Raw genomic sequence first — 57671 nt, 5'->3', positions numbered from 1 at the left:
CAAATTGGTGGTACAAGAGCTTCATTGCATTCTCTAACCAAATTGCTTGCTTCTCTAATGATGCACGGTTATCTTCAAAGATGACTTGAACGAGAGGAGGTGAAGTGGGATTTGTGGAAAGAGATCCTTTATACACTACACTGCCATTCTCAGATACATAAATCTCCAACGTTTTTTGACCCCAGCCATGCTGGTTTTCAAATCGTTCTAACATCGTTCTGAAAGAATTGTATGTACCTTTGTACCCGTGTACAAAGACGGTAGGATATTTTTCTTCAGCTGTTAAAGGCTTTTCACTGGATTGTACATTTGTAGTGCGAAATATGATATATAAAGTGAAGAAAGTGAAGATTATGCCACTCCACAAAAACGAATGTTTATGATTGATTGACAAGGAAACCGCTCCTTTAAAAAGGTATACTTCTATTGTAAAGTATTCGTGAAGTATTGAATATGTTAAAAAAGAAATTTATTTGTCATATTATATGTAACTTTTACCAATAATGCGGCAGTATTTAAATGTGTACGTCCTAATGTCGTATGTGGAAGTCGAAATTGTATGATGACATTAAAAAAAGGCTTAAATGAAGCATTTAAGCCTTAACCTTATTCTCCCTTGGAAATCAAAATTTTAAACCCAATCACCAGCTTTGAAAATAGGTTCGATCGTCCCGTCTTCCTTTTGGCCGTCGATATCTAACTGATCCGATCCTATCATGAAATCTACATGTATCATGCTTTCGTTAAAACCTACTTCCCGTAACTGTTCAGCCGTCATACTATTACCATCTTCTACACAGACGGATAAGGCTCTCCCCAGCGCTATATGACAAGAAGCATTTTCATCAAAAAGTGTGTTATTGAAGACAATGTTTGTATTAGAAATAGGGGAGTTGTGGGGAACTAATGCCACTTCTCCTAAATAGGAAGACCCTTCATCTGTTTGTAGTAGATTTTTTAAGGTTTCATACCCTTCCTCGGCTGTGAAATCTACGACTTTTCCCTCTTTAAACGTTAGTGAAAAGTTCTTAATTAACGTACCGCTATAGTTAAGTGGCTTCGTGCTTGAAACTACCCCGTTCACACCATGTTTAACCGGAATTGTAAACACTTCTTCCGTTGGTAGATTAGGAACAAAGGGAATTCCCTGATCATTTGTGAACTGGGCACTGATCCATTTCGTTTGAGGATGGAATTCAATTGTAAGATCTGTTCCAGGTCCTTTATAATGAAGCTTTTTATAATTGTTTTGGTTTAAACGGTCGGCGTTCTTATTGAGGTTACTAATATGTGTTTCCCATAAGGCAACTGTATTCTCTTTATCTGTTCTTGTTGTATAAAAAATGTTTTCCCATAGTTTATCAATTGCTTCTTCTTGAGAAAGTTCCGGGAAAACGGTATGAGCCCATTCGACTGTAGGGAACGCAGCTATTAACCAGCTTATTTTCCCCCCGCCTATATATGCAGAAAAATCTTTCATGGCTTCCGCTGATGTTCTATTTAATATAGCAACCCTTTTAGCATTTGTATCTCTTAATAGGAAAGGATTTGGTGCTGCCAAATTCAGGAGAGCCACATTATTTTCTGCCATCTCGATATATCCTTTTGCTTTCCAATCAGGAAACACTCTCAATCCTTCCTCAGAAGAATTCTCTAAGCGGATTTTCTTTAACTCTTCATCGTAGAAGTCCGTTAATACATTTAAAACCCCGGCTTCATATGCCTTCTCAGTAACAAGGCGAACAAACTTGTACGCTGTAACAGGTGCGGAGATCAATAGTTCCTGATCCTTTTGCAGGTTTAGTCCTACCTGTACGATTAAATCTGCATATCTCTCTAATTTTTTTTCAAATGCATGATTCATCTGAAATCCCCCTTAATATGTATTCAATACTAACTATATCTCTTTATTCAGAAAATTTCATTGATAATGTTTATGAAGTACTTAATGAAGAGATGGAATTGAGTTGACTAGGTCCTGAGGAAGTACGGGCGTGCCGAGACCATTGAAGCGAAACTGAGTAGGCTCGGCCGAACGCTAGCTGCCAGTTGGGCAGTTCCCCCCACCATCCAGCACACGCTAATTGACAGGGCCTTGCAGAGCGTATGTTAAAAAGCAACAATCTTTTGCAAAAAAAGCGAAATAAAAATAGAAAAAGGACTGGCCCGGATTAGGCTAGTCCTGTATTATTTTATAGTTTACTAGAGAATGGCGGGAACTCTTCTTCATTGCCATTGATTACGACAATACCGGAGAGTGCCATAGCAGTCAGGCTGGTGATTAGTAATAACTTTTTCAACTTTTTCATCATTTCACCTCCTATAAAGTTAACATTTCTTCATAAATGACATTCGCTTCATTTAGATGAAATGCTGCATGTTTATATTTTCTAATCCCCTGGTAATACTGACCAAGGAATTTAGAATACTCAGCATATAATAGATGGGAGCCGCTCTTTTTAAAAAAGGGCAGTGTATACTCCTTCATAAACGTTTCAAAACCTTGTGGGAAATCATTTAAAGCAAACTGATAATAAGATAATTGATAGAATTTATCCGGGTACTTTTGTTTAGAGCAAAGATGTAATCCTTTAGGTAACCAGAAACGCACCTCTGAAAATTGGTTTTTTTTATAATATTCTTTGACCAGAGAGAGAATGGAGTATAACTTTCCTTCTTCGTCTGAATCTTTCAATTCAATGCTTCGCAAATAATGCTGAATGGCTTCTTCACTCTTATTCATAAATGATTTCAAATACCCTAGGTTCTGCTCCACCTTGGAATTTAATGACGTATAGTTTATGGAATGTGAAATGAAATTGGCCCACTCATAATGCTTCATTGCTTCTTCACTATAACGTATACGCCGATAGCAAATCCCTAAAATCAAATGTACCTCAGCGCATCTTTTCTGGTAGTAGACGCCCTGGAAAATGGAAAGTGCCTTCTCTCCATAAAAGATTGCTAAACGGTACGTGCCTAAGCGGGTCAAGACTAAGCTGAATAAATAATATAAATCTGCCCGTTCCTCTTCATTAATCACATTACCAAGTACATAGTAGGTTTCAGCTTCTTTCAGTTCTCCTTGGGCTTTATCGTACTCTTCAATCAAATAATAGTAATTCCCTTTGTATTTGTGATAATAGAATTTAAGCGTATCTGAGAGTTCTTTATAATTGGCTTGGATCTGTATCATATGCTCAAAAGCTTTCTGAAGGCTCCCTTTAATTAAATGGACACGGAAGCAAAGGATCTTATGGAATAAATGAGGAGTGAGGTCATCCGATTGTTCAAGTTCCTTCTTAATGACCTTATTGATGGACTCAGCTTCCTCTGTTTTATTCCACAGCAATGCATGGTTCCAGTTTTCTAGAAGCTTGTTCAAATGGTTTGGGTTATCAAGCAGATTATTTACACCTAATCGCTCACAGAGCAGATTAATTATGTCATTTGACGGAGAAACTTGATTGTTTTCCAGTTTGGAAAGATATGATACGGAAATAATCCCTTTTGATAAATCTTCTTGTGTTAAATTCCGTTTAAGTCTGTGAAAGCGGATTTTAGAACCGATTGTCATATGATCCTTCTCCTCTGACTGGGCTTTAATAACTCATTACTTTCATGTAAATGAGCTATTAAAATAGTAACATATTAAAAGGATGAATGTTTTGAATATTCCTATAATTATATTTTTTATGGGTATTTTGTATGGTGTTTCATTCCTGATTCTGATATTGAGGGAACATGCAGAATGAAATGTGAGAAACTTTTCCTCTTTCCAGTGGGGTGAGGCAGATATTGGGGTGGAGTGGAAGGGGAGGAGACCCTTCCACCATTTTTCCTATTCTTTGTGATTCAGTTGTTTACCGTGATGTGGATGTGGATGCCATCTCATCATGTAGTCATTTTCTTTCAATTTTTGATACTTAGCTTCCATCATTTTAAGTACGTTGTCTCCCTGTTCTTTTGAGAAGACGCCATATTCTACATATTTGTTCACAAGTTCTTTTTTGGTTGAATACATTTGTTCATGCAACTTGGCAAGCTCCGTTTTTTGTTCTTCAGTAAGGTTTACCTTAGGCGTTTGTGGCTCACCTTCTGCTGCTGCAAATGTACCGACAGTAAGACTAATCATGAAGACAGCTAAAATAGATGTGACCATTTTTTTCATATTATTCACTCCTTTCCAATGTTTCTCTCATATTCTTTGCCGAATACTCGCAGAATATGTAGGAATAGACGAATATGAAGGGTACATGATAGGGTAAAGATAATTAGGTATAGGAAAGGTGGCTGAAAAATGATTAAACAATTTTTGTCCAGTATAGGGATAGGACATGTAAAAGTGGATACAATTGTGCACAAAACTGAAATTTCTCCTGGGGATTCGATTGAAGGGGAAGTCGTTTTAGTCGGGGGAATGGCCGATCAGCCTATTAATGAAATTCAGTTATTGCTTTTAGAGAAATATGAGGAGGATAAAAAAGATAGTGATTTTTCCTATCATGAAAAAGATTTGGACACGATTATCCTAGATAAGATCGGTACAATCCGTGCGGGTGAAGAAAAGAGAATCTCTTTTATATTTCCTACATCTTCCGATCATCCCAAAACATCGGATTCCAACAAAACCATATTAAGAACCACAGTAGACATACCCCAAGCGGTAGATCCCACAGATGAAGATAGCATATACGTCGTATAACCTTAAGGCAGATTCTATTATTGAATCTGTCTTTTTATTTAGTTCTAAGACCGAATAAGAGTAAATGTTCTCATTGAAATCCATAAAAACCCAATGTAAAATGTAGTAAGCGTATACATTCTAAAAATTCAGATATTTGAATGTATACAACTTATAATAAAAAGGAGGAATTTGATGGGTGGAATATGGTTGGCGGTAATAGGAGGGCTTGTTTTTTTAGTTGGGTATAAATATTATTCCAAGCTTATTGCTGAGCGGGTGTACCGTCTGGATCCCAATTATGTGACGCCGGCACACCAATATAAAGATGGTGTCGATTTCGTCCCAACGAATAAGTTTGTTCTGTGGGGTCACCATTTTACTTCTGTAGCGGGGGCGGCTCCGATTGTAGGACCTGCAATCGCCGTTTACTGGGGATGGCTTCCAGCATTTCTTTGGGTCATATTAGGAACAGTATTTGCAGCCGGGGTGCATGATTTTGGAACGTTGGTTCTTTCAGTTCGAAATAAAGGACAATCCGTCGGTTCATTAGCCAATAAGTTAATAGGGAAAAGAGCAAAAGTACTTTTTCTATTTATTATTTTAATTCTTGTGTTGATGGTGAACGCAGTTTTTGCCTGGGTAATTGCAAATCTGTTCATTACTTTCCCTGCTAGTGTCATTTCGGTGTTCATTCAGATTCCATTAGCAGTTTGGATTGGGTATTCGGTTTATAAGCGAAATGGCAGCATGTTGCTACCTTCAATCGTAGCACTGGCAGTCATGTATGCATCAGCTGTCATTGCCAGCCGGGTTGGATTTTTGCAAATAGATTTAGTTCGTTATTTCGGTGGTCAAGAGGCCACATCATTGTTTGGCTTGAGTTCAACAAGCATGGCTTTCCTGGTGTGGATCGTCATTCTGATGATTTATGTCTACATAGCTTCAACTCTACCTGTTTGGAAGCTATTGCAGCCACGTGATTATATCAACTCCCATCAATTAATTGTTGGTTTAGGATTGTTATATCTTGGCCTCCTGTTTACAAATCCTGAAATTACAGCACCAATGACGAACGGAGCTGCAGATGTTTCCTGGTTCCCGTTACTATTTATCACAATTGCCTGCGGTGCGATTTCCGGGTTTCACGGCCTGGTTTCTTCTGGTACATCGTCAAAACAGTTGGACAAAGAAACGGATGCACGCTTTGTAGGATATTTAGGTGCTGTTGGGGAGGGGGCACTGGCATTGATTGCGATCATTGCATGTATAACATTTTTCCCGAACGTGGAAGAATTCCAAGCCACTTACAGCGGTTTTGCTGCAGCAAGTGGTGCCGGTTTGGGTGTCTTCATTCAAGGAGCCGGACAACTTGCTACAGGTGTTGGAATTCCGGCGGATATCGCAGCTACGATTGTTTCAGTGATCATTGTGAGCTTCGCAGCAACAACATTGGACTCCTCTGTTCGACTGATGCGTTATATCATTGCCGAGTTGGGAGAAGAGTACAACGTAAATCCTTTAACAAATGCTCATGTTGCAACGACGATTGCCGTCGTTTCAAGTGCAGCCTTAACTTTATTACCTCAAGGCCCTAAAGGATTCGGGTCAGGTGGATACCTGCTATGGCCGCTTTTTGGTACTTCGAATCAATTGCTTGCAGGAATCAGTTTACTTCTCATTACCATCTGGCTAAAGCGTCAAGGAAGGAATTATATAGCTACCTTAATTCCAATGGTATTCCTTATGTTCATGACCTTATGGGCGATGATTAACCAAGTCGTATTTGAATGGTCAGGTGTCGGTGAATCAGAAGGGAATATGCTGCTCTTTATCTTTGGAAGTATCATTCTGATTTTCACCTTGTGGATCCTTATTACTGCTGCATCTTCACTGTCTAAAAAGGGAGATGACCCTTCACAGTTCTCTGCTTAGTTATAAGATAAGGGTGACTCGTGCTCGAGTCCCCTTTTTCTACATCCTTTTGAAGGAGGGATTATGTATGGTAGAAGTCCTAATGATTCGCTCAGAGCTTGAAGTAGGCATGGGGTGATGTGGTGGAGTAAGTGGTGACAGGTTCATCACAATGAAACATGATTTCTCTCATCATCATCACGAAAGAAGTTCCCTTGGAAAACTTTATTGTGAAACAAGTGAAAAATATCGGGAGGCCGTGTCCATTCTATACTGCGACCCTAGAAATCTCTTGGCCATCATCTATTATTTGGTGAGGCAGGTGAGAAGAAAGCATATACCTCTATATAAAGCTTTTTTTTACCTTCTCTTCTCAATTAAAAGACAAGCTATTTTCATTAATGGTCATTATCTACAAGATAATCTAAATTATCATGCCACATTACAGAGACATCTTTAAGGAGGGGAGCACGAATGGATTCGTCTATGAAAGAAAAGTTCAAAAGAATCATACAGCTTTACGATGACATGATTCGCCTTCCTCATAAAACGGAAATTGCAAGGGAATTAAGAGATGAGGATGATTTATTCTTATTATTGCTCTATTCAGATATGCTAGGCCTGCCGAATCCCGTTTTTTATTACACATTGGAACTTTATCCGTATATAATAGAGAAATTTCATGATTGGCATTTAAGAATGGGAATGGAGCACTCACCCTTGGATGGCATCAGATGTTGTTGAAGTAAAGTGAGGGGGATATGTACATGAATGAATTACAACACCAGAAAATTCTTTTTGTAGGAGGAAAAGGAGGAGTAGGAAAATCAACATCTGCCTCTGCTTTAGCCGTAATGTTTGCGAATATGGGGAAGAAGACGTTAATCATTTCAACGGATCCTGCTCATAATTTAGGTGATATCTTCCATCAAGAGATCATGGAATATAAAACGCCATTACTTGAAAATCTATGGGGAATAGAAATAAACCCACACATCGAAACACAGCGATATATCAACGGAGTGAAACGGAATTTAAAGGGAATGGTTAAATCAAAAATGGTGAATGAGGTACACCGTCAAATTGATATGGCTGCCTCGGCACCCGGGGCAGAAGAAGCTGCATTATTTGATCGGATGGTTTCCATCATTCTCGAAGAAGGAAATGAGTTCGATAAAATCATCTTTGACACAGCCCCTACAGGCCACACAATCCGACTATTATCCCTTCCCGAATTGATGGGAGTATGGATGGACGGGATGCTTGAAAGGCGAAAGAAAACAAATAAGAATTATTCACAACTATTAAATGATGGGGAGCCGGTCGAAGATCCCATTTATGATGTGCTGCAAAGGCGTCGTGAAAAGTTCTCAAAAGTACGGGGGATTCTTCTGGATCAAAAAAGAACAGGATTCATTTTCGTACTCATTCCCGAAAGGCTCCCGATACTTGAAACTGAGAAGGCCATTGAAATGATGTCCAATTACGGATTGAATATAGGGGGACTGATCATAAATAAGATCCTGCCCATTCAGGCGGATGGAGAGTTCTTGGAAAAAAGGAAAGAGCAGGAAAAGCTATATTTAAAGATGATGATGGAGAAGTTTACAAACCAAACGTTATATCGGATTCCACTACTAGAAGAAGATATCTGTTCAATCCGGCATCTTGAAAATTTTGTAGACCATCTACAAAAAGAAGTTTTTTTAGGTGAACGAAGCATTTAGCATACATATGAACTCTTCAACCAATGACCGTTAGGCTATTTCCTCTAACGGTCATTTTTATTTTTCAGAAGGGATAAATCATTTTTTGTCGAAAGAGTGTAATGAAAACATTGGAATAAGGGAGTGATACCCATGAGGAATAGTGACATGAAGCATTTACCGGGAATTCTCCCGTTGAAGAAAAGAGAAGAAACACAGAATCGTTGGCTATTTCACCGACTTAATACCCTTTTACCTTCGTTAATGAAAAAACATAATCTAGATATGTGGATTATTGCGGGCAGGGAGTATAATGAAGATCCTGTCCTGAAGACGCTTTATCCATCATCAATAGACAGTTCAAGAAGATTGACGATCCTGGTGTTCTTCCTCGACGGAAATCAACAGGTAAAAAGATGGGTACTGCACCCCAATCCGAACTTTGAGCCGTTTTATGAACGGGTATGGAATCCCGAAGATTGTGATCAATGGGAGTGCCTCAAACGACTAGTAGAAGATCATGACCCTGATACAATTGCGTTAAACTATTCCACTACCTTTGCCGCAGGGGATGGTTTAAGTCATTCGTTTTACCAACATTTGGGGATGTTACTAGATGAGTACACTCATAAATTTGTATCTGCCCAACACATCATAGTTGATTGGCTATCAATGAGGACATCGAAAGAACTCATCGCCTATCCTTCAATAGCGGAGCTGGCGCGGCAAATAGCAGCAGAAGCTTTATCGGGAGCGGTGATTCATCCAGGTATCACAACGACTGAAGATGTAGTCGATTGGATAAGGCAACGCGTCTTGGATTTAGGAATGGAAACGTCATTTTACCCTACGGTCGATTTACAAAGAAAAGGTGCTGATATGGATCGATTAGAGGGGGAAATCATACGATGTGGAGACATTGTCCATTTGGATTTTGGTATTCGTTATCTTGGTTTAGCGACAGACACTCAGCAGCTTGCTTACGTTCTCTATCCAGGCGAAGAAGACGCTCCTGAAGGAATTCAATCAGCGTTACAGTCAGCCTTAAGGTTTGAGGATATTGTATCAGAAGAAATGAGAGTGGGTAGAACAGGAAACGAAGTGTTTCAGCGGGTAATGAAAAAGGCAAGCGATGAGGGGATTGAGGCGATGCTTTATTCTCACCCCTTAGGAAACCACTGTCATGAAGCAGGGGCCATAATGGGATTATATGATCAACAAAGAGATATCCCGATAAAAGGCGACCTGCCACTAACAGCAAATACCTGCTATGCTATGGAGTTCAACATCAAGCAATACATTCCTGAATGGAATCAGATTGTGCCGATCTATCTGGAGGAACCTGTCGCTATTATTCAAAATCGAGTCGAATACATGGCAAAAAGGCAAGTGTCCTTTTATCTTATATAATGAAGGGAATGGATGATAGGTTATTGACTAAGGAGCTTGAGTACAGTGAGAATCGTACTCAAGTTCTTTTTTCATTGTGGCTGCATGGCCTGTCATTCCGAAACGATCATAATAATTTCTACAATCATCCATTCCCTTTAATAAAATTGTTGATTATTCCTTGACTTTATACCTAACGGGGTATATTATTGTAATTGTAGCAAGAAACAATAAGCCAACAGGAGGTGTCTTTATGGAATACAATTCACAAGTTCAGAATCGAATTAAACGTGTTGAAGGGCAGCTCCGTGGAATCGTAAGAATGATGGAGCAAGGGGAAGATTGTAAAGACGTTATTACACAACTTTCCGCAGCAAAAACAGCTCTTGACCGTTCCGTAGGCTTAATTGTCAGTATGAATCTTGTTGAATGCGTAAGAGATTCACAAGAGACTGGTGAAAATACGGAAGACCTTGTAAAAGAAGCTGTGAATTTATTAGTTAAGAGTCGATAAAGAAAAGAGTTGACATCTTTTTTTATATCATATAATATACCCTTGTGGGTATTAGAAACAATCATTCTTAGGAGGAATTATTAATGAACGCAGATAAAGTACTAGATGCTAAAGGATTAGCTTGTCCAATGCCGATTGTGAAAACAAGAAAGGCAATAAAAGAAATTGAATCTGGTCAAATTTTAGAGGTTCAAACAACGGATAAAGGAGCTAAAAGTGACCTGACAGCCTGGGCTAAATCTACAGGACATGAATTGCTCGATTCAAATGAAGAAAATGATGTATTTACATTCTGGATTAAAAAAGTTTAAATTTTTTTAAGGGGATCAACACCCCTTACAGTAAATAGGAGGAGATACAATGACTGAAAGAAAAACAACCAATATTATTCTCTTTAGTGGAGATTACGATAAAGCGATGGCTGCATATATCATTGCGAACGGGGCTGCAGCTTATGATCATGACGTAACCATTTTCCATACATTCTGGGGACTGAATGCTTTAAGAAAAGAAGAGATGGTGCCTGTGAAAAAAGGATTTATGGAGAAAATGTTTGGGGGGATGATGCCTCGTGGCGCAGATAAACTAGGATTATCAAACATGAATTTCATGGGCATGGGCCCTAAAATGATCAAAGGTGTTATGAAGAAGCATAATGCTATGCCTTTACCTGATTTAATTGATATGGCAAGGGAACAAGAAATCAAATTGGTTGCGTGTACCATGACAATGGATTTATTAGGATTACACAAAGACGAATTATTAGAGGAAATCGAGTATGCTGGAGTAGCTGCGTATTTAGCGGATGCTGAAAATGGTAACGTGAACCTATTCATCTAATTTTTTTTGCAATGAAATATACCCTATAAGGTAATTGGAGGTTTTATATATGAACACGATTGAATCAAATTTCGTATTGGATGCAAAGGGATTAGCTTGTCCAATGCCGATTGTAAAAACAAAAAAGGCCATGAATAACCTGGAAGCTGGCCAAGTGATTGAAGTTCAGGCAACAGACAAAGGATCAAAGGCCGATCTTCAAGCGTGGGCAAAAAGTTCCGGGCACGATTATCTCGGAACCATTGAAGAAGGAGATGTTCTGAAACATTTTGTCCGCAAATCAAGCGGGGAAGAGACTGTAGAGCGTAAACATGAGTCAGTAACAGATAATGAAACATTGTCTACTAAACTAGGCGATGAAAATATCGTCGTACTGGATGTCCGTGAAAAGGCCGAATATGCATTCAAACATATTCCAGGCTCGATTTCAATGCCACTGGGAGAACTGGAAACCCGAGTGGATGAACTTAATAAAGACAAGGATATTTATGTAGTATGCCGTACAGGAAACAGAAGCGACATGGCGGCGCAACTATTAGCTGAAAAAGGTTTTCTTAATGTAATCAATGTAGTTCCAGGTATGAGCGATTGGACTGGAGACGTTGAATCGAACGTGAAGTAAGATGATACCACAAATACAGGGAGGTTAAATGAATGGCAGTTAAACCAATGAATTCAAAAGAAGTAGCACAAAAAGTAATGAAAAAAGAAGATTTATTCATTTTAGATGTACGTAATGAAGATGCCTTTGAAGATTGGAAAATTGAAGGTGCAAAATTTGAATATCTGAACATCCCATACTTCGATCTTTTAGATGGTGTAGAAGAAATAATGAATCAACTTCCAACGGATAAAGACGTTCTTGTCGTGTGTGCGAAAGAAGGTTCTTCTATGATGGTAGCGGAAATGCTTTCAGATGAAGGGAAAGATGTTTCTTACCTTGAAGGCGGCATGAAAGCTTGGAGCGAACATTTGGAGCCTGTCAGAGTGGGTGAATTAACAAATGGCGGGGAGCTTTATCAATTTGTTCGTTTAGGTAAAGGTTGTCTATCCTATATGGTCGTGTCAAATGGTGAAGCAGCGATCGTCGATGCTACTCGTATGACTGATATCTTTATCGATTTCGCAAAAGAAAAAGGCGCAACGATTACAAATATATTCGATACTCACTTGCATGCCGATCATATTTCTGGAGGACGTAACATTGCAGAAGCAACAAATGCTACCTATTGGTTACCTCCTAAAGATGCTGAAGAAGTTACCTTTGAGTATGCAGCACTTGAAGACGGGAATAAAGTCGTGATTGGAAATACAACGATAGATATCACAGCTCTCTACTCACCGGGGCATACAATCGGTTCAACGTCATTTGTCATTGATGGAAAGTATTTATTATCAGGTGACATTCTATTTGTGGACAGTATCGGACGTCCGGATCTTGCCGGGAAAGCAGAAGATTGGGTAGCTGATCTTAGAGAAAGTCTATACAAACGATATAAAGACCTTTCTATGGAGCTTACCGTTTTACCGGCTCATTTTATGATTATTGAGGAATTGAATGAAGATGGATCTGTAGGTGAAAAGCTGGGAACATTATTTGCAAAAAACCATGGTTTAAATATCGAGAGCGAAGAAGAATTCAGAAAGCTGGTATCTGAAAACCTTCCACCTCAGCCAAACGCGTATCAAGAAATTCGTGAAACAAACATGGGTAAAGTAACTCCGGATGAAGAGAAACAGCGTGAGATGGAAATTGGACCAAACCGTTGTGCTGTTCGTTAATCAATCGTACAAATCTAAACAAATAATCAAAATGGGAACCTGCTAAAGAGGTTCCTGTTTTACTAGAAGAGGAGGAACTACACGATGGATTTGGCCTTTATTATTACGATCTTTCTAATCGGATTTGTCGGCTCTTATATATCAGGAATGGTAGGTATCGGGGGGAGCATTATTAAATATCCCATGCTCCTTTATATTCCACCAATGCTTGGAGTAGCAACATTCACTGCACACGAAGTTTCAGGTATTAGCGCAGTTCAAGTATTCTTTGCCACACTTGGTGGGGTTTGGGCTTACCGTAAAGGAGGCTATCTTAATAAAACTCTTATCACATACATGGGAGTGAGTATTTTAATCGGTAGCTTCATTGGCGGGTACGGATCTAAATTCATGAGTGAAGCTGGAATAAATATTGTGTATGGAATACTTGCATTAATTGCAGCTATCATGATGTTCATCCCAAAAAAAGGAATAGATGATGTAAAACTCGAGGACGTTACATTTAACAAATGGTTATCTGCAACACTAGCTTTGATCGTTGGTATTGGAGCAGGCATCGTTGGTGCTGCCGGAGCTTTCCTGTTGGTTCCGATCATGCTTGTTGTTCTTAAAATCCCGACAAGAATGACAATTGCCTCATCCCTGGCAATTACGTTGATATCTTCAATTGGATCAACGATTGGTAAGATATCGACGGGTCAAGTGGACTATTTACCCGCTATGATCATGGTGGTAGCTAGTTTGATTGCATCTCCACTGGGCGCTATGGCAGGAAAGAAAATGAATACAAAGATTCTTCAAATGATTTTAGCCGTTTTAATCCTGGCTACAGCGATTAAAATCTGGCTCGATATACTATAAAACTATTTAAGCTTAGTTCTTATTTACATTGCATCTTCGCTTTAAAAGAAGATTTGTTGTGAACAGAACTAAGCTCTTTTTTGTGTTGTAGATCCGTGGTTGTTATAATATTTAACAAAAAGTCATTGTAACTTTCATCTGGTATTGTGCGTCTAATCAATTGCTAGAAATAAGACTCTGGATGGATGAACATATTCAATGACACTAGTACAATGGATGAATGGAACAGCTCTATTATCCATCCAACATGAAAAGGGAGAATGATTTATGAAAAAATTGATTGGTATTGCCTTACTGTTTTCACTAATGGTGGGCCTCATTCAGCCGGCATCGGCGGCAGATAATGATAAAGAAAGCATTAATGAAAAATTCGGATTACCTATCGTCGTTTATGGAGAAACACTTACTAATGAACAAAAGAAAGAGGTTCAGGCTCAATTAGGAATTGAAGAGGGAACAGAAGTAGAAGAGTTTATGGCAACAGGCGAAGACTTGGTGAAGTATATTGACGGTGAAAACCGAAATGCCCGTATGTTCTCCTCTGCCATGATTACACGAAAAGATAAAGGTGAAGGTTTAAAGGTTAATATTGTGACGCCCGGGAATATCACGGAAGTGACGAATTCTATGTATTCTAATGCTCTTTTAACTGCGGGGGTTGAGAACGCAGTAGTAGATGTAGCTTCTCCTGTAAAGGTAAGCGGACACTCTGCATTGGTGGGAATCTATAAAGCGTATGATGTCAGTGGGGAGAAGCTTGATACAGTCCGCATGGAGGTAGCCAACGAGGAGTTAACCGTAGCGACAGAACTTGCTAAAGAAGCCGGGATTGATAAGGAAGAGGTTAGCGAACTGTTAACTGAAATCAAGAAGGAAATAGCCGAACAAGATCCAGCTACGAAAGAAGAAGTTGAAAAAATCGTCGAAGAAAAGCTCCAAACCCTGAACATCGAGCTCAGCCCGGAGGATCGCCAGCTATTAATCGACCTGTTTGAAAAAATGAGGTCACTTGATATAAATTTTGATAATGTTCAACAACAATTGGACGACTTAACGAAAGATATCCAAACTACCATTAAAGACATTGTGAATGATGAAGGTTTTGGTCAAAAAGTGTCGGACTTCTTTACCGGCTTGTTAGAGGCCATCGCTAATTTCTTTAAGTCAATAAAAAATCTATTTGGGTGATGGACTATTTGTATGCAGCATAACGAGAAGACTGAGTCAGCACGTGACTCAGTCTTTTTCGTTATATTTCAAGCAAAGGGAACCTTAGATACACTGTTGTTCCTTTGCCTTCTTCACTATCTATTGACAAAGAACCTTGATGTTTATGCATGATTTCTTTCGCTATTGATAAACCGAGACCGTATCCTCCCGTATTCCTGGTTCTCGACAAATCCGATCGGAAAAATCTTTCCCCGATTTGAGACAAAGATTCTGCTGGAATCCCAATTCCGGCATCTTCGATTTTCACCACAGCCATTCCATCTTCCTCATAGGATTGAATGATTATCCGACTCTGTTCAGGAGAATATTTCAATGCATTATCAAAAATATTATAAAACACCTGCATAACCCGGTTGGGATCCCCATTAATGATCGATTCTTCATTTAACTGATGTTGCACATCAATTTTTTTGTTTTCGGCATGAGGCTGAATGAGTGTTAAAGAATCCATTATGAACTGAGAGAGAACAATCGGTTCAATATCTAAAGAAAAAGAGGCATCCTCCAATTTATTTAATTCCAGTAGCTCTGTAATTAATTTCTGCATCCGTATCGTTTCTTTTTGAATCAGGTGCAGGCTTTCTTCCATTTCTTCAGGATTCGTTTGTACCCTGTCAGTCAATGCCTTTGCATATCCTCCAATATAAGTAAGGGGGGTCCTTAATTCATGCGCAACATTCGAAAGAAACTGACGTTTTCGTTCTTCTTGATGTTGAAGTGAGTCGACCATACTATTGAATGTTAGTGCAAGCTCCGCCATTTCATCTTTAGAGGTGACATTGAGCCTGTCCGAAAAATCCCCTTTGGCTACTTTATTCGAAAACAGCTGCATTTCCCGGACAGGTTTAAATAATGACCCTAAAGAAGATTGAATGATTAGGAACAGTACAAAATAAAACATTACCCCAGTGAGGACCAATATAGGAATCCCCTTGCTAAAGACCTCCGTCATTTCAGCCAGGGGGATATAAATAAGTAAATACCCCATTAATCTTTCTTCATTCATTAGAGGAAAGATCGCTCCAATCACATTCCGATCAAACTCTTCTACATATCCTTCTTTCATTACCCGATGACCTTTGATCAATTCACTTTTGTCATCGTTATTGATGAGAGGCTTTTGGTCAATAAGATAGGGGAAACTTTTTGTTAAGTCGTCAAGGTTCTCGACAACAGACACTTCATAAGGGGAAATTACGTTATACCAAAGAATTTTATCCCTTACACTTCCGCTTACGTCACCGTAGTGATAGTGAGCGACTGTTCTTTGTCCTTGATAAAGCAGTGACTCCTTAACCGTGCCAATATATAAATCTTTGTAGAGAAAATGAATAAAAAGAAAGGAAAAGACAATGGTTAAAAATAAGCTGCTTAATAATAGAAGAGAAACTTTTTTATTGAGAGTCAGGGTTGCGTTTTTCAAGCTGATCCCTCGAACTTATAGCCAAGGCCCCACACGGTTTCAATCAAATGGCCGTAGCTCTTTAATTTAAGTCGTAATGTTTTAATATGGGTGTCGACTGTACGATCACTGCCTTCATAGTCACTTCCCCATATTTGATCGAGCAGCTGGTCCCTCTTATACACCCTGCCTTGATTACGGGCAAGGAACAAAAAAAGTTCATATTCCTTTAAGGTCAATCGAGGTGAAAGTTCACCAACGGATACAGTTCTGGATGCTAAATTAAATGACACTGGCCCATACCGCTCAATCATCGACTGTTGACTGGATTGAGTTCCGTAAGATCTTCTCAGAATCGTTTCGATTCGTGCAACAAGTTCTTCGGCGTTAAACGGTTTAACCATATAATCGTCACTTCCCAGCTTAAGTCCCTTCACCTTGTCTAAATCATCGCCCTTTGCAGAAAGGAAGATAAAGGGGATTTGACTGGTTTCCCTAACCTCTTTTAGCAACTGATAACCATCCATGAAGGGCATCATAATATCCACAACCATGATATCCACATGTGTTTTCTTCAGTTGATCAAGAGCAGCGAGACCATTCTCTGCTTCTAAACAGAAATAATGATCCCTTTTTAAATATAGTTTGATTAGCTGTCTCATTTCAGGTTCATCATCTACAATTAAGACATTCCATTTTTTCAACGTAAATCACTCCCGTCCATTAACATAGGCAATTGCTGAGTTTTATTATAGTCGCAATTAGTGAATTTTTTATGATATAAGGTTTATTTCCACATATCTTCAGTTTTCACCATTTTAGCATGAAATACAGGAAGGGATTAAGAAATGGATTCCTTCATTTGTCCACTACTTTTCCCCTGGGCAGGGACATCTGCCCTTCCCCTTTTCCCATTTATTAATAGGCTAATAAAGAGGAGTGACGAAGATGTATGAGAGGGGAACCACAGACAGAAAAAATTTATTGAACATGTTTAATTCCGGCTCAGGATTTCCGAATAATGGGACTGGATTTAATTACGGCAGTGGAAATGGCTATCAGGGATATGGACCTTGGGCAGATTACCAAGATCAAGTGGCGGGTTTCGGAGGATATGCGCCATATAGTGGGTATGGACCACAAGGGTATCCGCCACCAGGGTTTCCACAGCAAGGTTTCGGTCCATCACCTTACGTGCCAGGAAGCGGCTATGGATATGGTATAAATCCAATCGGTGCAGGATTAATTGGTCTAGGATTAGGGTTTCTTGGAGGGCAAATCGTGAACAGCCCATTTAAAGGCCCACATAAACGTTACTATTATTATCTATAAATAAGTAAACCGACTCTAAGGTCAGAGTCGGTTTTTCTATGAAGATGTTCTATAAGGGGATAGGGTTCTAATAAGTTGCACTTGACTTAATACCTATGGGGGTATATTATGTAGATATAAAGTGAATGCTTTGGCAATCACGAGCTAAATAAAAAAGGTGAGGTGCTTATTTTGGAGTTTATAGGATTAACCTTATTGGCTGTACTTATTTTTCTTTATTTGAGAATGAAAAAACCAGGTGAAAATATCAACCAAATTTCAACGAATGAATTAAAACCATTGCTGGGGGATACCTCCAAGCAGTTTATTGATGTACGAACACCAGGAGAATTCAAACATAATCACATTGCCCAATTTAAAAATATGCCATTACAATCTTTACAACAAAACGCTCACACACTATCAAAAGACAAAGAAACCATCGTGATCTGTCAAAGCGGAATGAGAAGTGCCAATGCATGCAAGGTGCTTAATCAGCAAGGGTTCACATCTGTTACAAATGTTAAGGGTGGAATGAATTCCTGGTCCAATTAATGAGGTTCTATTTTTAGACTTTGTTTTTACAGAATAAGAAGGGTTTTTTATTACAAGGTGAACGATAATCTTAATTCTAAATGAAAAGCAAGTGCGTTATAAGAAAACAATTTTAAATAAAGAGAGGGAATGTAAATGAAAACAATCTCACCAAATGAAGTGATTGAACGATTGTCAGCTGGAGAACCCTTAAATATCATTGATGTTCGAGAGGTTGCAGAGGTGCAAACCGGGAAAATTCCAACTAGTATTCACCTTCCGTTAGGACTACTGGAATTTCGCATGAATGAATTAGATAAGAAGAAAGAGTACATTGTGGTTTGTCAATCCGGTGGTAGAAGTAGTCAAGCTGTAAGGTTTCTCGACTATCAAGGATTCAACGTAATCAATATGAATGGTGGAATGCTCGCATGGGAAGGGAAAGTTGAATAATTCTTTCCTTTTATTCTCTGATTTTCATCAAAGTATGGTGAATATTCAATTTTGTAATACCCCAATAGGTTTAAAATGTGGGAAATAGGATAATTTATTTTCGATGGGATGAAAATAGGATAAGGGAGGAATTCATAATATGACAACTACAGTAAATCAATTGACGGCAAAGGAACTTACTAAAAAGATACTTAATGGAGACAGGATGTTTATTCTGGACGTCCGCCCGAAAGATTCCTTTGATGATTGGAAGGTTGAGGGCAAGAATGTAAAAATTATTAACAAGCCTTTTTCCGAATTGAAAGACAACCTTCAATCTATTCAATCTACACTACCGAATGATGAAGCCATTTATGTTATTTGTGCCAAGGGAAATTCCTCGACGAAAACGGCAGAAATGCTTGTTGATGCCGGGATGGACAACATTTATTCCGTTGAAGGAGGCATGCAGGCTTGGAGTGAATATTTAGAGCCTGTTAAAATAGGTGATATTTCAGGCGGTGCACTTTATCAATTTGTCCGGATCGGGAAAGGATGTTTATCCTATGCCATCATCTCAAATGGAGAAGCGGCTTTCGTTGACCCCAGCCGACTGCTAGAACCTTATAAGGAATTTATTCAAGATCATAAAGTTTCCGTTCAAGCTGTACTTGATACACATCTGCATGCTGATCACATTTCGGGAGGTAAAACTTTGAGCAATGAATACAATACTCCTTATTATTTACCACCTAAAGATGCAGAGGAAGTTCAGTACGAATATGAAGAATTAAACGATGATACTGTCATTAAAGTGGGCGACACAACCATTAAAGCTGTATACTCACCTGGACATACGATAGGAAGCACTTCCTTTATTGTAGATCACCACTATTTGCTAACAGGAGATATTCTATTTATTGATTCAATAGGTAGACCTGATTTAGCCGGGAAAGCAGAAGATTGGGTAGGGGACTTGAGAAAAACATTGTATTCCAGATACAAAAACCTTGAGGATCAGTTAACTGTATTACCTGCACACTTTATGACGATAGACGAGATGAATGAAGATGGATCAGTCTCACATCTTCTAAGTGATCTATATAAGGAAAATCACGGTTTGAATATTGAAGATGAAAAAGAGTTTAGAAAAACGGTCACAGAAAATCTTCCACCTCAACCGAATAGCTATGAAAAAATTCGTGAAACCAACATGGGTAAAATGGATCCTGAAGAAGATGAAAAACGGGAAATGGAAACAGGACCAAACCGGTGTGCTGTCAGATAACAAGAAAGCTATCCTTAACTTCTAGCTGGCCAGCTGGATAAAAACCATAATGTTTAAAATAAAGGATAAGCAACTAATATACAAATCATCCCCCGAATTAGAGGGGGATGATTGCATGGAATGGAAGAACCAGGGAAGTGGAAATCATGAATGAAACCAATGAATCAAAATATATTCAGCAGCACTTAGCAAACGAACGAACGTTTCTGGCATGGATTCGAACAGCCATTGCCATCATAGGGATCGGTTTCTTAACAACAAGCTTGCATTATAACTCGCTTCAAGGGGATGCGGTCCAAGATCGAATCGCCGTTGCCATCAGTGCTATCGCTCTCATCATTGGATTAGTTATCATTATTGGATCAACTGTTAACTATTATAGGACGAGAAAGCATATAAACACACAAACATTTGTGTCCGCAGATGCCATTATTAAGATGATGGCCATTGTTGCAACTGTTGTTCTTCTATTTGTAACGGTTTATTTTTTTACACTGAATTAAAAAGAGCTGAACGAGGGAGGAGATTCAATCCCCGCGTTCAGCTTTTATTTAATCTTGTTTCTTCTCATTATAATATTGAACCGATGTCATGGCTCCTTCACTCACCATGGAATTGTCTTCGATATTGGCGGGATCCGGATTACCGCCTTTTTCTACAGGTAAATCTTCTTTTCTTCTCTTTTTGAATTTCGTAACCAATCCTTCTTTTACATTATGCAGCTGATTACGCTTCTCTTTTGATGACAGAATCCATCCTAATGAACCAGCCGTAACTGTCGCACCCACAAGTAAGCTTTTATTTACTTTCATTTTTTCTCCTCCTACCAATAATAGAGTTTGTTTGGTATGCTCTTTATTTTCCCGGCGTACATGAATTTAAACATCGGGGGTTGAATCAAATAAATCCAGGAGTGGACATTTTTAGAGTTCTAGTTAAAAATATACATAGAAGAAATGCAAAGGGAGGATGAAGTAAATGAAGGAATTAACGAAGGAAAGCGTCATTGGATTTATTGGAACAGGTGTGATGGGACAAAGCATGGCTGGGCATCTACTCGATTCTGGTTTTCCGATGGTCGTTTACAATCGCACGAAAGAGAAAGCATTAAAGCTTATACAAAACGGTGCAAAATGGGCTGACACTCCAAAGGAAGTTGCTGAAGTTTCGGATATAGTCATTACGATCGTGGGCTATCCATCTGATGTAGATGAAATTTACCTTGGTGAAAGTGGAATTCTTCATCACTTGAAACAGGGTTCGATTGCCATCGATATGACCACATCATCTCCAAGATTAGCAGAGGAAATCTACACATATGGGGTTGATAAAGGGGTTTTCACATTAGATGCCCCTGTTTCCGGGGGAGACATAGGAGCAAAAGAAGCAAGGCTTTCTATCATGGTAGGAGGAGACAAAGAACCATTCGAAACTGTAAAGCCTCTATTAGACCTTCTAGGTACAAATGTTGTATATCAAGGAAAAGCAGGGGCGGGGCAGTATACGAAGATGTGTAACCAAATCACGATTGCTTCTAACATGATGGGAGTCAGTGAAGCCCTTCTTTATGCCAAGAAATCAGGCTTGGATCCTAATAATGTTCTTAAGAGTATCACGTCCGGGGCAGCAGGAAGTTGGTCCTTAATTAATCTGGTACCACGAATGATCAAGGAAGACTATGCTCCTGGTTTTTATGTAAAGCATTTTATCAAAGATCTTAAGATTGCCCTGGATTCAGCCAAGGAAATGGACATTAAGACACCTGGGTTAGAGTTAGCCCTTTCACTATATGAAGATTTGGCTCTTAAAGGTGAGGAGAACAGCGGTACTCAAGCTCTTATTAAATTATTGGAAGCATAAAAAATAAAGCCGTCTCATCGACAGGGACGGCTTTTTATATTTTTCCAATGAAGTCAGGATCTTTCTGAATTCCGGATTGGTTCGGCAGCCAATTGGCAGGAACGCCCGCTCCTGTTTTTCTTCCAAATTGTATACCTTCCAGTACTCTCAATATTTCATACGTATTACGCCCAACCTCAGGCGGATAGATCATTTTAGATGTAATGATGCCTTCAGGGTCGATGATAATGGTGGCTCTAAACGTAGCACCAGCACGCTCATTTAATACCCGATAAGCTTTACTTATTTGATGATTTCGATCACTCACTAACGGAAATTGCACTTTAGATGCGGACGGGGATACTTCAGTGAAAACTTTGTGGGCGTAAACACTGTCTGTACTTATCCCGAGAACTTCAGCTTGCAGTGCTTGAAATTTAGGGTGAATAGCAGCGACCGCTGCCAGCTCAGTTGGTCAAACGAAGGTGAAATCGCTGGAATAAAAAAACAGAATAACCCATTTGCCCCGATACGATTCTAAGTTAACGGTGTTTATTTTCTTTTGTGCGTTATCATACGCCTCAGCAATAAAGAGAGGGGCAGGATCATTGGTTTGTGCACAAAACGGTAAGGTACAATCTTCACTTCTCACCGCACGATTAAATGAATAGTGGGGGTTATACATTGGATCACCCCTTTCACAAAAAGTACTATCAACATATGCCAGGTCATGACTTTATATGATTGGATAAGCGGTTCTTTTCCATTTCATACTTCTTTTTAAAATGGGGATAATAGGAGAGTGTTGTTACAATTTTGAAGGTTAGGTGATTCCTTTGAGAAAAAATTCAAGTAAGCAATTTTCGAAACTTATATACACAATTGGTTCTATCATGACCATGGTTGCCTTCCTTGTATCATATTTCCAAACGAAAACAATCATTCAAGCAATTAAGAAGTATAGTCCGTATAATTAAGGTTGATTGGTTGCAATATTTAGATATAACTTAGACAATGATAGTGAAGAAAAGTGAGGAGGGGTCCTGTTGAGGTTAACGGGGAAAAAAGTCATTCAATTAGTAAGTGCAGATTTCGAAGATCTTGAACTGTGGTATCCTGTATTGCGTTTGCGGGAAGAAGGAGCAACTGTACATATTGTCGGAGAAAATGCCGATCAAGAATTTATCGGAAAGTACGGAGTTCCGATTGTTTCAGAATATGCGTTTAAAGACATCAATCCTGAAGACTATGATGCCATGCTGGTACCGGGTGGGTGGTCTCCCGATAAGCTGCGCCGCTATGAAGATGTCATCTCGATGGTGCAAATCATGGATAGGAGTAAGAAACCGATCGGTCAAATCTGTCATGCGGGATGGGTATTGATTTCAGCCAAAATTCTTCAAGGTGTAAAAGTCACAAGTACACCGGGAATAAAAGATGACATGGAAAACGCTGGGGCAACCTGGGTGAACGAACCGGTCGTCACTGATGGTCATATCGTTTCAAGCCGCAGACCGCCCGATTTACCAGACTATATGAGAGAATTCATTGAAGTGATGTCAAAATAAATACAATATAAAAAGGATTGGCCAAGAAAAACTGTGTTTGTGTTTCAGTTTCACATGGACCAGTCCTTTTTCTTCCCTATTTCTTTTTTTCTCTTTTATTACGATCGTTCACCCTTGAGAAAAACGTCTGTTTAACAGATTGATGGGTCGTAATCGCTGCACCCGTTGCGATGAACCCATTGGCAATTCCATTAAAATCAAATCCCAAAGTCCAACTACTGGCAGCAACCCCCACCAGCAACAAAATCCAGATAATCAACCAATCCGGAATGTGAGGAGTCCTCTTCAATGCGTACCCTAAAACCCATAACATTGGAACAAGTACGGTGACTTGGGGGTCAATGGAAATCCCGCTTAATAAATTTTCAATCATAAGTTTCACTCCCTAAAATGAAAAATGACTTCTTTAAAGCTTATTCGAACAAAGTAGTATTTCATGACAACCTGTGCTCGAAGTTTTTAGGGAAAGTGAATACAGCAAGCATTAACATAAAAATAACAAAAATGGTAAGTTCAATAAAGTGCATCCTGATTAAAACAAACCTTTAAAGTGACATTAGAATTGTTCAATGATATTATATTGATTGACCTATTATAAAAAAGGAGCTGTTAATAATGGCGAAAAAAGGATACATACAATTTCAGACAGGTGAAAAAATCGAATTTGATCTATTTCCAAATGAAGCACCTGGAACAGTGGCAAATTTCGAAAAACTAGCAAACGAAGGTTTCTACAACGGTTTAAGCTTCCACCGTGTCATCCCTGGTTTCGTAAGCCAAGGCGGATGCCCTAATGGAAATGGTATGGGTGGTCCTGGTTACACAATCAAATGTGAAACAGAAGGAAATCCACATAAACATGAAGAAGGTTCATTATCCATGGCCCACGCGGGTAAAGATACTGGAGGAAGTCAGTTCTTCATCGTTCATGAGCCACAGCCTCATCTAAACGGCGTTCATACCGTCTTCGGAAAAGTGACTTCAGGAATCGACATCGCTAAATCAATGAAAAACGGCGACGTTATGGAGAAAATGGAAGTATACGACGCGTAATGAAAGAGGGACGGACCTTGGTCCGATGCTTTAATTAACGAGTATCTGTTGCTGGTAAAGAAAAACAATAGTTGAAATGTTATTCATGATGATGTATTATACTAATACAGGCTGCGTTGTACGTAATCATAACGAAGTTTTAACCTTTAAACTGTAATAGGGAGTTTTACATCGAAGTTGGAATGTCAAGCCTCCACGATTTGAGGACGACAGGAAACCTTCTGTAAACACCCACTTTGAGGAGTGGTGGTTTAAAACTTTCTTATATCAAATTACGGCAAATGTGGCTCCTTACATTAGTATCTCAAGCCAGTTCCCAATCGGGGGCTGGCTTTTTCATATCTATAAAAAGTTTCGTTGTGATTAATTAAAATGCCAAATAAAAAAGACCGAACCCCTAATAGGAATTCAGTCTGTAAGTTTTGTATCGAGGCCCCTCCCGTCCGTACATGGTTAAGTGTCCCGCAACAAGCGAATGTTCGGGAGAGGCAAGAATATTATAACACGCTATTAGTCTAAATAGCAAAACGGTCTATCACAGCACACCAATACGTGTTAGATAACGGTCAATGTCATTAAAATCATTCACTTCAATAAAGGAAGTATTGTTTTCCTTTAAAATAGCCTGTAGTGCTTTCATCGCAAAGGTTACATCGGCTACTTTTGCTGGATGGCTATCAGGTTCACTATCACCTGCAAAATAGATGGTTTCATACTCTTTTTTAAGGTCAGTAAGTACCTTTGATTTGTCAATTCCATATCTTGCAGAGTGATGGGGATGCCCGGGATCAATATTCATATGTACATTCTTCTCTTTGTAGTACCCTTCATTTGAATACACTTTAACATTCGTAATTTCATGCTGTTGTAGAATATGATGAATATAGTAATCAGTGCCTGCACTTAATATATAGAAGTCTCCACCTTGAGCCTGCACTTTACGGATGAAGGAAGGGACGTATTCATCTATTTCGAGAGAATGGATGTCATCAATAATCTGATTTTCTTCTTGATTGATGGATGTGAAAACCTGACTCAAGAATTCGATATCCTTTATTTCGCCTGACTTCCATTGTTTGTATAAATCTTGTCCCTCTACAAAGTATTTCTCCAGTATAAGATGATAAAAATCCTTCTTAGAGATCGTTCCGTCAAAGTCAGAAACAAATGCCCAATTTTTCATACCGAATCCTCCTCGTAACTAATCTAGTCGATTGTAGCATGTTTAAAGAGGCAGATGGAAGTAAAGGGAAGGGGGTTAACGGTAATTTGATTATGTAAATTGTAATGAGCTACATAACGAATCACCTCACAATAGAGTGAGGTGACGAGTATTTATTTCTTCAGGCTGCTTAAAAATCCCTTCAGTACTTCTGGTGTTCGTTTGACTTCTTGAATCGTGCTGGTGATAGTCGTTTTTTTGTATTCTATATCTCCCTGAATCTCCCCTTGAGTTTCTTGAAGCTGGTTCGCTTCAGTAGAAATTTTGTCCATTCTGGTTTGAATGCTTGCCACCGTTTGATTCATATCATTTATTACGGGTCGGGTCGTATTTACTGTTTTCATTAGTGCGACTCCCAACATCACTAAAGAAATCACCATCAACCCAATACTTGCATAGACAATCCACATGTTAAATTCACCTCAATAAATGTTGTTTCTAGTTATATTCCCTAAAAGCCTTGAAAAAAACGCGTGAAAATTATTTTCTATTGCTGGTTTACTAATTGCCGCATAGCTAGTAATCTAACATATAAGTCAACATAAACGAAAGAGGGGGAGAAGAAGATGATCAAAGCCATCATGTTTGATTTGGATGACACATTATTATGGGACTCCAAAAGTATTGAAGAAGCGTTTAAAGCAACTTGCCGTTATGCAGAGGCGAAAGTGGGGGTAGATTCGAAAAGCCTAGAGCTTAGTGTTAGAGATGCTGCGAGAAAGTTGTATGAAACCTATGATACATATGAGTTTACACAAAATATCGGTATTAATCCCTTTGAAGGACTTTGGGGAGACTTTCTGGATGAGCATGATGAAGGCTTCCTTAAGATGAAAGAAATCGTTCCTACATACCGCAAAAAGGCTTGGACGTCTGGGTTGCAATCTTTAGGCATTACGGATGTAGAGCTTGGTGCGGAATTATCCGAGCGATTTCGTAAAGAAAGAAAGGATAGACCTTACGTGTATGAAGATACCTTTCGTGTATTAAATGAAGTGAAGGGGAATTTTCAACTATTGTTATTAACGAATGGCTCTCCCCATTTACAGAATACAAAACTTGATAAGACTCCTGAACTTGTGCCTTACTTTGAAGAAATTATCATCTCAGGAAATATCGGTAAAGGAAAACCAGATTCCGCGATGTTCCTTCATGCATTAGAGAGGCTTAAGCTTCAAAAGGACGAAGTGATCATGGTAGGAGATAATTTAAATACAGACATACTTGGGGCCTCTAGACTAGGAATAAAAACGGTTTGGATTAATCGCGGTCAGAAAACAGTTCAAGATCTTGTACCTGATTATGAAATTAAAGAGCTCTATGAAGTACTCGAAATCGTAAATAATATGGAATAAGAGGCTTCGTAGCGAAGCTTCTTTTTTTGTCTACTCCAATCAGTCATAATACCATCAACCCCTTCATACTATTCACGGATATCTCATTTAATAAGGAGGGGGTCACTCTGATGGTACGGGGAATTCATCATGTTAACGTACATGCTTCACAATCACATGTATGGGAATTCATTCGTGATATGAATGCATGGGCTCCTCTTGTTCATGGATACAAGGAGCATTCCATTGTTTCTGGCGTTCAATCGACGTGGAAATTCACCATTCATTATGGGGTGGTGAGCAAAAGGGTTCATGTGAAAGTACTTATTACAGATTGGAAGGAACCATCTCATGTGAAGTTTATATTAAGTGGGATCAATCAAAAGTTTACTGGTGTAGGCTTTTTTAAAGCTGAAAAAGTAAACTCTTCCAATACGGCTATGACTGGATGTTTAAAGATTGAATCCTCAAGTTCACTGGCTAAAATCCTTGAATCTACATTTGATAAAATGGTCCAAGAGCTCACAAGGGAGCTAACTGAAGCGGTTGGAGAAGCAATCGAGAGAGAAGTGACCTAAAATGCAGGCCCTTATCAATGGGGCCATGTATACTTCTGGTTCAATTTATCCGCATTCAGGGGCAGCTTCTATGCTATAATGAACTATTTGTAAGCATGAGAATTGTTAGATCGAGAAGAAATACATACACTATAAAGTACATATTAAGATAATTTGTAAAACGTATAAAGGGGTCTTACCGTGCAAAACCTTCACATACTTAGAGAAGAAGCCATAGAGGAAACAAAACGAAAAATAGAAGATGATATCACACTTTACTTAGAGAAACATGAAAATTGTCCTTCATTCAGGGAGTATGTTAGTGAAAGAAGTGCCTTCTTTCACCAAATCTGGACGAATATCTGGCTTAACAAAGTAACCAACGATGTTCTTAGGAGCCATAAAAAAGCCTTTTTAAGAAAGAAAGGCTATGATATCGAGGGGACAGATAAGAAACTGATAAACAAATTATTTCGCAATGAAATTAGAGATTTTGAGCCATTTCATATTTTGAACTGGTTAAACGAAAATCCACCTTCAGCAGACGCGTGGAAAGGGCGCCATCAACATGTAAGAGAAAATTATCTGAAAAAAATTGAAGAAAAAAAACAGGCAGCACTCCAAAAAGATATCCAAAAAGAAATCATCTCCTTCATAAACACTCAAATGGAAGAGTTTGAGCTACATTGGTATGTGGAGTTACGGTATTTATTTGCAAAGAAATTTATACATGATTTAGGAACAAAAACAAAATTCCGACATACGGAACCATATATGCTGGAAGAAAAACTGGAAGATGAAGGGAAATTCACCAGTGATTCCTTTACAACGGTATCTGACTTTCTTAAGGAATTTACCGGCTCCATTCACAAGAAGAGCGAGAACTGGGATGGGCATGTGTGGGAATATGAAACCTATTTCTATCCATACGAACGATTCGTATTCTATTATTCAGAGCAAGTTGTATATCGCTCTCTTCTTGATCAAATGCCGGAAAAATTATTGACGGATTACGTTAAAATATTCGGTCAACAGTTATCAGAAGAACGCTTGAGCAGACTTAGTCACCATTTTCTCCTGACGTTGAAATCAACCTTTTTCACCATGATTCAAGAGGAGTATGTCGTGGATTTATTCAAACTTATAGAATATCCATTTGATGAGAAAATGCACCTTTCCATTTACGAAAGAGACATAAAAGAGCGGGAGAAGAGAAAGGCTGCTGAGTTAGCGGAGTTAAAACGGAAGCTAGAAGAAGAGCAGCGAATGCTGGAAGATATATTCGGAAGGGAGTACAGTCCTTCATTTCGGGGTGATATCAAGTATATTCTCCACATTGGGGAAACCAATACAGGGAAAACCCATCATGCCATCAGCCGGATGAAAGAAGCCGATAGCGGCATGTATTTGGCCCCACTCAGACTTCTGGCACTGGAGGTATTTGATACATTAAATGCTGATGGAGTACCTTGTAATCTGAAAACAGGAGAAGAGGAAAAAGAGGTTTTTAATGCAAAACATACTTCCTCCACAGTTGAAATGTTTCGTGAAAAAGACGAATATGAAGTGATTGTTATTGACGAAGCTCAAATGCTGGCCGATCAGGATAGAGGTTTCTCTTGGTACCGTGCCATTACGAAAGCGAGGGCGAAAGAGGTCCATATCATCGGGAGTGAAAACGTTCGAGAGCTGCTTTTGGAATTAGTCGGAGAAGGGAACATCGAGGTTCATAATTATAAAAGAGAAATTCCACTGCAAGTCGAATCAAAAGAATTTCAACTGCGGCATGCGAAAAAAGGGGATGCTCTCGTTTGCTTTTCCCGGAAGAAAGTATTAGATACAGCTTCAAGGTTGCAAAATAATGGTCATAAAGTGAGCATGATCTACGGTAGCATGCCTCCTGAAACAAGAAAGAGACAAATGATGCAATTTATTAAAGGGAAAACGAACATGATTGTAGCAACAGATGCAATTGGAATGGGTTTAAATTTACCGATACGAAGAATCGTATTCCTGGAAACCGATAAATTTGACGGAACGAGAAGGAGAAGGCTGACATCCCAGGAAGTAAAGCAGATTGCAGGCCGTGCTGGTAGAAAAGGTCTTTATAATGAAGGGAAAGTCGCTTTCACAAAGGATATTAAAGTGATGAAAGAACTTTTGGATCAGCCCGATCGCTCTCTCGAAACATTCGCCATCGCACCGACAAGTGGTGTGTTTGAACGTTTTCAACGCTATTACCATGACCTTGACACGTTTTTCTATTTATGGGAGAAATTCAAAAGTCCTTACGGAACAGAGAAAGCTACTCTATACGAAGAAAAAGAGCTATATGAATTAATCCGTGGGACCGATATTGAGGCGAAGCTAACATTAAATGATCTGTACGGTTTTTTACATCTTCCCTTTTCGAAAAAAGAGGCTCAGTTAACTGAGCAGTGGTTAGAGTGTATGTACGCCATTGTACACGGAGAAGAATTACCGGAACCAGCTATTAAGAATAAAAACCTGGAACAAAAAGAGGTTTCCTATAAGGCTGTTGGTCTGCATCTCTTGTTCTTATATCGTTTAGGTAGACAAACAGAGGCATATTACTGGGAGCGAATTCGAAGTGAAATCGCTGATGGAGTACACGAAAGTCTCAGAACAGAGGTCACCAGTATGACTCAAACGTGTAAACAATGTGGAAAGAAACTCCCTCCAAACTTTGGGTTTCCTATATGTGATCGGTGCCATGCAGCCAGAGTAAAAAGAAGAACGAGAAGAAGGCCTCCTTATTCGAATTCATGAGCAAATCATAAGGAGGAATGCATGATTTATGATACGATCAGATATGAATTGAAAATGTAAATAGAGGTGTATAGGATGAAAATTGAAATTTGGTCAGATTATGTATGTCCATTTTGTTATATAGGAAAACGCCATTTAGAAGAAGCGCTTCAACAATTCCCTCAAAGAGATCAAGTTGACATTGTGTTTAAAAGCTTTGAGCTAGATCCCAATGCGCCAGTCCATACAGAAATGAGTATTCAAGAAATTCTTTCAAAAAAGTATGGTACGTCTCTTGAACAAGCAAAAAACATGACAGACAGCATGACGCAGCAAGCGGCAACCGTTGGTCTGGATTTTCGTTTTGATACCAGTATTCCGACGAATACTTTCGACGCCCATCGCCTGACAAAATATGCGGAAACGAAGGGGAAGGAAGCAGAGCTTACTGAAATACTGTTACACGCTCACTTTACTCTTTCAAAGCATATTGGTGACAAGGAAACTCTGTTAGGATTAGCGAAACAAGCCGGATTAGAGGAAATAGAATCAAAAGCTGTTTTAGAAGGCAGTGACTTCTCTCAAGATGTCCGAACTGATGAAGAACAAGCAAGACAAATTGGAGTACAAGGTGTACCATTCTTTGTGATTAACCGTAAATACGCTATTTCAGGTGCGCAGCCAAGTGACGTTTTCTTGAATTCCATCCAAAAAGTTTGGGAGGAGGAAAATGAAGCTTCACCACTACAACCTCTTGGAGCTGAGGGGATGGCTTGTGATGAAAATGGATGCGATGTTCCACCATCTAAATCGTAATCCAAAGAGACATTAAATAGTAAGTAAAAAGCAAGTGAGGGATGCTCACTTGCTTTTTTACTGGGTATGAATTTTTTTGCTATTTACTATAAAAATTCTCTGTGAAATATGGCTGTTCTTTTTCGTTAAATGCGACTCCTACGCCTAGATGTTCATAATGAGGTTGCAGGATGTTTTCCCTGTGACCTTTTGAGTTCATTAATCCTTCATGTGCGTGGATTGAACTTAATTGACCGTAGGCTAAATTTTCGCCTGCGGTACGGAAGGATACCTGATCTTCTTCCATACGGTCAAATGGGGATTCACCTTCCAAATTCGTATGACTGAAGTAGTCCTGCTCTGCCATATCCAGACTATGTTTTCTAGCAGTGTCTCTAACTTGATCATCCCATGAGAGAACATTAAACCCTTTTTCGACACGTGTAGCATTTGTTAAATCGAAAAGCTGGAATTCAAATCCTTCTTTCAACTCGTTACTTGCTTCTGAATAGAAATTCTTCTTACTTGCTTCCAGGCTTTCATCGATTATTTGTATGGCCGTGACGGTGTCATTTTCATGCTTGTCATAGAACACGGTTACGTAGCTTCCATCCACTTGATAGACTTCCTGTTCACCATTGTTTTGGAGCTGATATAGAGTCAATCCTTTTCGGATATTTGAGAGTGGTTCACCGAGTTCATTCTGAACCACCTCTTTGGATACCCCCATTTCGATACCTGATGAGGAGGAAAGGAGGTCTTGATTGGTGTAAAGGCCGTTAACCCGGTTATTTTCATCATAAGAAACCATTAAGAAATTACGGTAGTTTTCGTGATATGCATTCCAGGAAACACCGTATTCATTAGTGGATTTTCTCTTGGCCTCTCCCAGCTCCTGTTCAAGTTTATCTTTTGAATCTCCCATTACAATATTATAGATAGAAAAGGTTTGATCACTTGGTACTGTTAAAGCAGGTTTTTCTACAGGGTTCTCATCCTTTGTATCAGAGGGATCTTCGAGATCTCTAAATGACTCGTCCAACTTTATGAGCAGAAGGTTTACTTCGTTGTAAAGTTGATCGAAGGTGTCTTTCACTTTAGGACTGTTCTTTATTTCTTCAATTTTTGTGAGCACAGAATTGAATTCTGTTGCTTCCACTTTGTCTTCCCATGCGGGTTTTGATATATAGGCAAAAGCAACTATCATAATAAGAAAAAACAATCGTCTCAATTGCTAACACTCCATTCTATCTTCCATTGTATCCAAATTTAGAAATAAGTAAAAAGGGAAATGCTTATTCACTATGTTTAGTACCCATTTTCAACCATCTTCAATCAAAAGAACCTGTTTTAGTATGGTTGGCTCTGGGTAAGATAAAAGCATAGGCAGGCACGACAAACTTACATATAAGGGGAAATTCACAATGAAATTATCTCATGAAGAACGGATTCAACTACATGAATTTAATAACTTAACGAAGTCATTGAGTTTTAATATGTACGATATTTGCTATACTAAGACCCGTGAAGAACGTGAAGCGTATATTGAATATATCGATGAACAATACAATGCTGATCGGTTAACAAAAATCCTGACACATGTATCGGATATTATTGGCGCACACGTCTTGAACGTTTCTAAGCAGGATTATGTCCCGCAGGGAGCTAGTGTGACAATCCTGGTTTCTGAAGGGCCGATAGTTGAAGTGCCTACGGAACATTTTGATGAATCTCCGGGACCACTACCATCCACAGTTACGATGCACCTTGATAAGAGCCATATCACAGTTCATACGTATCCAGAGTATCATCCTCACGAAGGGATTTCTACTTTCCGGGCAGATATAGATGTCTCTACTTGCGGGGAAATTTCTCCACTTAAGGCGTTGAATTATCTTATTCACTCCTTCGACACAGACATCATGACGATGGATTATCGGGTGAGAGGATTTACACGTGATATCAACGGACGAAAATTATTTATCGATCATGATATTAATTCAATTCAGAATTACATACCAGAGGAAATCAAAGATGAATATCACATGATCGATGTAAATGTGTATCCTCAGAATATTTTTCATACAAAATGTAAGTTGAAAGAATTTGATTTAAATAACTATTTATTCGGCTATACAAAAGATAAACTGGATGAAAGTGAAATGGATGAAATTACAGATAAAGTGAAAATGGAAATGGATGAAATTTTTTACGGTAAGAACATTCCTAAGCCATGAAAATGGGGAGACACACTTCGTCACGAGCAGATTCGTGACGGAATGTGTTTTTTTAATGAAATCTCATTATTGCGAAAATAGAATTAGAGAAGGGAAATGCATCTGTCTTGAAGAATAGGTAAATATGCTTGAAATTAGAAGGGGGAACAAGGAATGAATTCACATGAAATTGAGTATAAATTGCATGGGGACGATATGCAGTTTGTTGAAATAGAATTGGATCCAGGAGAAAGTGCCGTAGCCGAAGCTGGTGGAATGATGATGATGGAAGACGGCATAGAGATGGAAACGATCTTTGGAGATGGTTCCAAGGGTAGCGGGACCGGGGGGTTTTTAGGAAAGCTTGTTGGTGCAGGGAAGCGTGTATTAACGGGTGAAAGCTTGTTCATGACCGTATTCACCAATGAGGGGAGGGGTAAAAAGCATGTATCATTCGCTGCCCCTTATCCAGGAAAAATCATCCCGGTTGATCTAAGTGAATTAGGCGGTAAAGTTGTTTGTCAAAAGGATGCCTTTCTATGTGCAGCAAAAGGAGTTTCTGTTGGGATCGATTTTCAAAAGAAATTAGGAACAGGCTTCTTCGGCGGTGAAGGATTTATTATGCAGAAGCTTGAGGGCGACGGATTAGCCTTTCTTCATGCAGGAGGTACGATCTATAGAAAAGAACTTCAACCTGGCGAAATGTTACGGGTAGATACGGGTTGCTTAGTGGCCATGACGAAAGATGTGGACTACAATATCGAGTACGTCGGAAAGATTAAATCTGCCTTCCTTGGAGGAGAAGGATTGTTTTTTGCTACAGTCCGTGGACCTGGAACTGTCTGGATTCAGTCACTTCCATTCAGTCGTTTAGCTGAAAGAATTTATGCAAGTGCTCCCCAGGGCGGAGGTCGTTCGACTGGTGAGGGAAGTTTACTTGGTGGAATCGGTGATTTTCTAAACGGAGACGATTGATTTAGTGCTATACATAAAAAGCATTTCCATTCGTGGAAGTGTTTTTTTATTTTCAAACGTTTCCGCTTTCGCTTCGTCCAGCTCCAGCGGCGGGAGGCGACAAGCCGCTCCCGCTTTTGCAGTGGGTATTCACCTATTTAGACCCCACATCATATGTTTAAATATATGATGCGAAAGGGTGATTTCATGAAAGGAAAGGTTCGTCATTATTATGCTGGGGGAAATACGGCTAAAGGCTTTTACAGTCTATATGATTCGGTGTTAAATGGATTAGAGCGGATTTATATCCTTAAGGGTGGTCCCGGGACCGGTAAATCCTCATTGATGAAGTCGGTTGGAGAACGATTTGAGGGTAAAGGGTTAGAGGTTGATTATTTACATTGCGCTTCCGATAATCACTCAATCGATGGCGTTCTACTCCCGGAATTTGGGGTTGGCATTGTGGATGGGACGGCTCCTCATATTATAGAACCGAAAGCACCCGGCGTTATTGAAGAATATGTGAATTTAGGAGCGGCATGGGACTCAAATAAACTTTTGCCGCACAAAGAGGAAATCCTTGGCTTAAACGATAAAATCGGCTCATTCTTTCAGAAAGCATACGATACCTTTGCCGCATCCCTGAGTGCCCATGATGACATAGAAGAAATCTACATTTCCAACATGAACTTCCCAAAAGCGAATGAATTAGCAGATGAGTTAATTTCACTCTTCTTTGATAATAAGAGTCTTTCTAAACCCTCTACTGTCAAACATCGGTTCTTAGGTGCCGCTACTCCTGATGGGGCAGTTGACTACATTCAGAATTTAACAGAGGATGTCGGTAAGCGCTACTTCATCAAAGGGCGTGCAGGATCCGGAAAGTCAACGATGTTAAAGAAAATTGCTTCTGCTGGAGAAGAGAAGGGTTATGACGTAGAGGTTTATCATTGTGGATTTGACCCTAATAGTCTTGATATGTTGATCATTAGAGAAAAAGGAATCGCTATTTTCGATAGTACAGCACCACATGAATATTTTCCTGACCGGGAATCTGATGAAATCATCGATATGTATGAACGATGCATCACCCAAGGGACAGATGAAAAATATGCTGCCGATATAGAACGAACGACAAAAGCTTATAAGGATAAAATGAAAGAAGCAATCTCATATCTTAAAGAAGCTAAGTGTCTTCGTGAACAACTTGAATCCATCTATATAAGAGCAATGGACTTTTCAAAGGTGAATACGATTAGAGAAGAAATCTTTCAGGAAATAAATGAGTTAATAAAGAAGTAGTATATGAGTGAACACGCGAACGCGATGATCTTTAGGTGATCGCGTTTTTATTTAGGTGATTAGCTTGAAGGATTCGAAATGGGGATCCTTTTTGTTCTTGCTTTTTTACCACGAAACCTTCACTATTAATAGACAAGTCAAATCTCGCTTTAAGAAAGTAGGAATGATCATTGAATTCGTTTGCAAGTCTGGGACTATCAAAAGGTCTTCAGAAAACCTTAGCTACTACCGGTATAAATAAACCGACACTCATACAAGAAAAAGTAATCCAGGCCCTCATGGAGGGAAAAGATGTCATGGCCAAGGCTCAAACCGGGACTGGTAAAACCTTTGCTTACGTTTTACCTATTTTGGAGAAAAGTAAATCAAACACCCATCACGTTCAGAGTTTAATTATTACACCTACACGTGAACTGGCTATTCAAGTAACAGGCGAAATAAGAAAGCTCACCAGAAAAAACAAAGGATTTAGCGTTCTCTCCGTTTATGGTGGTAAAAGTCATGAAGAGGAAATTAAGGAACTGGAAAAGAATGTAACTATTGTGGTTGGAACTCCAGGGCGGCTATTGGATCATCAGAAAAGAGGGAATCTCGATCTATCACATCTTATGTTTTTGGTCATTGACGAAGCTGATCAACTTCTGCAAATAGGTTTTCTAAATAAAGTTGAAGAAATTTTAAGGAAAACTCCGGCTCAACGTCAAACGATGTTATTTTCTGCGACGATCCCTGCTGACATCAAAAAATTGGGTCGCAAATATATGAAAACTCCACAATTTATCGAGGTGGCGGAGGCTGAAAAATCTACTTCCATTAATCAATTTGCCATTTTTACAGTGGATCGGGCCAAGCAAGACACAGTCATTCAATTAATAGAGTCATTTCAACCAAGTAAATCCATCGTTTTTTGCAGAACGAAACGACGGGTGACGAAATTATATCAAGTGCTGAAATCAAAAGGATATAAAGTGGCTGAACTTCATGGGGATATCCCACAAGAAAAGCGTGAAGTTGTAATGGAACAATTTAGGAACGGTGACGTACCAATGTTAGTTGCGACTGACGTTGCTTCCAGGGGATTGGATATTGAGGGAGTCACTCACGTATTTAATTATGACATGCCTGAGAAAGCCGAGACCTACATTCACCGAATTGGAAGAACCGGGAGAGCGGGTGAAACAGGCTTAGCTTATACACTTTATTCTTCTGAAGAAAGAAGCCTTCTGGACGGAATTGAAACAGAGCTGAATTGTCGCATTCAAAAGCAAAATCTAGGGAATACCATTTCTCTAAAAACAAAAACAGCCTCAAAGAAAAAAGGAGAAAAAAGACAAGGTAAAAGGAAAAGCAAGGAACTGGAATCCCGGACAAGAGGGAAGGACAAGTTCAAAGATAAACAAATGACGAGCAGAAAGTCCTCTAACTCACCAGAACAAAAACCTTCAAAACATTCAGAGGGGACAGCAAGAGAAACGAAGCCGGACTTAACAGGGAGAAGAACAGGAAAAAAATCTTCTTCTAAAACATATAATCAAAAAAATAAACGATAAAACCATGCACACGCATGGTTTTTATTGTGCCAAAATTCTAAGGGGGAGCTGAAGTTATACCAGAATAATATCGCATAATCAAATATGTTATATCAGTATAATGAATGTCTTTCGGCGGTTTTATGGTAGGATAATAAAGGGTATTGCTATGAGTAAAGGAGTTAAATAGATTAATATGAAATTAGTATCATGGAATGTAAATGGAATTAGAGCGTGTGTGAAAAAAGGATTTTTAGATTATTTTCAACATATGGACGCAGATATTTTTTGCCTTCAAGAAACAAAGCTTCAAGAAGGGCAAATCTCATTAGAGTTAGAGGGCTACCATCAATATTGGAACTATGCGATGCGAAAGGGATATTCAGGAACGTCCATATTCACTAAAAAGGAACCACTCGCTGTCTCATATGGTTTCAATGATGACCAGATAGAGCCAGAAGGAAGGATCATTACATGTGAGTTTGATTCTTTTTATTTGGTGAATGTTTATACCCCTAATTCAAAGAGGGATCTGTCAAGATTGGGTGAACGTCTGGAGTGGGAGGATACTTTAAGGATGTATCTTCTTGATTTGGATCAACATAAACCTGTTGTTCTATGTGGGGACCTGAATGTCGCACATACCGAAATAGATTTGAAAAATGACAAATCAAATCGAGGGAATTCAGGCTTTACAGATGAAGAGCGCGGGAAAATGACGATGCTGCTCCAGAAAGGTTTTGTGGATAGCTTTCGATATTTACATCCAGAAAAGGATGATGCCTTTAGTTGGTGGTCTTATATGAGTAAAGTGCGTGAACGGAATATTGGGTGGAGAATTGATTACTTTATTGTGTCCAATCGTTTATCCCCTGCAATAAAGAGTGCGGAAATTCATTCTGAAATCCTGGGAAGTGATCACTGTCCTGTATACTTAGAGTTAGAGTAGTACATACAAGAAGTAGGCAAATTACATTTACGGAGGGTAAAGGATGTTACGAAAAAGATTGCTGCAGTATATTGAAGAATCAAAAGCCACCGTTTCTTTATTTCAACAGGAAAAAGAATATGCAGTAAAGCATGGATTGTTGCTGGATGCTCGCGATATCTCTACTCCAGAGTCGGGTTCACGTTATCAAGATGCTTATATCGAGCGTTGTAATAAGGAAACAGAAGATCTAATCAAAAATGAACCTGTCACATTTCTTGATCAGCCTATCGGCTACTTAAAAGAACATAAGAACGAGTTCATCTTCCTCGAATCAAATTGGTTTGATGTGATTGGAGTGGATGCTGTTTCATTGGAAGTGGATGATGTGTTCGGAACGTATGATGCGATGCTGGGGTTGAAGCTCCAAAAAAAATATCGTACACACATTGTCCAGTATTTAGAAGGAAGGCTTCAAGGAGAAACGTCGTATGACTTATTGTTTAATGGGGAAGATGGATTATGGGATCTAAACATCACATTAAACGATCACCCGGATTTTCATGAAGGTTTATCGATGCTTGCTGTATATGAGCTCATATATGATTTCCTTTTTCTTCTCCTTCAAACGGTGGATGAGGCTTAAAGTAATATGTGAATAAAAATAGAGGGACGGACCTTGTTAAGGTCCGTCCCTTTAATGGTTATCCTTTATTTCCAGGACGCTTGCTGATTTCTTCTGTTACGACATGGGCAAGGTCATCATTGCCGAATAGGGAGAGGACACCCAGTAAAGTCGTGTCGGGAATTTCTTCCGATTCTTCTTTAGGGACCGTTAAGTCAATTCCTTGCAATAAGGCGGGATTTTCCCCTTGATTGGGGTAGGCTTTCTGATAAAGGATTGCAGGGTCAAGGTCGTGATTCACACACCATTGCGCAAACACAAGGATCATCATATGCTCGTCCTTTTGATAATTTTCAATGATTTTTTCTTGCATCTCTTTAGAATTCATTGCATTCTCTCCTTAAACTTCGTATCTACTTCTATTATAACGAAGTTTGGGGAGCAAACCCATTCATTTACTTATGAGGCTGAATAGAGGAATACGTTTTTAAAATCCACCGGTTTAGGTGTATAATAGAATGATGAAAGAAACTTGTTTCACATTGAAAGGAAGTTAAAAAATGAACATTACAAGTCATAGTGCCGAGGAACTGAAAGATCCTACCGGTATTCTAAATGGAGATCGATATGAAGTTATTCTTGATATTGAAGTACCCGAGGATGATGAGCTTTACAGAGAACAGGGTATTTACATAAAAGTCATTTTTGTTCGAGACGAGAACGGTTCCAGGATTGTGCAGTCGACCATTGTAGAAAGAAACACTGAAACGTATCTTGATTTTGAATTAGAAGAAGATGAAGAAAGTCTCATTCTTTCATATTGCGAGGAAAATATCGGCTAATCGATATAAGCTGCACCCTCTACATTCGTAAACAAACGAATGTAGAGGTTTTTTTATTGGTTCATTTATTACCTCACCATAAACATCCAATTTTAACCCTTTCTTTCTAATATGATTGATAATTCAGAGATTTCAGAGTTGGCATGGAAATTGCATAATAATTAATTGAAAGGCTCTATTCGTAAAGTTTGTTGCTATTGTAGAGAAGAAAGTAATAGTTGATTTCCGCTACAGGATGCTCGCTTTCCGCGGGGCTGGCGGTGAGCCTCCTCGGCAAGCCTCCGGGGTCTCACCTGTCCAGCTATTCCCGCAGGAGTCGAGCATCCTTCCGCTCCAATCAACTTTCTAAGCATGTATCCTTCATAGAAATCTATAATAACAAGAATTTTAGCAAGCAATCTCATTTAAGGTAAAAGAGATTGAATTTCATTTTAAGGAAGAAGGATTATTTTTTTCTAGTTACATTGTTTTCTTACACACCTTGAAGCTCTGTCATGAAAATACTGTTTAAGATGGTGAGGGGAACTACGCAGACTCCTGCGGAAGTACGGACGTGTCGAGACCCCGGAAGCGAAGCAGTTCCCCTCACCATCCAGCATAAACCTGGTTGACAGAGCCCTGGTAGATTCTATGCTCGAAAACAACAATCTTTGCGAAAAGAGCCAATTGAAAATAGATTAATAGAAGGGAGAAATGTTGATGAATGGTTATTGGGGTAAAGCGAAGAAACTATTCATTATTATGACTGTATTTACAGTTATAATCAGCTTGGCAACTTCCAGTGTATTTGCCAAGGAAAACGAGAGCAGCATCAAGGGGAATCTAGTGATTGTCGGAGGAGCTTTAGGTAGCAGCAACTCGGCTGTTTACGAAGAGTTCATTAAACTATCAGGGGGGGAAAAGAAAGCGAAAATAGGAATCATTCCTTCTGCTTCAGGCTCTCTGAAGTCATCAAATCAATTTAAGAAAGATTTGATGTCGTATGGAGTAGATGAAAAATCAATTGAAATCCTTCCTCTATCTGCTCACGATTTCTCAGGCACAGAGGAAGACGAAAGTAAATGGAAAAATAATGCTCAAAAGAAAGAAATAACAGAAAAAATCAAGAAGATGACAGGAATTTGGTTTGTCGGAGGAGATCAACTTAAGATCACAGACACATTGGTTAAGGAAAATGGGAAAAACACGAAAGCTTTAGATGAAATTTGGAATGTTTACCGGGAAGGAGCCGTTCTTGGTGGGACAAGCGCCGGAGCAGCCATCATGAGTGATGTGATGATTACGGGTGGTGACAGTTTAGGAGGTCTTCGTCAAGAGTTCATAACGGAAGACGTATCCAATCGAGATGAAGAATATGCACCTGTGTATATCGAAAAAGGGCTTGGATTCTTCCAATGGGGGATTGTGGATCAACATTTTAATGAAAGATCTCGTCTTGGCCGACTAGTAGCTACAGCCATCCATTACGAAACAAACAAACATCACTTCGCCTATGGAATTGATGAAGATACGGCGATGGTGGTTAACAACGAAAAACAAACGATTTCAGTATTAGGAAGAAGTAACATCACGGTAATAGATGTAGCACAATCAACTTCCACTGGAAAAGAAATAAAGAACGTTGATCTTAGTTATCTATCTCCTGGTGATGAACTTAATGTCAAAACGAAGGAATTTACGATGAGCGGGGATAAGGTTGAAACAAAAGGCTATGAATATTATAACTTTAAGCCTCTTGCAGCTACGGGTGTTCTATCATCCTATGGGACACTCCCGCAATACCTGTCGTATTCCCTAGTGGACAATGAAGAAGTAAGTGAGGTACATAGTTACCTTTATGATAGTAAAGGAAATGGTTTTGAGCTCGGATTCAAACAGACAGATGAAACAAACGGATATTGGGGTTATCAGGATGGTCAAAAGGATTCTTACTCTTTATTGCATGTGAAGATGGATATCTCTCCAGTATCGGTCCGCTTTAATGAGAAAGACCGTCTGACACAAGAATATAGGGAGTCAACATTAGAAGTACCTGAGAATTCTTTTGATCCTGAAACAAAGGGAAGTTTGGTGATCGTCGGGGGAGCTTTAGGGAGCAGCAATGAAGAAGTGTACCATGAATTTATTAATCGTACTGGGGAAAATGGGAAAATAGGGATTATCCCTGCAGCAAGTTCCAGTTTGAAATCATCAAAAGCATTTAAAGAGGATCTTTCCTCATATGGTGTTCCGACAGAAAGAATCGACATTCTTCCTATATCTAATCATGACTTTAAAGGGACGGGAGAAGACGAGTCCCAGTGGGCAGATAATAAGAATAACCCGGATTTGGCAGAAAGGATTCTAGAGTATGATGCCATTTGGTTTGTAGGTGGTGATCAAACGGATATCACTCGATCCCTATTAAACGAAGATGGATCGAAGTCAATGGCTCTTGAAAGCATTTGGGAAATCTATCGTAATGGAGCCGTTCTTGGCGGTACAAGTGCAGGAGCTGCAATCATGAGCGATGTGATGATCGCAGGTGGAGGAAGCTACGAGACTCTATCAAAAGGATTTACAGATATGTATGACGGGATGTCTCAACAAGAAGGTGGACCTGGATATCTTGAGAAGGGATTAGGGTTCTTCCCGTATGGTATTGTGGATCAGCACTTTGATAAAAAAGCACGATTGGGGCGTTTAATTGCAACCAATGCTGAACATGGAGAAGAAAATGAATTCGCCTATGGCATCGATGAAGATACGGCGATGATAGTGGATAACGAAGCGAAAACCATTGAAGTAAAAGGTAGAGGCGGCGTTTCCGTAGTAGATTTGAGTCAGTCAAATCTATCACAATCATCGCATACGTATAAAAATATTCAATTATCATGGATTACCTCTGGAGATCAATTAAATTTAAATACAAATGCATATACGATCAGTGATCATAAGGTTTCAACAAAAGACTATGAATATTACGAATATAAAGCTGCTCCCCATACAGGAGTATTAACGCCGCACCCTTCTCTTGCAAACTATTTAAGCTATAGCCTTCTTGATAACTTTGGCCAGGATGAAGTGAAGAGCTATAGTTTTTCTGAAGATGAAGGCTTCGAACTGACTTTCAAAAAGGGAGATCAAACGGAAGGCTTTTGGGGTTATAAAGATGGAAACAAAGATGATTACTCATATCTCAATGTGAAAATGGATATCGTACCAGTAAAAATCTCGATTGAAAACAAATAGAATTGAACGGAAAGCCTGGGCGGATTGACGCTCAGGCTTTTTCAAAGTGAATCAACTTTTCTTAGGTCATTTGCCAGTATATTTGATTGGTAGCATCTGATATACTAGTGATAACAAAGTGCTAGCAGTTGCTAACAGATAGATAGAAAAGGAGGGCGAACCTTGTCAGATCAAGGAAGAATGCAGCTTAATGTAAGGGTTGATACGGAAACATCAAAGAAATTGGATGAAATCGTTGAATACTATCAGCAAAACACGAAGATTGGAAGAGTTTACAAAGGCGATGTGTTAACTGATATCATCCATAAATCCTACGAGGTCATGCAGAAGCAAAAAGCGATTCAAAATCGGAAATATTAATATTTTTCTGTCTTGGGATTCATATGATCAACTCCTCTAATAGATAATGAAAATTCAGCCACTCGGTATGAAAATATGGGATAATTCATGTAATAATATAGGAGACATGTTTAAAATAATGAAAGTAAAAGAGGTCCTCATCGTGCAAATGCCGAAAAAGTTAATCAATATTCAAAAAGGGTCCGGAATTTCCCCGTACATATGGAGCATCATCAGCATCCTGCCATTTTATTTTATCTTTCAGTCCTCCTCTACGATCGAAATTGTTGTAGGGATTTCCTTGACCATCATGTTCTTTATTTCTTTACGATTTGCTTTTATTTCAAAGGACTGGCCGGTTTATTTATGGACATCAATTTTAATTGCGATATCCATTACCATGACCATTCAATTTAATTTTATCTACTTTGCTTTTTATATTGCCTATTATAATGGGAATATAAAAAACCGGGTGGCGTTTTTAACCCTTTATATTATCCACCTTGTGTTAACGACGGCATCGATCAATTATAATTTTGTTATACAGGATGAATTATTTTTATCTCAATTTCCTTTTATTCTGATCATTTGGATAAGCGTCATTCTGTTACCGTTTAATATTTATAATCGAAATAAACAGGTGCAGCTCGAAGATCAGTTGGAAGATGCTAATAAACGTATTTCAGACTTGGTCAAGCAGGAAGAACGCCAGAGGATTGCCCGTGATCTACACGATACTTTGGGTCAAAAGCTTTCTCTCATCGGTTTGAAAAGCGATCTGGCCAGAAAATTGGTGTACAAGGATCCAGAGCAGGCCCGGAGTGAATTAAAGGATGTTCAGCAGACGGCACGAACCGCTTTGAGTGAAGTAAGGACAATGGTTTCACAAATGAGGGGTATTCGATTAAAGGACGAAATCGTCCGGATCAAACAGCTATTAAAGGCAGCGGAAATTGATTTCGTGATGGATGATGAAGTCATGCTGCCCCAAGCATCACTCTTTCTGGAAAATATCTTGAGCATGTGCCTAAAAGAAGCCGTGACGAATGTTGTCAAACATAGTAAGGCTTCATACTGTGAGCTCATCATTGAAGAGTCGGATAAAGAGATGACCATTGTGGTGAAGGATGATGGTGTAGGAATCGGAGGAGATTACACACAGTCTAAAGGCAGCGGTTTAATCGGGATGAGAGAACGCTTGGAATTTGTAAATGGAAGTTTAGACATCCTTACAGAGAATGGGACCATCTTGATTATGAGAGTGCCGAAAGTGATTAAGCAGACAGACAGGGAGGGAATGGAATGATTCGAATTGTTATCGCGGAAGATCAGCGAATGTTATTAGGTGCCTTAGGCTCGTTACTTAGCTTAGAGGATGATATGGAAGTGGTGGGAAAGGCGGGCAATGGAGAAGAAGCCATTGCCCTCGTCCACGAGCTGCAGCCGGATATTTGTATCATGGATATTGAAATGCCTAAAAAGACCGGTCTTGAAGCAGCAGAGGAGTTAAAAGGCGAAAATTGCAAAGTGATTATCCTGACAACCTTTGCCAGGTCCGGTTATTTCCAGCGTGCATTAAAAGGGGGAGTGAAGGGTTATTTGTTAAAGGACAGCCCAAGTGAAGAACTGGCGAACTCGATTCGCCTTGTGATGGAGGGTAAACGTATTTATGCACCAGAGCTCATGGACGATGTGTATAGTGAAGAGAATCCTTTGACAGACCGTGAAAAGGAAGTGTTGGAGCTGGTTGCTGACGGGAAAAACACGAAAGAGATAGCCGATGAGCTTAGCCTGAAAACGGGTACCGTCCGAAACTATATCTCTACCATACTCGACAAGCTTGAAGTTAAAAATCGAATCGAAGCCATCACTCAATCAAAAGAAAAAGGATGGTTTAAATGATGGGCAGGGAGGGACTTCCAACATGGAAGCCCCTCCCTACTTTAATTGTAATGATTGTCATCCCATAATCCATTTTTGTATATTTATACATTTGTAGTATGCAGTTAATATTGCTGTAAAGAGCTTTATTCTTAAAGGAATTTCATTAAAATTTTTAAAGTGGGTATCCTTTGCTGTGATTGGTTTTGTAGGGGAAGGGCGAATGGGAAATTGATGAAAGGTTTTCTTTTTGGTGTTGACAAGCAAAAGAATCATGGTACGATAGCATCGAATACAAAATTTCATAGGACGATCCACTAGGGGTGCCTTATTAAAGGCTGAGATTAAAGTATGACTTTAAGACCCTTTGAACCTGATCTGGTTGAGACCAGCGTAGGGAAGTGGTGTTTGACGGTCGCGTAGAATCGTAATCTTACATTCTGATCTCAAGCCACTTTCTGTATGCTGCATGCATAATGGGAAGTGGCTTTTTTGTTGCCCAGTTCGGGTCGTCTGGAAAAGGAGAAAGATATTATGTCATTTTCAACGTACTTAAGAAACGAAGTAAACGAAATTTGGGAAGCGAGCTTTCAACATCCTTTCGTTAAAGGGATTGGTGAGGGAACCCTCCCCCTTGAAAACTTCAGGTATTACATCCTGCAAGATGCCTATTACCTATCCCACTTTTCAAAGGTGCAGGCACTTGGGGCAGCCAAAGCAACAGACTTACATACTACCTCTAGAATGGCAACACACGCTGTTGGGACAAATGAAGCAGAGCTTTCACTTCATGAAAATTTCTCAAATCGATTAGGGATCACGGAAGAAGAAAAACAGCAGTTTGAACCTGCTCCTACGGCTTATGCGTACACGTCACATATGTATCGGTCCGCTCAGTATGGGGGGCTCGCAGATATTCTGGCGGCAATACTCCCCTGCTACTGGTTGTATTATGAGATCGGTGAACGCTTGAAATCATGTACACCTGAGGAGGCCATTTATCAGGAGTGGATCGCAGCTTATGGGGGAGAATGGTTTCGGGAGTTAGTGGAAGAACAGATTCAGCGACTGGATGGATTGGCAGCAACGATGACAGAAACAGACAAGGAAAGAATGAAAGAGAATTTCATTTTGAGCAGCATTTATGAATTCCAATTTTGGGAAATGGCATACACACTCGAGAAATGGCCGTTTCAGTCTTCTTTAGTCAAAGAAGGTAAAGTACATGTCTAAATTAAAGCTGACGGACATTTTAGTAACGGTCGTGATCTCCATAGGTTTTGGAATTATATATAAGCTTTGGGGACCGGTTTATAACCTGTTAAAGCCATTTGGATTGCATGCGGATCAACTGATCTATGGCATGTGGTTCATGGCGGCAACCGTGGCTTTTTTAATCATTAGGAAACCTGGTGTCGCACTTCTGGCAGAAATTGCAGCATCTTCAGGGGAATTTCTCATGGGAAGTGAATGGGGCCTCGAGGTACTCCTATTCGGTCTTATTCAAGGATTGTTTGCAGAGTTGATTTTCCTTATCACCCGCTATAAGCGTTATGATGTCATCATCATTTGTGCAGCAGCTGTGGGCTCAGCAATTGGCTCAATCCTGATGGACTACTTTAAGGGATACATGGGAGACCTGGTTCTGTGGAATTTATCACTTTTTATTGGTGCCAGATTAATAGGATCCATCGTGATAGCAGGCATAGGAGCCTTTTATCTCGTTAAGGCTCTGGAGAAAACGGGGGTAACCAGTTTAGTCAGAAATGCAGAGCAAAAAGATTATGACGCGTTGAATCAGTAAAGGAGGGAAGGACGATGCATGTTGAAAATCTGCGCCTTACATTCTCCGGTTCAGAGGAACTGATGTTTAAAGACGTAAGCCTTTCAATAGAAGATGGGGAAAAGGTATTGCTATTAGGACCGTCGGGATGTGGCAAATCCACACTCCTCCAGGTTTTTTCCGGTGTGATACCCCATTCGATAGATGTGCCGATGAAAGCTGACTCGATTGAACGTCCTGAATCCTTCGGGTATGTCTTTCAAGATCCGGACGCTCAATTTTGTATGCCCTATGTAGATGAGGAAATTGCCTTTGTTTTGGAGAACAACCAGATTCCAAGAGACGAAATGCCAGAGATTATTAAAGAACTGTTAGAGAAGGTGAATTTAAGTCTGAGGGATTCCCATACGAAAATCTCCTCTCTATCTGGGGGGATGAAGCAAAAATTAGCCATTGCCTCTGCCCTTGCGCTCCATCCCCATACGCTATTTCTGGATGAGCCTACAGCCATGTTAGATGAAGAGAGTACAAAATCTGTATGGGAAACAGTGAAAACGACATGCAAAGATAAAACGTTACTTATCGTTGAGCATAAGCTTGGGCACGTACTGGATATCATAGATCGTATTATTCTTTTCGATGCTAGTGGAAGAATAGTGGCTGATGGTCCAAAGACTCACATTTTATCAAATTTTAAGGAAACAATGAAAACAGTTGGGGTATGGTATCCGGAAGCGTGGAAAGATTATCTTTCTTCCCACCTCCCGGAGAAGGCTGCCCCGTTTGGAAAAACGAATATAAAGCTAGAGAACTTCAAAGGGTATGTACAAAAAGAATTGAAAATCCACCTTGAAAATGCCGTCAGCCTTGAAGGTGAATGGATTGCAATCACCGGAAAGAACGGAGCAGGTAAATCAACATTACTCCACAGTCTCATGAAATTCATCCAAACGACCGGGACGTATGAATTATATGGGAGACAGGTAAAAGGAAAGAATGCTCCCGAGGAATGTACGTTTGTTTTTCAAAATCCCGAGTTTCAGTTTGTAACACACAGTGTGTTTGATGAAGTTGCGTATTCCTTTCGGCGGGGGAAAGTGGATGAAGGGATAGTGGAGGAAAAAGTGCATGCAATTTTAAAGCGATTTAAGCTTGATCCATACAAACAACATCATCCCTATCATTTATCAATGGGGCAAAAGCGCAGATTAAGCGTCGCAGCGTCCCTTGTCAGGAATAAAGATCTTCTATTATTGGACGAACCGACCTTTGGCCAGGATTCCCAAAATACGTTTGCGTTACTTGAGATGCTTCAAGGCTACCAAAAGGAAGGAACTACCATTTTGATGGTGACACATGATGAAAATATTATTACTCACTTTGCATCCAGAGTATGGGTAATTGAAAAGGGGCGTCTCACCCAGGATTTCCATAATGAGATCGCAGGTAGTAAAGCAATATGAATATAGAACTCGAGCATAGAGAAACCTGGCTTCATCAAATAAATCCCAGCTTCAAGCTAATGAGCTTGATCGGGCTTTTTGTATTCCTGCTTTTTATTCATTATCTTAACTGGTTGTTATATTTGAGCTTACTCTTTTTTCTCCTGTTATGGGTGTTCTCGGGATATTCATATAGAACGGTCAGTTTAATGATTTTACCCTTTTTCCTTGTTTTCATCTCTACTGCTTCATCAATGGTTTTATTTGGGAAAGGTGAAACAACATGGATGAAATTTGGATGGATCCACATTACCGAAGAGAGTTTTTATCGGGGGATCCATGTTGGATTGCGTACCATCGTATTCGCTATATTGGGATTATTATTTGCTCTTACAACGAGACCGGTGAAGCTTTTCTACTCCCTTATGCAGCAGCTGAGATTAAAACCTAAGTATGCGTATAGTTTTATGGCAGGATTCAGATTAATACCCATTATGATTGAAGAATTCTTCACGATACGAAACGCCATGAAAGTCAGGGGAGTTGAGGAAATGAAAGGAATAAAGCACGTATTCCATAAAATGAAATCGTATTCCATTCCCCTGCTTGCCCAAAGCATCAGAAGAGCTCACAGAATTGCCGTGGCTATGGAGACAAAAGGTTTTAAAGAAAGTGGGAAACGAACCTATTACTACAGAGTAACCTTCTCGAGATATGATGGATATTTCTTGGGGAGCATTCTCTTCATGATTGTGCTCAGTTATTATTTTTCTACCCATCTACCTATTTTTCCGGCGGGAGATGTTCGCTATGGGAATTGAAACGAGAAAACAATTACATGTGATTTCAACAGGAAAACAATCAGTGGAAGAATTGGTGGAAATCTCGAAGTCCATATATCCATACTTCGACGTGCTCCACCTTCGCGAAAAGCAGTGGACGGGGAAAGAATGGACTGTGGCCATTGACCGTTTAGTAAAAGCAGGAGTCCCATTAACGAAATTATGTGTCAATGACCGGGCAGACATTGCCATTATGAAGCATGCAAGAGGGGTGCAGCTTGGCCATCAAAGTGCGGATATCAGCTTAGTGAAAAGTGCTTTTCCTTCCTTACAAATAGGTGCTTCTGTACATTCCCTGGAAGAAGCGCAACAGGCGATGGATAGCGGAGCGGATTATCTACTCTATGGAAATATCTATGCTACCTCTTCGAAGCCAGGAAAGACTGGTGTGGGGGTAGCAAGCTTAGAAAAAATGGTTCAATCAATCCCTCTTCCTATTATCGGTATCGGTGGTATCACACCTAAACGCGTAGGAGAAATCATGCAAACTGGAGCAAAAGGGGTAGCGGTTTTATCAGGCATTTTCCTTTCAAAGGATCCGATTGATTCAGCACGATCCTATTATAAAGAATTACATATGGAGGTGTGGTAGCTTGGTAAAGCAGTATGACGTCATGATTGTGGGTGGAGGAGTAATTGGCTGCTCCATTGCGTATCAGTTATCCAAAAGAGGAAAGAAAGTTCTCCTGATTGAGAGGAATCAATTGGCGGGAAAAGCGTCGAAAGCCGCTGCAGGCATGCTTGGTGTTCAAACGGAATTACATGGGGGGAGTCCTCTGTATCATTTAGCGATGGCCAGTCGAAATATGTATTCTACTCTAGCTGAGGAACTCAAAGAAATTAGCGGAATGGACATTGAGTATGTAGAAAATGGAATGATTAAACTAGCGAAAACAGAGGAAGAAGCCCAGGACTTACTGGAAGTTGCATCTATAGCAGCAAAGGAGGAACAGGTTGAATGGTTATCTCCTAGTAGCCTATCTATCTACGAACCTCATCTATCAAAGGATGTGGCTGGTGGTTTGTATATTCCAAAAGATGGGAATGTCTCAGCCCTAAAGCTTTCACAAGCGTTAGGTTTAGCAGCATCGAGATTAGGTGCAGAAATGAAAGAATTTACGGACGTTTATGATTTTATTATAGAAGGAAGCAGGGTTACGGGGATTCAAACATCTATTGGTCCCTTTTACGCAGACGAAACGATCGTAGCGGGAGGTGCTTGGAGTCAATCTCTACTGAAACAGCTGAATATGACTTTCAATACGTATCCAGTCAAAGGAGAATGCTTTTCAGTTAAAGTATCCCGCAAAGTAGTAGAGCGTACAATTTTCACGGATGACTGCTACATTGTTCCGAAGATTGGTGGAAGGCTTTTGATAGGAGCAACAGAGAAGCCGCATACGTTTGATGAAACCATTTCCGTAAATGGTTTGTTGAACCTCATGCAGCTGGCGACAAGCATTCTGCCTGATCTAGCTTACGCAGAGTGGGAAAAGGCTTGGGCGGGTATACGACCACACACTCATCATGGATTACCATTTATGGGGAGAAGTGAGGAATGGGAAGGCCTTTCCATTGCAACGGGGCATTATCGTAATGGTATTCTCCTCGCACCAATATCAGGAGTGATGATGGCAGACATTATTGAAGGTAGGGATACTCATTCAAAAGATGAATACCAGAGGAGTTGAGAAAGTGGAATTACGGATAAATGGACAGGTGGTCACGGTACCAGACACAATTTCGACTATAGCAGATTTAATTCACTATTTTAAATTTGAAAATCGAGTGATTATAGTTGAGCAGAATCAAAACATTCTTGAAAAAGATGAGCATGAAAAGGCTGAACTGAATAAGGGCGATACAATTGAGCTAATCCAATTTGTAGGAGGCGGTTGAAATGTTAAAAATCGGAAAGTACACATTCCATTCAAGACTATTACTGGGGACGGGAAAATATCCTGATTTTGATATTCAGAAAAGAGCTGTCGAGATTTCCGGTGCAGAAATTCTTACATTCACGGTAAGGCGTATGAATATTTTTGAGCCTAGTCAACCTAATTTCTTAGAAAAGCTGAATCTTGAAAACTATTCATTGTTACCGAATACAGCAGGGGCAAAATGTGCTAAGGAAGCGGTTCGACATGCGAAATTAGCGAGAGCTTCAGGGCTTTGTGACATGATTAAAGTGGAAGTGATCGGATGTGATAAAACGCTGCTTCCCGACCCCGTTGAGACACTGAAAGCAACGGAGGAATTAATAAAAGAAGGCTTTACAGTGCTTCCATATACGTCGGATGATGTGGTTCTTGCCAGAAGATTAGAAGAATTAGGTGCTCACGCAATTATGCCTGGTGCGTCGCCCATCGGATCAGGGCAAGGAATCATCAATCCAGTCAATCTTCGCTTCATTATTGAACAAGCCAAGGCACCTGTCATTGTGGATGCCGGAATTGGTTCTCCTGCAGATGCGGCTTTTGCAATGGAAATAGGGGCAGATGCGGTATTACTTAATACAGCCGTTTCATCGGCTACCGACCCTGTCAAAATGGCTAATGCCATGAGGCTAGCCATTGAAGCCGGCCGATTCGGATATGAAGCTGGTAGAATTCCGAAGAAACGTTATGCATCAGCAAGCAGCCCGTTGGAGGGGATGAGTGTTTGATGGAAGATAGATATTCAAGACAAACATTGTTTACTCCCATTGGAACAGCGGGGCAGAATCGAATAAGGGATAAACATGTGTTAGTCATCGGGGCTGGAGCACTGGGAACTGGAATCGCGGAAGCACTTGTCCGCGCTGGCATCGGGAAACTTACAATCGTAGATCGTGATTATGTGGAGTGGAGCAACCTTCAACGTCAGCAGCTGTACAACGAGCGGGATGCAAGGAATCGTCTCCCGAAAGCGATAGCAGCCAAAAAAAGACTTCAAGCGATTAATTCAACAGTTGAAATCGAAGGACATATCCTGGACGCCATGCCTGAGGAGATGTCATGGCTTGCCCGTGGGGTGGATCTTATCCTCGATGCCACGGATAACTTTGATACGAGAATGATCATTAATGACGTATCACAAAAATATTCCATTCCCTGGATCTATGGAGCTTGTGTAGGAAGTTATGGTATCTCATTAACCATTCTTCCTGGAATCACTCCATGCCTTCAATGTTTAATCGAGCGTGTTCCGATAGGAGGTTTAACCTGCGATACAGCGGGAATCATCAGTCCTGCTGTATCCATGGTTGTTGCATACCAATCAACCGAGGCATTAAAACTTTTAGTGGGAGACATTGAAGCCCTGAGTCATAAGGTGGTTTCCTTTGATTTATGGAAAAATGAGCATACTTCAATGGATGTGAGGAAGTTGAAAAGAGGAAGTTGCCCTTCATGTGGAGACCAACGAACATATCCAGGTCTCCAGTATGAAAATCAAACAAAAACAGCTGTCCTCTGTGGGAGAGACTCTGTTCAAATACGTCCTTCTTCAACCAATGAGGTTGATCTCGTTAAAATAGCTAAATCTTTTCACAATAAAGGGAAGCAAGTGGACACAAATCCGTATTTGGTTTCTTTCAGTGTTGAAGCCTATAGAATCGTACTTTTCAAAGATGGGCGGGCTATCATTCACGGAACAAAAGATATTAGTGAAGCAAAATCAGTTTATCACCGTTATTTAGGTTGAAAGGAGGAAAACAGCATGATTCAAAAAGCATTGACGATTGCTGGATCTGATAGCGGGGGCGGAGCAGGAATTCAAGCAGATCTTAAAACGTTTCAGGAACTGAAAGTGTATGGAATGTCTGCGATCACTGCGGTTACTGCACAAAATACAAGAGGATTACAAGGAGTGTATCCATTATCGCCAGAGGCTGTCATTGAACAACTGACATCCATTGCTGAAGATTTATCACCTCAAGCGATTAAAACAGGCATGTTAGTGAATGCAGATATCATTTCTAGTGTTGCCGACTTTGTCCTTTCACGCTCCTGGGATATGCTTGTTGTGGATCCAGTGATGATTGCAAAAGGTGGCGCATCTTTATTGGAAGAAGAATCCATATATGCCCTCACCCAATTATTGTTCCCGCTTGCTTATGTGATCACCCCGAATATTCCAGAAGCGGAGGCGTTGACAGGTATAGACATTCTGAATGATGTTGAACGTAAGAAAGCGGCGGAGGTATTGTTCCAAATGGGACCAAAACATGTGGTGATTAAAGGTGGGCATCAATCTCATGCTCAATCTGTACAAGCGACTGACATACTCTTTGATGGAAAGAGATTTTATGAGTTTAGCAGTCCGAGAGTCTTCACACCACATACACATGGAACAGGGTGTACATTCTCTGCTGTGATTACAGCACAATTGGCAAAAGGACATACGGTCTATGATTCTGTCCAAACTGCCAAACAATTTATAACTGCCGCGATCAGTGACTCCCTGGGAATTGGGAGTGAACACGGCCCGACGAATCATTGGGCGTACCATGCAGGTATGAATGTATGACTCTCAGAGAAAGTCTGCAATTATACTTTGTGATGGGAAGCCATAATTGTGAGAAGCATCCGGCACTTGTATTAGAAGAAGCCCTTTTAGGCGGAGTTACCATGTTTCAGTTTCGTGAAAAAGGTATGGAAGGTTTAGAAGGTGATGCGAAAGTTGAGCTGGCACATGAGCTACAGCGTTTATGTCGGCAACACGGTGTTCCTTTTATCGTGAATGATGATGTAGAGCTGGCGTTATTAATGAACGCAGATGGAGTACATATAGGTCAGGAGGATGAACCTATCGAAAAAGTCCGTCGGAAAATAGGGAATAGAATACTTGGTGTCTCCTCACATGACGTGATTGAAGCCAGGTTAGCTGTGGAGTCCGGGGCAGACTATCTTGGAGTCGGTCCAATGTTTCCTACCAATACAAAGAATGATTGCAGAGAGGTCCGTGGCCCAAAAATCATCCAGTCAATAAGAACATATGGGATCGATATCCCCCTTGTCGGGATTGGAGGCATTCATGACAGTAATGCTTCTCAAGTATTGGAAGCAGGTGCGGACGGTGTCGCAGTCATTTCTGCGATTTCAAAACATCCCTTTCGCACGGAAAACTTATCCCAAGTTGTCCAACAAAAGCTTTTACGATCGTAAGCGATCCACAATAAAAAATTAAACCACTATAGCAACATATCTCCCACTCCCTCATCATACTATACAGTAGACCTCGGTCTAACTTGTATTATCATCAACGATAAGAGGGAGGGGTAAGAATGAATGTCTGGTTTGTTTTGTTAAACATTTTGGTGTTTCTTGTTCTCATTGGTGTATTACTTTATATGCAAAGGAAAAATGTTTCATTTTCAAAACGGGTGTTTACCGCTCTGGGGCTGGGAATTTTATTTGGTCTTGGATTACAGTGGGTATATGAAGCAGGGGATGAAAATGTCACACAATCGATCGAATGGTTTAACATCGTCGGAACCGGCTATATTAAACTTCTGCAAATGATTGTCATGCCATTAGTGTTCGTGTCCATAATATCAGCCTTCACTAAATTAAAACGGTCGCATAATTTAGGGAAGATCTCCGTGCTGATCATTGGATTGCTGGTAGGCACAACAGCCGTTGCTGCTGCTGTCGGAATTGCTACGACCGTGGCTTTTGACTTGGAAGCGATCCAGATTGATCAAGGAGATGCAGAAACGGCAAGGGGTGTTCAATTAGAGGAGAGAGCAACAGCTTTAGAAGGCCAGAGTTATCCTCAAAAAATTCTCGAGCTTTTACCTGCGAATCCGTTCCTGGACTTGACGGGACAAAGAGCAACCTCAACGATCGCTGTCGTAATTTTCGCAGCTTTCATCGGTATCGCTTACTTGGGGGCTCAGCGCAAAGAGCCTGAGGCTGCTGAATTTTTCAAGAAGATCGTTGATTCCGTCTATGCTGTAGTGATGAGAATCGTGACTTTGGTGTTACGACTCACTCCATTCGGTGTGTTGGCCATCATGGCTAAAACAGTGGCATTGAGTAATTTTGATAGTATCATGAAGCTTGGAGAATTTGTTGGAGCGTCTTATGTGGCCTTGATTATCATGTTTGCCATTCACTTAATCATGCTTACTCTTCTTGGCTTAAATCCGGTCACTTACATGAAAAAAGTTTTTCCTGTATTGGCATTTGCTTTTACGTCGAGATCCAGTGCCGGAACACTTCCACTTAACATTCAGACACAAAAGAATAAATTGGGTGTTTCAGAAGGGATTGCCAACTTCTCAGGATCATTCGGGTTATCCATCGGTCAGAACGGTTGTGCAGGTGTGTATCCTGCCATGCTTGCAGTGATGATTGCACCGACTGTCGGGATTAATCCATTAACCCCTTCCTTTATTCTTACGCTCATCGTAGTGGTGGCCATCAGCTCCTTCGGTGTTGCTGGCGTTGGAGGCGGAGCTACGTTTGCTGCTATCCTTGTTCTATCCGCCTTGGATCTTCCAGTAGCGTTAGCGGGGCTATTAATTTCTGTTGAACCTTTGATTGATATGGGGCGAACAGCAGTTAATGTGAGTGGTGCAATGACATCTGGAATCATAACAAGTAAAGTGACAGGGGATTTGGATAACGAAACGTACAACAAAGAAATCATTGAAGCAGAAGCTTAAAAAAGAGGGCTGGCTCATTCAAATATGAGTCAGTTTTTCTTTTGTATGAAAATTAATTTATCTATTTCCAGTCATTATGATTGAAAATTCAGAGTATATTCATTACTATAGAATTAAACATACCGACCGGTTAGTATCTAAGGTGTGTGAATGAAATGCTGTAAAAGATGAGGAGGCACGACCATGCATGTGAATGAATTATTTGATTTATCAGGTAAAGTTGCCCTTGTGACTGGAGGAGGCAGGGGGCTCGGAAAACAAATCGCGACAGGGTTTGCTGAGGCGGGGGCAAACGTTGTAGTATGCTCGAGAAACGTTGAAGCATGTGAAGACGTGAAGAAGGAATTAGAAGAAATTGGTGTCCAATCACTGGCATTGAAATGTGATGTCACTAATCCTGAAGATGTACAGCACGTTGTAGATGAAACGAAGAAGGTTTTCGGCCGCATTGATATTTTAGTGAATAACAGTGGTGCATCCTGGGGGGCACCTGCAGAAGAAATGCCTCTTGACGCTTGGCATAAAGTGATCAATGTGAATGTAAACGGTACTTTTATTATGTCACAGGCCGTGGGGAAATTAATGCTCGAGCAACAGGGAGGAAAAATCATTAATATTGCTTCCGTAGCAGGTCTTCAAGGTACAGACCCACGTTATATGGATGCCATTGGCTATAGCACCAGTAAAGCAGCGGTCATCAATTTCACGAAGGATCTAGCCGTGAAATGGGGATCCCGCGGAATTCATGTGAATGCAATTGCACCGGGATTCTTTCCAACAAAAATGTCAAAAGGAATTCTATCTCATGCAGGGGAAGCCATTTTAAACGGAACACCATTAAATCGATTCGGTACCGAAGATGATTTAAAAGGAGCGGCACTTTTCCTGGCGGCTCGTGCATCTGACTTTGTCACTGGTTCAGTTCTCGTCGTGGATGGTGGATCCTCAGCGATGTAACCAAGTGGGAAGTATTACATGTGGTGGTTAAGAAAGGATGGATGTAATGGATTTCTCCTATTCTCCAAAAGTACAAGAATATCAAAATAAAATATCCCGTTTTATGGAAGAATACGTGTACCCGAACGAATCCCTCTATGAAAATCAGCTCAATCAGCATGAAACCCGCTGGAGTGGGGTTCCTACAATCATGGAAGAATTAAAAGCTGAAGCGAAGAAACAAGGATTATGGAACCTATTTCTTCCTCAAAGCGAATATGGGGCAGGGCTCAATAATGTAGAATACGCCCCTCTTTGTGAAATCATGGGGAGATCTCTGATCGGCCCTGAAGTGTTTAATTGCAATGCTCCTGATACAGGAAATATGGAAGTGTTGGAACGTTATGGGACGCCCACTCAAAAACAACAATATCTTATCCCACTTCTAAATGGTGATATCCGTTCGTGTTTCTCTATGACTGAGCCTGATGTCGCGTCTTCCGATGCAACGAATATAAAGGCGAGTATCATCCGGGATGGAGACGAATACATCATTAACGCGAAGAAATGGTGGTCATCTGGCGCCGGTGACCCTCGGTGCAGCTTTTCAATTTTGATGGGAAAAACGGATCCAGAAGCGAGTCGTCATGAACAGCAATCAATGATTATCATCCCACTTAATACACCGGGTGTGAAAATTGAGCGTATGCTTCCTGTGTTCGGTTACGATCATGCCCCTCATGGTCATGGAGAAATCACCTTTACCGAAGTGAGAGTCCCTCTAGAAAATATGATCTGGGGTGAAGGAAAAGGTTTCGCTATTGCACAAGGAAGATTAGGACCGGGGCGAATCCATCATTGTATGAGATTAATCGGGGCAGCAGAGCGGGCACTTGAAGAATTATGTAAGCGTGTTCAGGATCGTGATGCATTTGGAATGGCGTTGGCAAATCAGGGGGTCGTAAGAGAATGGATTTCGAATTCAAGAATTGAAATCGAACAAGCCCGACTTCTCACAATGAAAGCAGCCTACATGATGGATACAGTCGGCAATAAAGCAGCGAAACAGGAAATCGCCATGATTAAAGTGGTGGCTCCTTCCATGGCTTTACGTGTGATTGACCGGGCCATTCAAGCGTTCGGGG

Annotated in this window: 62 protein-coding genes, 1 other RNA gene and 1 riboswitch (2 of these 64 cut by a window edge); of the genes, 50 read left to right on the top strand and 13 right to left on the bottom strand. The window is 40.0% G+C overall.

All coding sequences use genetic code 11. From position 1 onward, the window contains the following. The 4 genes from AAEM60_RS12620 to AAEM60_RS12605 form a co-directional block, all read right to left on the bottom strand. Positions 1 to 394, bottom strand: the start of a protein-coding gene (locus AAEM60_RS12620) for an alpha/beta hydrolase (RefSeq protein ID WP_299737353.1). It extends 440 nt beyond the left edge of the window; the window shows 394 of its 834 coding nt (coding positions 1–394); the start codon lies at positions 392 to 394; the stop codon falls past the left edge of the window. A 237-nt stretch (positions 395 to 631) separates the two neighbouring features. Continuing rightward, positions 632 to 1864, bottom strand: a complete 1233-nt coding sequence (locus AAEM60_RS12615; RefSeq protein WP_341356450.1) for an aminopeptidase — start codon at positions 1862 to 1864, stop codon at positions 632 to 634. 456 nt (positions 1865 to 2320) lie between these two features. Next, a complete protein-coding gene (locus tag AAEM60_RS12610; RefSeq protein ID WP_299737349.1) occupies positions 2321 to 3577 on the bottom strand; it encodes a helix-turn-helix transcriptional regulator in 1257 nt (418 codons plus the stop codon). Between the two features lie 264 nt (positions 3578 to 3841). Continuing rightward, positions 3842 to 4171 carry a YckD family protein gene (locus AAEM60_RS12605; RefSeq protein ID WP_299737347.1) on the bottom strand — a complete coding sequence of 110 codons (330 nt, stop codon included), beginning with the start codon at positions 4169 to 4171 and terminating at the stop codon, positions 3842 to 3844. A gap of 129 nt (positions 4172 to 4300) precedes the next feature. On the opposite strand from AAEM60_RS12605, the gene AAEM60_RS12600 reads away from it, so the two are divergent. The 12 genes from AAEM60_RS12600 to AAEM60_RS12545 all read left to right on the top strand — a co-directional run bounded on the left by AAEM60_RS12600 (position 4301) and on the right by AAEM60_RS12545 (position 14878). After that, positions 4301 to 4705 carry a sporulation protein gene (locus tag AAEM60_RS12600; protein WP_299737344.1) on the top strand — a complete coding sequence of 135 codons (405 nt, stop codon included), beginning with the start codon at positions 4301 to 4303 and terminating at the stop codon, positions 4703 to 4705. Between the two features lie 174 nt (positions 4706 to 4879). Beyond that, a complete protein-coding gene (locus tag AAEM60_RS12595) occupies positions 4880 to 6619 on the top strand; it encodes a carbon starvation protein A (protein WP_299737342.1) in 1740 nt (579 codons plus the stop codon). A 465-nt stretch (positions 6620 to 7084) separates the two neighbouring features. Next, positions 7085 to 7342: a cory-CC-star protein gene (locus AAEM60_RS12590; RefSeq protein ID WP_299739558.1), complete on the top strand. Its 258-nt coding sequence runs from the start codon at positions 7085 to 7087 to the stop codon at positions 7340 to 7342. A gap of 23 nt (positions 7343 to 7365) precedes the next feature. After that, positions 7366 to 8325, top strand: coding sequence for an ArsA family ATPase (locus tag AAEM60_RS12585; protein ID WP_299737340.1), 960 nt, complete (start codon positions 7366 to 7368; stop codon positions 8323 to 8325). Between the two features lie 132 nt (positions 8326 to 8457). Next, positions 8458 to 9714, top strand: a complete 1257-nt coding sequence (locus AAEM60_RS12580; protein ID WP_341356449.1) for a M24 family metallopeptidase — start codon at positions 8458 to 8460, stop codon at positions 9712 to 9714. Positions 9715 to 9946: 232 nt separating this feature from the next. Then, on the top strand, positions 9947 to 10207 hold the full coding sequence (locus AAEM60_RS12575) for a metal-sensitive transcriptional regulator (RefSeq protein ID WP_299737336.1): 261 nt from the start codon (positions 9947 to 9949) through the stop codon (positions 10205 to 10207). A gap of 83 nt (positions 10208 to 10290) precedes the next feature. After that, the gene (locus AAEM60_RS12570; RefSeq protein ID WP_341356448.1) at positions 10291 to 10518 is read left to right on the top strand and encodes a sulfurtransferase TusA family protein; all 228 of its coding nucleotides are present in this window, start codon (positions 10291 to 10293) and stop codon (positions 10516 to 10518) included. A 49-nt stretch (positions 10519 to 10567) separates the two neighbouring features. After that, complete coding sequence (locus AAEM60_RS12565; RefSeq protein WP_341356447.1) at positions 10568 to 11047, top strand: DsrE/DsrF/DrsH-like family protein; 480 nt, start codon at positions 10568 to 10570, stop codon at positions 11045 to 11047. Between the two features lie 49 nt (positions 11048 to 11096). Then, positions 11097 to 11669, top strand: a complete 573-nt coding sequence (locus tag AAEM60_RS12560) for a sulfurtransferase TusA family protein (protein WP_341356446.1) — start codon at positions 11097 to 11099, stop codon at positions 11667 to 11669. 32 nt (positions 11670 to 11701) lie between these two features. Then, entirely contained in the window at positions 11702 to 12829 is a 1128-nt protein-coding gene (locus tag AAEM60_RS12555; RefSeq protein ID WP_341356445.1) for an MBL fold metallo-hydrolase, read from the top strand. Between the two features lie 84 nt (positions 12830 to 12913). Further along, complete coding sequence (locus tag AAEM60_RS12550; protein ID WP_341356444.1) at positions 12914 to 13690, top strand: sulfite exporter TauE/SafE family protein; 777 nt, start codon at positions 12914 to 12916, stop codon at positions 13688 to 13690. Between the two features lie 267 nt (positions 13691 to 13957). Continuing rightward, positions 13958 to 14878, top strand: coding sequence for a DUF1002 domain-containing protein (locus tag AAEM60_RS12545; protein WP_299737324.1), 921 nt, complete (start codon positions 13958 to 13960; stop codon positions 14876 to 14878). Between the two features lie 61 nt (positions 14879 to 14939). Here the strand turns inward: AAEM60_RS12545 and AAEM60_RS12540 are convergent, their stop codons facing one another. Both AAEM60_RS12540 and AAEM60_RS12535 read right to left on the bottom strand, forming a co-directional pair. Further along, a complete protein-coding gene (locus AAEM60_RS12540) occupies positions 14940 to 16343 on the bottom strand; it encodes an ATP-binding protein (protein WP_341356443.1) in 1404 nt (467 codons plus the stop codon). Further along, positions 16340 to 17026, bottom strand: a complete 687-nt coding sequence (locus AAEM60_RS12535; protein WP_299737319.1) for a response regulator transcription factor — start codon at positions 17024 to 17026, stop codon at positions 16340 to 16342. Before AAEM60_RS12535 ends, AAEM60_RS12540 begins: the two co-directional genes overlap by 4 nt. A gap of 244 nt (positions 17027 to 17270) precedes the next feature. On the opposite strand from AAEM60_RS12535, the gene AAEM60_RS12530 reads away from it, so the two are divergent. The 5 genes from AAEM60_RS12530 to AAEM60_RS12510 all read left to right on the top strand — a co-directional run bounded on the left by AAEM60_RS12530 (position 17271) and on the right by AAEM60_RS12510 (position 20390). Continuing rightward, complete coding sequence (locus AAEM60_RS12530; RefSeq protein WP_341356442.1) at positions 17271 to 17654, top strand: hypothetical protein; 384 nt, start codon at positions 17271 to 17273, stop codon at positions 17652 to 17654. Positions 17655 to 17849: 195 nt separating this feature from the next. Next, a complete protein-coding gene (locus AAEM60_RS12525; protein WP_341356441.1) occupies positions 17850 to 18188 on the top strand; it encodes a rhodanese-like domain-containing protein in 339 nt (112 codons plus the stop codon). A gap of 135 nt (positions 18189 to 18323) precedes the next feature. Further along, on the top strand, positions 18324 to 18620 hold the full coding sequence (locus AAEM60_RS12520) for a rhodanese-like domain-containing protein (RefSeq protein WP_299737312.1): 297 nt from the start codon (positions 18324 to 18326) through the stop codon (positions 18618 to 18620). 139 nt (positions 18621 to 18759) lie between these two features. Beyond that, on the top strand, positions 18760 to 19887 hold the full coding sequence (locus AAEM60_RS12515) for an MBL fold metallo-hydrolase (RefSeq protein WP_341356440.1): 1128 nt from the start codon (positions 18760 to 18762) through the stop codon (positions 19885 to 19887). Positions 19888 to 19994: 107 nt separating this feature from the next. Further along, positions 19995 to 20390 (top strand): DUF202 domain-containing protein, encoded by a 396-nt coding sequence (locus AAEM60_RS12510; RefSeq protein WP_299737308.1) that lies wholly within the window; start codon positions 19995 to 19997, stop codon positions 20388 to 20390. Positions 20391 to 20438: 48 nt separating this feature from the next. Here AAEM60_RS12510 and AAEM60_RS12505 read toward each other — a convergent pair whose 3' ends face one another. Continuing rightward, positions 20439 to 20699: a hypothetical protein gene (locus AAEM60_RS12505; protein WP_299737306.1), complete on the bottom strand. Its 261-nt coding sequence runs from the start codon at positions 20697 to 20699 to the stop codon at positions 20439 to 20441. Positions 20700 to 20865: 166 nt separating this feature from the next. Here AAEM60_RS12505 and AAEM60_RS12500 point away from each other — a divergent pair, with 166 nt between their 5' ends. Then, complete coding sequence (locus tag AAEM60_RS12500; RefSeq protein WP_341356439.1) at positions 20866 to 21747, top strand: NAD(P)-dependent oxidoreductase; 882 nt, start codon at positions 20866 to 20868, stop codon at positions 21745 to 21747. A gap of 34 nt (positions 21748 to 21781) precedes the next feature. On the opposite strand, the gene AAEM60_RS12495 is transcribed toward AAEM60_RS12500, so the two are convergent. Beyond that, positions 21782 to 22411, bottom strand: a complete 630-nt coding sequence (locus tag AAEM60_RS12495; RefSeq protein ID WP_299737301.1) for a peroxiredoxin — start codon at positions 22409 to 22411, stop codon at positions 21782 to 21784. Positions 22412 to 22772: 361 nt separating this feature from the next. Between AAEM60_RS12495 and AAEM60_RS12490 the strand changes: the two genes are divergently transcribed. After that, positions 22773 to 23294 carry a type 1 glutamine amidotransferase domain-containing protein gene (locus tag AAEM60_RS12490; RefSeq protein ID WP_341356438.1) on the top strand — a complete coding sequence of 174 codons (522 nt, stop codon included), beginning with the start codon at positions 22773 to 22775 and terminating at the stop codon, positions 23292 to 23294. A gap of 76 nt (positions 23295 to 23370) precedes the next feature. Here AAEM60_RS12490 and AAEM60_RS12485 read toward each other — a convergent pair whose 3' ends face one another. Continuing rightward, positions 23371 to 23667, bottom strand: coding sequence for a phage holin family protein (locus AAEM60_RS12485; protein WP_299737297.1), 297 nt, complete (start codon positions 23665 to 23667; stop codon positions 23371 to 23373). Positions 23668 to 23909: 242 nt separating this feature from the next. Between AAEM60_RS12485 and AAEM60_RS12480 the strand changes: the two genes are divergently transcribed. Together AAEM60_RS12480 and ssrS are read left to right on the top strand one after the other, a co-directional pair. Beyond that, a complete protein-coding gene (locus tag AAEM60_RS12480; RefSeq protein WP_113967927.1) occupies positions 23910 to 24347 on the top strand; it encodes a peptidylprolyl isomerase in 438 nt (145 codons plus the stop codon). A 105-nt stretch (positions 24348 to 24452) separates the two neighbouring features. After that, positions 24453 to 24641, top strand: a non-coding RNA gene (ssrS, locus tag AAEM60_RS12475) — 6S RNA. A 241-nt stretch (positions 24642 to 24882) separates the two neighbouring features. On the opposite strand, the gene AAEM60_RS12470 is transcribed toward ssrS, so the two are convergent. Together AAEM60_RS12470 and AAEM60_RS12465 are read right to left on the bottom strand one after the other, a co-directional pair. Then, entirely contained in the window at positions 24883 to 25530 is a 648-nt protein-coding gene (locus AAEM60_RS12470; protein WP_341356437.1) for an MtnX-like HAD-IB family phosphatase, read from the bottom strand. 152 nt (positions 25531 to 25682) lie between these two features. Further along, complete coding sequence (locus AAEM60_RS12465; RefSeq protein ID WP_299737291.1) at positions 25683 to 25979, bottom strand: DUF948 domain-containing protein; 297 nt, start codon at positions 25977 to 25979, stop codon at positions 25683 to 25685. A gap of 156 nt (positions 25980 to 26135) precedes the next feature. Between AAEM60_RS12465 and AAEM60_RS12460 the strand changes: the two genes are divergently transcribed. The 4 genes from AAEM60_RS12460 (at position 26136) to AAEM60_RS12445 (ending at position 31045) form a co-directional block, all read left to right on the top strand. Further along, on the top strand, positions 26136 to 26924 hold the full coding sequence (locus tag AAEM60_RS12460) for an HAD family hydrolase (protein WP_341356436.1): 789 nt from the start codon (positions 26136 to 26138) through the stop codon (positions 26922 to 26924). A gap of 110 nt (positions 26925 to 27034) precedes the next feature. After that, the gene (locus AAEM60_RS12455) at positions 27035 to 27481 is read left to right on the top strand and encodes an SRPBCC family protein (RefSeq protein WP_341356435.1); all 447 of its coding nucleotides are present in this window, start codon (positions 27035 to 27037) and stop codon (positions 27479 to 27481) included. Positions 27482 to 27661: 180 nt separating this feature from the next. Next, complete coding sequence (locus tag AAEM60_RS12450; protein ID WP_341356434.1) at positions 27662 to 30250, top strand: helicase-related protein; 2589 nt, start codon at positions 27662 to 27664, stop codon at positions 30248 to 30250. Positions 30251 to 30325: 75 nt separating this feature from the next. Next, on the top strand, positions 30326 to 31045 hold the full coding sequence (locus tag AAEM60_RS12445) for a DsbA family oxidoreductase (protein WP_341356433.1): 720 nt from the start codon (positions 30326 to 30328) through the stop codon (positions 31043 to 31045). Positions 31046 to 31124: 79 nt separating this feature from the next. Here the strand turns inward: AAEM60_RS12445 and AAEM60_RS12440 are convergent, their stop codons facing one another. Next, positions 31125 to 32255 (bottom strand): CAP domain-containing protein, encoded by a 1131-nt coding sequence (locus tag AAEM60_RS12440; protein WP_341356432.1) that lies wholly within the window; start codon positions 32253 to 32255, stop codon positions 31125 to 31127. A gap of 193 nt (positions 32256 to 32448) precedes the next feature. Between AAEM60_RS12440 and speD the strand changes: the two genes are divergently transcribed. From speD to AAEM60_RS12410, 6 genes are all read left to right on the top strand, one after another. Then, entirely contained in the window at positions 32449 to 33261 is an 813-nt protein-coding gene (speD, locus tag AAEM60_RS12435) for an adenosylmethionine decarboxylase (protein ID WP_299737277.1), read from the top strand. Positions 33262 to 33414: 153 nt separating this feature from the next. Then, positions 33415 to 34215 carry a TIGR00266 family protein gene (locus AAEM60_RS12430; RefSeq protein WP_299737274.1) on the top strand — a complete coding sequence of 267 codons (801 nt, stop codon included), beginning with the start codon at positions 33415 to 33417 and terminating at the stop codon, positions 34213 to 34215. A gap of 186 nt (positions 34216 to 34401) precedes the next feature. Continuing rightward, positions 34402 to 35496 (top strand): PRK06851 family protein, encoded by a 1095-nt coding sequence (locus AAEM60_RS12425; RefSeq protein ID WP_299737271.1) that lies wholly within the window; start codon positions 34402 to 34404, stop codon positions 35494 to 35496. A 170-nt stretch (positions 35497 to 35666) separates the two neighbouring features. Then, positions 35667 to 37046, top strand: coding sequence for a DEAD/DEAH box helicase (locus AAEM60_RS12420; RefSeq protein WP_341356431.1), 1380 nt, complete (start codon positions 35667 to 35669; stop codon positions 37044 to 37046). 175 nt (positions 37047 to 37221) lie between these two features. Continuing rightward, complete coding sequence (locus tag AAEM60_RS12415) at positions 37222 to 37974, top strand: exodeoxyribonuclease III (RefSeq protein WP_299737266.1); 753 nt, start codon at positions 37222 to 37224, stop codon at positions 37972 to 37974. Between the two features lie 43 nt (positions 37975 to 38017). Beyond that, positions 38018 to 38599: a branched-chain amino acid aminotransferase gene (locus AAEM60_RS12410; protein WP_341356430.1), complete on the top strand. Its 582-nt coding sequence runs from the start codon at positions 38018 to 38020 to the stop codon at positions 38597 to 38599. A 58-nt stretch (positions 38600 to 38657) separates the two neighbouring features. Here the strand turns inward: AAEM60_RS12410 and AAEM60_RS12405 are convergent, their stop codons facing one another. Next, the gene (locus tag AAEM60_RS12405; RefSeq protein WP_299737261.1) at positions 38658 to 38966 is read right to left on the bottom strand and encodes a hypothetical protein; all 309 of its coding nucleotides are present in this window, start codon (positions 38964 to 38966) and stop codon (positions 38658 to 38660) included. Positions 38967 to 39138: 172 nt separating this feature from the next. Here AAEM60_RS12405 and AAEM60_RS12400 point away from each other — a divergent pair, with 172 nt between their 5' ends. The 19 genes from AAEM60_RS12400 to AAEM60_RS12310 all read left to right on the top strand — a co-directional run. After that, positions 39139 to 39420: a DUF6509 family protein gene (locus AAEM60_RS12400; RefSeq protein WP_299737259.1), complete on the top strand. Its 282-nt coding sequence runs from the start codon at positions 39139 to 39141 to the stop codon at positions 39418 to 39420. A gap of 699 nt (positions 39421 to 40119) precedes the next feature. Then, a complete protein-coding gene (locus tag AAEM60_RS12395; RefSeq protein WP_341356429.1) occupies positions 40120 to 42651 on the top strand; it encodes a cyanophycinase in 2532 nt (843 codons plus the stop codon). A gap of 162 nt (positions 42652 to 42813) precedes the next feature. Continuing rightward, on the top strand, positions 42814 to 43011 hold the full coding sequence (locus AAEM60_RS12390) for a hypothetical protein (protein ID WP_299737255.1): 198 nt from the start codon (positions 42814 to 42816) through the stop codon (positions 43009 to 43011). A 148-nt stretch (positions 43012 to 43159) separates the two neighbouring features. Further along, positions 43160 to 44296, top strand: a complete 1137-nt coding sequence (locus AAEM60_RS12385) for a sensor histidine kinase (protein ID WP_341357999.1) — start codon at positions 43160 to 43162, stop codon at positions 44294 to 44296. After that, positions 44293 to 44892: a response regulator transcription factor gene (locus AAEM60_RS12380; RefSeq protein WP_148968912.1), complete on the top strand. Its 600-nt coding sequence runs from the start codon at positions 44293 to 44295 to the stop codon at positions 44890 to 44892. Before AAEM60_RS12385 ends, AAEM60_RS12380 begins: the two co-directional genes overlap by 4 nt. 288 nt (positions 44893 to 45180) lie before the next feature. Continuing rightward, a riboswitch (TPP riboswitch) is annotated at positions 45181 to 45288 on the top strand. 117 nt (positions 45289 to 45405) lie between these two features. After that, a complete protein-coding gene (tenA, locus tag AAEM60_RS12375) occupies positions 45406 to 46104 on the top strand; it encodes a thiaminase II (protein ID WP_299737247.1) in 699 nt (232 codons plus the stop codon). Further along, positions 46097 to 46675: an ECF transporter S component gene (locus AAEM60_RS12370; RefSeq protein WP_299737245.1), complete on the top strand. Its 579-nt coding sequence runs from the start codon at positions 46097 to 46099 to the stop codon at positions 46673 to 46675. Before tenA ends, AAEM60_RS12370 begins: the two co-directional genes overlap by 8 nt. Before the next feature lie 14 nt (positions 46676 to 46689). Continuing rightward, positions 46690 to 48117, top strand: coding sequence for an ATP-binding cassette domain-containing protein (locus AAEM60_RS12365; RefSeq protein ID WP_341356428.1), 1428 nt, complete (start codon positions 46690 to 46692; stop codon positions 48115 to 48117). Then, positions 48114 to 48917, top strand: a complete 804-nt coding sequence (locus tag AAEM60_RS12360) for an energy-coupling factor transporter transmembrane component T (RefSeq protein WP_341356427.1) — start codon at positions 48114 to 48116, stop codon at positions 48915 to 48917. Before AAEM60_RS12365 ends, AAEM60_RS12360 begins: the two co-directional genes overlap by 4 nt. After that, the gene (locus AAEM60_RS12355; protein WP_299737238.1) at positions 48907 to 49530 is read left to right on the top strand and encodes a thiamine phosphate synthase; all 624 of its coding nucleotides are present in this window, start codon (positions 48907 to 48909) and stop codon (positions 49528 to 49530) included. Before AAEM60_RS12360 ends, AAEM60_RS12355 begins: the two co-directional genes overlap by 11 nt. Before the next feature lies 1 nt (position 49531). Continuing rightward, on the top strand, positions 49532 to 50629 hold the full coding sequence (gene thiO / locus AAEM60_RS12350) for a glycine oxidase ThiO (protein WP_299737236.1): 1098 nt from the start codon (positions 49532 to 49534) through the stop codon (positions 50627 to 50629). Positions 50630 to 50633: 4 nt separating this feature from the next. Continuing rightward, positions 50634 to 50837 carry a sulfur carrier protein ThiS gene (thiS, locus tag AAEM60_RS12345; RefSeq protein WP_299737233.1) on the top strand — a complete coding sequence of 68 codons (204 nt, stop codon included), beginning with the start codon at positions 50634 to 50636 and terminating at the stop codon, positions 50835 to 50837. Position 50838: 1 nt separating this feature from the next. Further along, positions 50839 to 51603, top strand: coding sequence for a thiazole synthase (locus AAEM60_RS12340; protein WP_341356426.1), 765 nt, complete (start codon positions 50839 to 50841; stop codon positions 51601 to 51603). After that, positions 51603 to 52622, top strand: a complete 1020-nt coding sequence (locus AAEM60_RS12335) for a thiazole biosynthesis adenylyltransferase ThiF (protein ID WP_341357998.1) — start codon at positions 51603 to 51605, stop codon at positions 52620 to 52622. Before AAEM60_RS12340 ends, AAEM60_RS12335 begins: the two co-directional genes overlap by 1 nt. Before the next feature lie 15 nt (positions 52623 to 52637). Continuing rightward, complete coding sequence (gene thiD / locus AAEM60_RS12330; RefSeq protein WP_341356425.1) at positions 52638 to 53447, top strand: bifunctional hydroxymethylpyrimidine kinase/phosphomethylpyrimidine kinase; 810 nt, start codon at positions 52638 to 52640, stop codon at positions 53445 to 53447. Further along, positions 53444 to 54085: a thiamine phosphate synthase gene (thiE, locus tag AAEM60_RS12325; RefSeq protein ID WP_341356424.1), complete on the top strand. Its 642-nt coding sequence runs from the start codon at positions 53444 to 53446 to the stop codon at positions 54083 to 54085. Before thiD ends, thiE begins: the two co-directional genes overlap by 4 nt. Positions 54086 to 54204: 119 nt before the next feature. Continuing rightward, positions 54205 to 55590, top strand: a complete 1386-nt coding sequence (locus AAEM60_RS12320) for an L-cystine transporter (protein ID WP_299737225.1) — start codon at positions 54205 to 54207, stop codon at positions 55588 to 55590. Positions 55591 to 55773: 183 nt separating this feature from the next. Beyond that, positions 55774 to 56547, top strand: coding sequence for an SDR family oxidoreductase (locus AAEM60_RS12315; RefSeq protein WP_299737223.1), 774 nt, complete (start codon positions 55774 to 55776; stop codon positions 56545 to 56547). Positions 56548 to 56593: 46 nt separating this feature from the next. Next, a protein-coding gene (locus tag AAEM60_RS12310) for an acyl-CoA dehydrogenase family protein (protein ID WP_341357997.1) crosses the window boundary here: on the top strand, positions 56594 to 57671 show its 5' portion. It continues 152 nt past the right edge of the window; 1078 of the gene's 1230 nt are visible here — the first part of the coding sequence; its start codon is at positions 56594 to 56596; the stop codon falls past the right edge of the window.

This window comes from Rossellomorea sp. y25 (genome assembly GCF_038049935.1).
In the GTDB taxonomy this organism is placed as follows: Bacteria; Bacillota; Bacilli; order Bacillales; family Bacillaceae_B; genus Rossellomorea.
This window is presented reverse-complemented; position numbering and strand designations above follow the sequence as displayed.

What these genes read in the sequence shown, in the direction of transcription:
- AAEM60_RS12615 (WP_341356450.1), bottom strand. Translation starts at nt 1,864, where the DNA reads ATGAATCATGCATTTGAAAAAAAATTAGAGAGATATGCAGATTTAATC.
- AAEM60_RS12610 (WP_299737349.1), bottom strand. Translation starts at nt 3,577, where the DNA reads ATGACAATCGGTTCTAAAATCCGCTTTCACAGACTTAAACGGAATTTA.
- AAEM60_RS12605 (WP_299737347.1), bottom strand. Translation starts at nt 4,171, where the DNA reads ATGAAAAAAATGGTCACATCTATTTTAGCTGTCTTCATGATTAGTCTT.
- AAEM60_RS12600 (WP_299737344.1), top strand. Translation starts at nt 4,301, where the DNA reads ATGATTAAACAATTTTTGTCCAGTATAGGGATAGGACATGTAAAAGTG.
- AAEM60_RS12595 (WP_299737342.1), top strand. Translation starts at nt 4,880, where the DNA reads ATGGGTGGAATATGGTTGGCGGTAATAGGAGGGCTTGTTTTTTTAGTT.
- AAEM60_RS12590 (WP_299739558.1), top strand. Translation starts at nt 7,085, where the DNA reads ATGAAAGAAAAGTTCAAAAGAATCATACAGCTTTACGATGACATGATT.
- AAEM60_RS12585 (WP_299737340.1), top strand. Translation starts at nt 7,366, where the DNA reads ATGAATGAATTACAACACCAGAAAATTCTTTTTGTAGGAGGAAAAGGA.
- AAEM60_RS12580 (WP_341356449.1), top strand. Translation starts at nt 8,458, where the DNA reads ATGAGGAATAGTGACATGAAGCATTTACCGGGAATTCTCCCGTTGAAG.
- AAEM60_RS12575 (WP_299737336.1), top strand. Translation starts at nt 9,947, where the DNA reads ATGGAATACAATTCACAAGTTCAGAATCGAATTAAACGTGTTGAAGGG.
- AAEM60_RS12570 (WP_341356448.1), top strand. Translation starts at nt 10,291, where the DNA reads ATGAACGCAGATAAAGTACTAGATGCTAAAGGATTAGCTTGTCCAATG.
- AAEM60_RS12565 (WP_341356447.1), top strand. Translation starts at nt 10,568, where the DNA reads ATGACTGAAAGAAAAACAACCAATATTATTCTCTTTAGTGGAGATTAC.
- AAEM60_RS12560 (WP_341356446.1), top strand. Translation starts at nt 11,097, where the DNA reads ATGAACACGATTGAATCAAATTTCGTATTGGATGCAAAGGGATTAGCT.
- AAEM60_RS12555 (WP_341356445.1), top strand. Translation starts at nt 11,702, where the DNA reads ATGGCAGTTAAACCAATGAATTCAAAAGAAGTAGCACAAAAAGTAATG.
- AAEM60_RS12550 (WP_341356444.1), top strand. Translation starts at nt 12,914, where the DNA reads ATGGATTTGGCCTTTATTATTACGATCTTTCTAATCGGATTTGTCGGC.
- AAEM60_RS12545 (WP_299737324.1), top strand. Translation starts at nt 13,958, where the DNA reads ATGAAAAAATTGATTGGTATTGCCTTACTGTTTTCACTAATGGTGGGC.
- AAEM60_RS12530 (WP_341356442.1), top strand. Translation starts at nt 17,271, where the DNA reads ATGTATGAGAGGGGAACCACAGACAGAAAAAATTTATTGAACATGTTT.
- AAEM60_RS12520 (WP_299737312.1), top strand. Translation starts at nt 18,324, where the DNA reads ATGAAAACAATCTCACCAAATGAAGTGATTGAACGATTGTCAGCTGGA.
- AAEM60_RS12515 (WP_341356440.1), top strand. Translation starts at nt 18,760, where the DNA reads ATGACAACTACAGTAAATCAATTGACGGCAAAGGAACTTACTAAAAAG.
- AAEM60_RS12510 (WP_299737308.1), top strand. Translation starts at nt 19,995, where the DNA reads ATGATTGCATGGAATGGAAGAACCAGGGAAGTGGAAATCATGAATGAA.
- AAEM60_RS12505 (WP_299737306.1), bottom strand. Translation starts at nt 20,699, where the DNA reads ATGAAAGTAAATAAAAGCTTACTTGTGGGTGCGACAGTTACGGCTGGT.
- AAEM60_RS12500 (WP_341356439.1), top strand. Translation starts at nt 20,866, where the DNA reads ATGAAGGAATTAACGAAGGAAAGCGTCATTGGATTTATTGGAACAGGT.
- AAEM60_RS12485 (WP_299737297.1), bottom strand. Translation starts at nt 23,667, where the DNA reads ATGATTGAAAATTTATTAAGCGGGATTTCCATTGACCCCCAAGTCACC.
- AAEM60_RS12480 (WP_113967927.1), top strand. Translation starts at nt 23,910, where the DNA reads ATGGCGAAAAAAGGATACATACAATTTCAGACAGGTGAAAAAATCGAA.
- AAEM60_RS12470 (WP_341356437.1), bottom strand. Translation starts at nt 25,530, where the DNA reads ATGAAAAATTGGGCATTTGTTTCTGACTTTGACGGAACGATCTCTAAG.
- AAEM60_RS12465 (WP_299737291.1), bottom strand. Translation starts at nt 25,979, where the DNA reads ATGTGGATTGTCTATGCAAGTATTGGGTTGATGGTGATTTCTTTAGTG.
- AAEM60_RS12460 (WP_341356436.1), top strand. Translation starts at nt 26,136, where the DNA reads ATGATCAAAGCCATCATGTTTGATTTGGATGACACATTATTATGGGAC.
- AAEM60_RS12455 (WP_341356435.1), top strand. Translation starts at nt 27,035, where the DNA reads ATGGTACGGGGAATTCATCATGTTAACGTACATGCTTCACAATCACAT.
- AAEM60_RS12445 (WP_341356433.1), top strand. Translation starts at nt 30,326, where the DNA reads ATGAAAATTGAAATTTGGTCAGATTATGTATGTCCATTTTGTTATATA.
- speD (WP_299737277.1), top strand. Translation starts at nt 32,449, where the DNA reads ATGAAATTATCTCATGAAGAACGGATTCAACTACATGAATTTAATAAC.
- AAEM60_RS12430 (WP_299737274.1), top strand. Translation starts at nt 33,415, where the DNA reads ATGAATTCACATGAAATTGAGTATAAATTGCATGGGGACGATATGCAG.
- AAEM60_RS12425 (WP_299737271.1), top strand. Translation starts at nt 34,402, where the DNA reads ATGAAAGGAAAGGTTCGTCATTATTATGCTGGGGGAAATACGGCTAAA.
- AAEM60_RS12415 (WP_299737266.1), top strand. Translation starts at nt 37,222, where the DNA reads ATGAAATTAGTATCATGGAATGTAAATGGAATTAGAGCGTGTGTGAAA.
- AAEM60_RS12410 (WP_341356430.1), top strand. Translation starts at nt 38,018, where the DNA reads ATGTTACGAAAAAGATTGCTGCAGTATATTGAAGAATCAAAAGCCACC.
- AAEM60_RS12405 (WP_299737261.1), bottom strand. Translation starts at nt 38,966, where the DNA reads ATGAATTCTAAAGAGATGCAAGAAAAAATCATTGAAAATTATCAAAAG.
- AAEM60_RS12400 (WP_299737259.1), top strand. Translation starts at nt 39,139, where the DNA reads ATGAACATTACAAGTCATAGTGCCGAGGAACTGAAAGATCCTACCGGT.
- AAEM60_RS12395 (WP_341356429.1), top strand. Translation starts at nt 40,120, where the DNA reads ATGAATGGTTATTGGGGTAAAGCGAAGAAACTATTCATTATTATGACT.
- AAEM60_RS12385 (WP_341357999.1), top strand. Translation starts at nt 43,160, where the DNA reads ATGCCGAAAAAGTTAATCAATATTCAAAAAGGGTCCGGAATTTCCCCG.
- AAEM60_RS12380 (WP_148968912.1), top strand. Translation starts at nt 44,293, where the DNA reads ATGATTCGAATTGTTATCGCGGAAGATCAGCGAATGTTATTAGGTGCC.
- tenA (WP_299737247.1), top strand. Translation starts at nt 45,406, where the DNA reads ATGTCATTTTCAACGTACTTAAGAAACGAAGTAAACGAAATTTGGGAA.
- AAEM60_RS12370 (WP_299737245.1), top strand. Translation starts at nt 46,097, where the DNA reads ATGTCTAAATTAAAGCTGACGGACATTTTAGTAACGGTCGTGATCTCC.
- AAEM60_RS12365 (WP_341356428.1), top strand. Translation starts at nt 46,690, where the DNA reads ATGCATGTTGAAAATCTGCGCCTTACATTCTCCGGTTCAGAGGAACTG.
- AAEM60_RS12360 (WP_341356427.1), top strand. Translation starts at nt 48,114, where the DNA reads ATGAATATAGAACTCGAGCATAGAGAAACCTGGCTTCATCAAATAAAT.
- AAEM60_RS12355 (WP_299737238.1), top strand. Translation starts at nt 48,907, where the DNA reads ATGGGAATTGAAACGAGAAAACAATTACATGTGATTTCAACAGGAAAA.
- AAEM60_RS12340 (WP_341356426.1), top strand. Translation starts at nt 50,839, where the DNA reads ATGTTAAAAATCGGAAAGTACACATTCCATTCAAGACTATTACTGGGG.
- AAEM60_RS12335 (WP_341357998.1), top strand. Translation starts at nt 51,603, where the DNA reads ATGGAAGATAGATATTCAAGACAAACATTGTTTACTCCCATTGGAACA.
- thiD (WP_341356425.1), top strand. Translation starts at nt 52,638, where the DNA reads ATGATTCAAAAAGCATTGACGATTGCTGGATCTGATAGCGGGGGCGGA.
- thiE (WP_341356424.1), top strand. Translation starts at nt 53,444, where the DNA reads ATGACTCTCAGAGAAAGTCTGCAATTATACTTTGTGATGGGAAGCCAT.
- AAEM60_RS12320 (WP_299737225.1), top strand. Translation starts at nt 54,205, where the DNA reads ATGAATGTCTGGTTTGTTTTGTTAAACATTTTGGTGTTTCTTGTTCTC.
- AAEM60_RS12315 (WP_299737223.1), top strand. Translation starts at nt 55,774, where the DNA reads ATGCATGTGAATGAATTATTTGATTTATCAGGTAAAGTTGCCCTTGTG.